The organism is Kitasatospora sp. NPDC004799, assembly GCF_040609095.1.
In the GTDB taxonomy this organism is placed as follows: Bacteria; Actinomycetota; Actinomycetes; order Streptomycetales; family Streptomycetaceae; genus Kitasatospora.
Genome location: NZ_JBEXJK010000016.1, coordinates 1 through 49,000 on the forward strand (window position 1 = coordinate 1; position 49,000 = coordinate 49,000).

The 49,000-nt window shown below is 74.9% G+C and carries 42 protein-coding genes; 21 read left to right on the forward strand and 21 right to left on the reverse strand.

The features are described from left to right. Positions 1-44: 44 nt before the first annotated feature. On the reverse strand, positions 45-491 hold the full coding sequence (locus tag ABZW03_RS03900) for an SPW repeat protein (RefSeq protein WP_355251745.1): 447 nt from the start codon (positions 489-491) through the stop codon (positions 45-47). Between the two features lie 212 nt (positions 492-703). Between ABZW03_RS03900 and ABZW03_RS03905 the strand changes: the two genes are divergently transcribed. Both ABZW03_RS03905 and ABZW03_RS03910 read left to right on the forward strand, forming a co-directional pair. Next, positions 704-1,258 carry a PadR family transcriptional regulator gene (locus tag ABZW03_RS03905; RefSeq protein ID WP_355251748.1) on the forward strand — a complete coding sequence of 185 codons (555 nt, stop codon included), beginning with the start codon at positions 704-706 and terminating at the stop codon, positions 1,256-1,258. 110 nt (positions 1,259-1,368) lie between these two features. After that, entirely contained in the window at positions 1,369-3,084 is a 1,716-nt protein-coding gene (locus ABZW03_RS03910; RefSeq protein ID WP_355251751.1) for an acyl-CoA dehydrogenase family protein, read from the forward strand. A 60-nt stretch (positions 3,085-3,144) separates the two neighbouring features. Here ABZW03_RS03910 and ABZW03_RS03915 read toward each other — a convergent pair whose 3' ends face one another. The 4 genes from ABZW03_RS03915 to ABZW03_RS03930 all read right to left on the reverse strand — a co-directional run bounded on the left by ABZW03_RS03915 (position 3,145) and on the right by ABZW03_RS03930 (position 5,636). Then, complete coding sequence (locus ABZW03_RS03915) at positions 3,145-3,855, reverse strand: response regulator transcription factor (protein WP_355251754.1); 711 nt, start codon at positions 3,853-3,855, stop codon at positions 3,145-3,147. 257 nt (positions 3,856-4,112) lie between these two features. Continuing rightward, positions 4,113-4,778 carry a hypothetical protein gene (locus ABZW03_RS03920; RefSeq protein ID WP_355251757.1) on the reverse strand — a complete coding sequence of 222 codons (666 nt, stop codon included), beginning with the start codon at positions 4,776-4,778 and terminating at the stop codon, positions 4,113-4,115. A 34-nt stretch (positions 4,779-4,812) separates the two neighbouring features. Next, positions 4,813-5,223, reverse strand: coding sequence for a hypothetical protein (locus tag ABZW03_RS03925; RefSeq protein ID WP_355251760.1), 411 nt, complete (start codon positions 5,221-5,223; stop codon positions 4,813-4,815). Then, positions 5,220-5,636 (reverse strand): hypothetical protein, encoded by a 417-nt coding sequence (locus ABZW03_RS03930; RefSeq protein ID WP_355251763.1) that lies wholly within the window; start codon positions 5,634-5,636, stop codon positions 5,220-5,222. The genes ABZW03_RS03925 and ABZW03_RS03930 overlap by 4 nt, the downstream gene beginning before the upstream one ends. A 328-nt stretch (positions 5,637-5,964) precedes the next feature. On the opposite strand from ABZW03_RS03930, the gene ABZW03_RS03935 reads away from it, so the two are divergent. The 5 genes from ABZW03_RS03935 (at position 5,965) to fahA (ending at position 12,228) form a co-directional block, all read left to right on the forward strand. Continuing rightward, positions 5,965-7,326 (forward strand): phosphoribosyltransferase family protein, encoded by a 1,362-nt coding sequence (locus tag ABZW03_RS03935; protein WP_355251766.1) that lies wholly within the window; start codon positions 5,965-5,967, stop codon positions 7,324-7,326. 229 nt (positions 7,327-7,555) lie between these two features. After that, complete coding sequence (gene hppD / locus ABZW03_RS03940; RefSeq protein WP_355251769.1) at positions 7,556-8,770, forward strand: 4-hydroxyphenylpyruvate dioxygenase; 1,215 nt, start codon at positions 7,556-7,558, stop codon at positions 8,768-8,770. A 121-nt stretch (positions 8,771-8,891) separates the two neighbouring features. Further along, complete coding sequence (locus ABZW03_RS03945; RefSeq protein WP_355251772.1) at positions 8,892-10,094, forward strand: cupin domain-containing protein; 1,203 nt, start codon at positions 8,892-8,894, stop codon at positions 10,092-10,094. Further along, entirely contained in the window at positions 10,091-11,011 is a 921-nt protein-coding gene (locus ABZW03_RS03950) for a hypothetical protein (protein ID WP_355251775.1), read from the forward strand. The genes ABZW03_RS03945 and ABZW03_RS03950 overlap by 4 nt, the downstream gene beginning before the upstream one ends. After that, the gene (fahA, locus tag ABZW03_RS03955) at positions 11,008-12,228 is read left to right on the forward strand and encodes a fumarylacetoacetase (RefSeq protein ID WP_355251778.1); all 1,221 of its coding nucleotides are present in this window, start codon (positions 11,008-11,010) and stop codon (positions 12,226-12,228) included. The genes ABZW03_RS03950 and fahA overlap by 4 nt, the downstream gene beginning before the upstream one ends. Before the next feature lie 98 nt (positions 12,229-12,326). On the opposite strand, the gene ABZW03_RS03960 is transcribed toward fahA, so the two are convergent. Continuing rightward, entirely contained in the window at positions 12,327-13,106 is a 780-nt protein-coding gene (locus tag ABZW03_RS03960) for an SDR family oxidoreductase (RefSeq protein WP_355251781.1), read from the reverse strand. A 98-nt stretch (positions 13,107-13,204) separates the two neighbouring features. Here ABZW03_RS03960 and ABZW03_RS03965 point away from each other — a divergent pair, with 98 nt between their 5' ends. From ABZW03_RS03965 to ABZW03_RS03975, 3 genes are all read left to right on the forward strand, one after another. Next, complete coding sequence (locus ABZW03_RS03965) at positions 13,205-13,939, forward strand: TetR/AcrR family transcriptional regulator (RefSeq protein WP_355251784.1); 735 nt, start codon at positions 13,205-13,207, stop codon at positions 13,937-13,939. Between the two features lie 165 nt (positions 13,940-14,104). After that, entirely contained in the window at positions 14,105-15,190 is a 1,086-nt protein-coding gene (locus tag ABZW03_RS03970; RefSeq protein ID WP_355251787.1) for an enoyl-CoA hydratase/isomerase family protein, read from the forward strand. Between the two features lie 127 nt (positions 15,191-15,317). Continuing rightward, positions 15,318-16,103, forward strand: a complete 786-nt coding sequence (locus tag ABZW03_RS03975) for an enoyl-CoA hydratase (protein ID WP_355251790.1) — start codon at positions 15,318-15,320, stop codon at positions 16,101-16,103. A 135-nt stretch (positions 16,104-16,238) separates the two neighbouring features. On the opposite strand, the gene ABZW03_RS03980 is transcribed toward ABZW03_RS03975, so the two are convergent. Next, a complete protein-coding gene (locus ABZW03_RS03980) occupies positions 16,239-18,071 on the reverse strand; it encodes an NAD-binding protein (RefSeq protein ID WP_355251793.1) in 1,833 nt (610 codons plus the stop codon). 254 nt (positions 18,072-18,325) lie between these two features. Between ABZW03_RS03980 and ABZW03_RS03985 the strand changes: the two genes are divergently transcribed. After that, positions 18,326-18,925, forward strand: a complete 600-nt coding sequence (locus ABZW03_RS03985) for a DUF308 domain-containing protein (RefSeq protein ID WP_355251796.1) — start codon at positions 18,326-18,328, stop codon at positions 18,923-18,925. A gap of 102 nt (positions 18,926-19,027) precedes the next feature. Here ABZW03_RS03985 and ABZW03_RS03990 read toward each other — a convergent pair whose 3' ends face one another. From ABZW03_RS03990 to ABZW03_RS04000, 3 genes are read right to left on the reverse strand one after another with little or no spacing between them, the layout of a single operon-like run. Beyond that, positions 19,028-19,663 (reverse strand): DUF6461 domain-containing protein, encoded by a 636-nt coding sequence (locus ABZW03_RS03990; protein WP_355251799.1) that lies wholly within the window; start codon positions 19,661-19,663, stop codon positions 19,028-19,030. A gap of 52 nt (positions 19,664-19,715) precedes the next feature. Beyond that, positions 19,716-21,278, reverse strand: coding sequence for a CoA transferase (locus ABZW03_RS03995; protein ID WP_355251802.1), 1,563 nt, complete (start codon positions 21,276-21,278; stop codon positions 19,716-19,718). 22 nt (positions 21,279-21,300) lie between these two features. Then, the gene (locus ABZW03_RS04000; protein WP_355251805.1) at positions 21,301-21,930 is read right to left on the reverse strand and encodes a LysE family translocator; all 630 of its coding nucleotides are present in this window, start codon (positions 21,928-21,930) and stop codon (positions 21,301-21,303) included. Between the two features lie 288 nt (positions 21,931-22,218). Here ABZW03_RS04000 and ABZW03_RS04005 point away from each other — a divergent pair, with 288 nt between their 5' ends. Both ABZW03_RS04005 and ABZW03_RS04010 read left to right on the forward strand, forming a co-directional pair. Then, entirely contained in the window at positions 22,219-22,677 is a 459-nt protein-coding gene (locus ABZW03_RS04005) for an Lrp/AsnC family transcriptional regulator (RefSeq protein ID WP_355251808.1), read from the forward strand. Between the two features lie 58 nt (positions 22,678-22,735). Then, a complete protein-coding gene (locus ABZW03_RS04010; RefSeq protein WP_355251811.1) occupies positions 22,736-23,440 on the forward strand; it encodes an N-acyl homoserine lactonase family protein in 705 nt (234 codons plus the stop codon). 138 nt (positions 23,441-23,578) lie between these two features. On the opposite strand, the gene ABZW03_RS04015 is transcribed toward ABZW03_RS04010, so the two are convergent. Then, positions 23,579-24,766, reverse strand: a complete 1,188-nt coding sequence (locus ABZW03_RS04015; protein WP_355251860.1) for a cytochrome P450 — start codon at positions 24,764-24,766, stop codon at positions 23,579-23,581. Positions 24,767-25,581: 815 nt separating this feature from the next. Here ABZW03_RS04015 and ABZW03_RS04020 point away from each other — a divergent pair. Continuing rightward, positions 25,582-26,505, forward strand: coding sequence for a hypothetical protein (locus ABZW03_RS04020; RefSeq protein ID WP_355251814.1), 924 nt, complete (start codon positions 25,582-25,584; stop codon positions 26,503-26,505). A 313-nt stretch (positions 26,506-26,818) separates the two neighbouring features. On the opposite strand, the gene ABZW03_RS04025 is transcribed toward ABZW03_RS04020, so the two are convergent. Next, positions 26,819-27,085 carry a zf-HC2 domain-containing protein gene (locus ABZW03_RS04025; protein ID WP_355251817.1) on the reverse strand — a complete coding sequence of 89 codons (267 nt, stop codon included), beginning with the start codon at positions 27,083-27,085 and terminating at the stop codon, positions 26,819-26,821. Positions 27,086-27,140: 55 nt separating this feature from the next. Between ABZW03_RS04025 and ABZW03_RS04030 the strand changes: the two genes are divergently transcribed. The 4 genes from ABZW03_RS04030 to ABZW03_RS04045 all read left to right on the forward strand — a co-directional run bounded on the left by ABZW03_RS04030 (position 27,141) and on the right by ABZW03_RS04045 (position 31,892). Then, positions 27,141-27,704 (forward strand): sigma-70 family RNA polymerase sigma factor, encoded by a 564-nt coding sequence (locus ABZW03_RS04030; protein WP_355251820.1) that lies wholly within the window; start codon positions 27,141-27,143, stop codon positions 27,702-27,704. A 297-nt stretch (positions 27,705-28,001) separates the two neighbouring features. After that, on the forward strand, positions 28,002-29,393 hold the full coding sequence (locus ABZW03_RS04035) for an MFS transporter (protein ID WP_355251823.1): 1,392 nt from the start codon (positions 28,002-28,004) through the stop codon (positions 29,391-29,393). Positions 29,394-29,467: 74 nt separating this feature from the next. Continuing rightward, positions 29,468-30,799, forward strand: coding sequence for a cytochrome P450 (locus ABZW03_RS04040; protein ID WP_355251826.1), 1,332 nt, complete (start codon positions 29,468-29,470; stop codon positions 30,797-30,799). Positions 30,800-30,899: 100 nt separating this feature from the next. Beyond that, positions 30,900-31,892, forward strand: a complete 993-nt coding sequence (locus ABZW03_RS04045) for an isocyanide synthase family protein (RefSeq protein WP_355251829.1) — start codon at positions 30,900-30,902, stop codon at positions 31,890-31,892. A gap of 108 nt (positions 31,893-32,000) precedes the next feature. Here ABZW03_RS04045 and ABZW03_RS04050 read toward each other — a convergent pair whose 3' ends face one another. Genes ABZW03_RS04050 through ABZW03_RS04060 form a run of 3 tightly spaced genes read right to left on the reverse strand, consistent with a single transcriptional unit; the run spans position 32,001 to position 35,005 of the window. Continuing rightward, positions 32,001-32,780: an ABC transporter ATP-binding protein gene (locus ABZW03_RS04050; protein ID WP_355251832.1), complete on the reverse strand. Its 780-nt coding sequence runs from the start codon at positions 32,778-32,780 to the stop codon at positions 32,001-32,003. Then, entirely contained in the window at positions 32,777-33,865 is a 1,089-nt protein-coding gene (locus ABZW03_RS04055) for an iron ABC transporter permease (RefSeq protein ID WP_355251834.1), read from the reverse strand. The genes ABZW03_RS04050 and ABZW03_RS04055 overlap by 4 nt, the downstream gene beginning before the upstream one ends. 3 nt (positions 33,866-33,868) lie before the next feature. Next, a complete protein-coding gene (locus tag ABZW03_RS04060) occupies positions 33,869-35,005 on the reverse strand; it encodes an ABC transporter substrate-binding protein (protein ID WP_355251837.1) in 1,137 nt (378 codons plus the stop codon). A gap of 263 nt (positions 35,006-35,268) precedes the next feature. On the opposite strand from ABZW03_RS04060, the gene ABZW03_RS04065 reads away from it, so the two are divergent. Continuing rightward, complete coding sequence (locus tag ABZW03_RS04065) at positions 35,269-36,090, forward strand: helical backbone metal receptor (RefSeq protein ID WP_355251840.1); 822 nt, start codon at positions 35,269-35,271, stop codon at positions 36,088-36,090. 89 nt (positions 36,091-36,179) lie between these two features. Here the strand turns inward: ABZW03_RS04065 and ABZW03_RS04070 are convergent, their stop codons facing one another. The 3 genes from ABZW03_RS04070 to ABZW03_RS04080 form a co-directional block, all read right to left on the reverse strand. Continuing rightward, positions 36,180-38,552 (reverse strand): hypothetical protein, encoded by a 2,373-nt coding sequence (locus ABZW03_RS04070; RefSeq protein ID WP_355251843.1) that lies wholly within the window; start codon positions 38,550-38,552, stop codon positions 36,180-36,182. A 321-nt stretch (positions 38,553-38,873) separates the two neighbouring features. After that, positions 38,874-40,508, reverse strand: a complete 1,635-nt coding sequence (locus ABZW03_RS04075) for a lipase maturation factor family protein (protein WP_355251863.1) — start codon at positions 40,506-40,508, stop codon at positions 38,874-38,876. Between the two features lie 280 nt (positions 40,509-40,788). Continuing rightward, positions 40,789-41,862 carry a GAF domain-containing protein gene (locus ABZW03_RS04080; RefSeq protein WP_355251846.1) on the reverse strand — a complete coding sequence of 358 codons (1,074 nt, stop codon included), beginning with the start codon at positions 41,860-41,862 and terminating at the stop codon, positions 40,789-40,791. A gap of 419 nt (positions 41,863-42,281) precedes the next feature. Between ABZW03_RS04080 and ABZW03_RS04085 the strand changes: the two genes are divergently transcribed. Both ABZW03_RS04085 and ABZW03_RS04090 read left to right on the forward strand, forming a co-directional pair. Continuing rightward, positions 42,282-43,658: an acyl-CoA dehydrogenase family protein gene (locus ABZW03_RS04085; RefSeq protein ID WP_355251866.1), complete on the forward strand. Its 1,377-nt coding sequence runs from the start codon at positions 42,282-42,284 to the stop codon at positions 43,656-43,658. Positions 43,659-44,058: 400 nt separating this feature from the next. Beyond that, entirely contained in the window at positions 44,059-45,666 is a 1,608-nt protein-coding gene (locus ABZW03_RS04090; RefSeq protein WP_355251849.1) for an ATP-binding protein, read from the forward strand. Between the two features lie 55 nt (positions 45,667-45,721). Here ABZW03_RS04090 and ABZW03_RS04095 read toward each other — a convergent pair whose 3' ends face one another. The 3 genes from ABZW03_RS04095 to ABZW03_RS04105 form a co-directional block, all read right to left on the reverse strand. Next, a complete protein-coding gene (locus ABZW03_RS04095) occupies positions 45,722-46,180 on the reverse strand; it encodes a MarR family transcriptional regulator (protein ID WP_355251852.1) in 459 nt (152 codons plus the stop codon). Between the two features lie 179 nt (positions 46,181-46,359). Further along, complete coding sequence (locus tag ABZW03_RS04100) at positions 46,360-47,574, reverse strand: HEAT repeat domain-containing protein (RefSeq protein ID WP_355251855.1); 1,215 nt, start codon at positions 47,572-47,574, stop codon at positions 46,360-46,362. 52 nt (positions 47,575-47,626) lie between these two features. Beyond that, positions 47,627-49,000 (reverse strand): hypothetical protein (locus ABZW03_RS04105; RefSeq protein ID WP_355251858.1); only part of this gene is annotated, 1,374 nt, incomplete at its 5' end.

Genomic DNA, 49,000 nt, shown 5'->3' on the forward strand with positions numbered 1-49,000 from the left:
GGGCGGTCGCGCCCTCCGCGCCCCGGCACGGGCTGCGGGGAGGATCAGCCCTTGGCGCGGCCGGCCCGGCCGCGCCGCATCGACGCTCCGTTCGACGTCATGGTCGCCATCGAGATCGCCGCGAGGCCGAGCAGGAACATCACGGCGCCCACGATGACGCAGGTCACGATGTTCTTGCCGTGCGCGACGGACCCGGAGACGGCCCACGGGGAGATGATCGTCCAGACACCCAGCGCAGCGGCCGCCCAGGCCCGCGCGTGGGTGCGTTCGTAGGCCGAGCCGTAGCCGGCCATCAGGGCCGTGTAGGCCAGACCCACGATCAGGCAGGTCACGGTCAGGGTGCTGAACGCGGTGAAGCCGACGATCCACGGCGATGCCGCCAGGAAGAGACCGGCCAGGACGGCCAGGGCCTCGACGGCCTGGGCGCGGGGAGTCGAGGTGACCCGCTCGTAGCGTTCGCGCAGTTCGACGATGTCCGGATGGTGCTCCATGCCCGTCGTCGGGATATGGGTTGCCACCGATACCACCTCCTGTGGTCGGAACCGGTAAGGCGCTTGCCCCGTACCCATTCTGGCGCTTATCTAACGTTTTGCACCCGATGGCCAGGAATGGTAGATAACCATCCGATCACGCCGGTGACCTGCGTCTCAACCGTCGGGGGCGCCATTGCCTATGCAACTCGTTGCATAGCAGGATGCGGACCATGGCACTGGAGCACGCGATCCTCGTCTCGCTGCTGGAGCAGCCCGGCTCCGGCTACGAGCTGGCCCGGCGCTTCGACCGCTCGATCGGGCGCTTCTGGACCGCCACCCACCAGCAGATCTACCGGGTGCTGCGGCGGATGGAGGCGGACGGCTGGGTGGCCGCGCAGGAGGTCCCCCAGGACGGGCGACCGGACAAGAAGGTCTACTCGGCGGCCGAGGCCGGACGGGCCGCACTGGCCGCCTGGCTGCGCGAGCCCGTCGAGCCGGAGACCGTCCGGCACGAGCTCGCGGTCAAGATCCGGGCCGCCGCCTTCGACGACCCGGCCGCGCTGGTCTCCGAGGTCGAACGGCACCGCGAGGGCCACGCCGCCCTGCTCGCCCGCTACCTGCACGGCGAGCAGCGGGACTTCCCCGACGCGACCGCGCTCGACGCCCGGCAGCAGCTGCAGCACGTGGTGCTGCGCGGCGGGATCGAGTACGAGCGGATGACCCTCGCCTGGCTCGACGACGTGCTCGCCACCCTGCGCCGACTCGCCGCCAACCGGCCGACCTGACCGGCAGTCCCAGCGGCCGACCCGACCGGCTGCGCCGACCGACCGGCTGACCGACCGGCCCGGCCCGCCGCCCCGCCCTCCTCACACCCTCGACCCCCGGGAGCCCCTCGATGCTCTTCAACCCGCGCAGCTACGACCCCGCACAGTTCGACGAGCCGACCCGCCGACTGCTGCGCGCGACGGTGGACTGGTTCGAGTCCCGCGGCAAGAAGGCGCTGATCGACACCTACATCGACCGCAGCTGGTACGCCGACTTCCTGGACTTCGCCGCGAAGGAGGGCCTGTTCGCGGAGTTCCTGACCCCCGCCTCGGCCGACCCCGAGAAGCGCTGGGACACCGCGCGGATCGCCGAGCTGAACGAGATCCTCGGCTTCTACGGCCTCGGCTACTGGTACACCTGGCAGGTCACCATCCTGGGCCTCGGCCCGGTCTGGCAGAGCGAGAACGAGGCCGTCCGCGCCCGCGCCGCCCGGCTCCTCGCGGAGGGCCACGTGATGGCCTTCGGCCTGTCCGAGCGCACCCACGGCGCCGACATCTACTCCACCGACATGATCCTCACCCCGGACGGCGAGGGCGGCTTCACCGCGACCGGCTCCAAGTACTACATCGGCAACGGCAACGTGGCCGGCCTGGTCTCGGTGTTCGGCCGCCGCTCGGACGTCGAGGGCCCGGAGGGCTACGTCTTCTTCGCCGCCGACAGCCGCCACGACGCGTACCACCTGGTCAAGAACGTGGTGAACGCGCAGATGTACGTCAGCGAGTTCCGCCTGGAGGACTACCCGGTGCGCGCCGAGGACGTGCTGCACACCGGCCAGGCCGCCTTCGACGCGGCGCTCAACACCGTCAACGTCGGCAAGTTCAACCTCTGCACCGCCTCGATCGGCATCTGCGAGCACGCGATGTACGAGGCCGTCACGCACGCCCACAACCGGATGCTGTACGGCAAGCGGGTCACCGACTTCCCGCACGTCAAGCGGGAGTTGACGGACGCCTACGTCCGCCTGGCGGCGATGAAGCTGTTCAGCGCGCGGGCCGTGGACTACTTCCGCACCGCCTCCGCCGAGGACCGCCGCTACCTGCTGTTCAACCCGATGACCAAGATGAAGGTCACCACCGAGGGCGAGAAGGTCATCGACCTGATGTGGGACGTCATCGCAGCCAAGGGCTTCGAGGCGGACACCTACTTCGACAAGGCCGCGAAGGACATCCGCGGCCTGCCGAAGCTGGAGGGCACCGTCCACGTCAACCTGGCGCTGATCCTCAAGTTCATGGGCAACTACCTGTTCGCCCCGGCCGACTACGCTCCGGTGCCGACCCGCCTGGACGCCGCCGACGACGCCTTCCTGTTCCAGCAGGGCCCGGCCCGCGGCCTCGGCGCGATCCGCTTCCACGACTGGCGCACCGCCTACGACCGCCACGCCGGGCTGCCCAACGTCGCCCGCTTCCGCGAACAGGCCGACGGCTTCTGCGCGTTGCTGCTGGAGAACGCGCCGAGCAAGGAGCAGCAGGCGGACCTGGACTTCCTGCTGGAGATCGGCCAGCTGTTCGCGCTGATCGTCTACGGCCAGCTGGTGCTGGAGCAGGCCGAGCTGACCGGCCTGACCGCCTCCGAGCACGGCGGCGACGTGCTGGACCGGATCTTCGACGCGCTGGTCCGGGACTTCTCCGCGCACGCCACCGAGCTGCACGGCAAGGCCTCGGCCACCGAGGAGCAGGCCGCCTGGGCGCTGGCGAACGTGCGCCGCCCGGTCGCCGACCCGGAGCGGGACGCCCGGGTCTGGGCGCAGGTCGAGGCGCTCTCCGGCGCGTACGAGATGCAGCCCTGAGGACGAGAGCCCTGAGGACGAGACCCCGGGGGTGCCGGTCGGCGGGCCGGCACCCCCGGTTCACCTCTCCGGGGTGCCCCGGTCGTCGCCGAGGCCCATGTCGCGGGCCCGGGCGACCGCCTCGGCGCGCGTGGCGACGTGCAGCTTCTCGAAGATGTGGGTGATGTGGTTGCGGACGGTCTTCTCCGCGACCACCAGCTCCCGGGCGATCCGCCGGTTGTCCAGCCCGCGCGCGACCAGGTCCAGCACCTCGGCCTCGCGGGCGGTGAGGTCGGGGAAGAGCTGCCCCGCCTCGCGCATCTTCGCGCCGGCCAGCAGGGCGGTGATCCGACCGGCCACCTCGCCGCCGAACACCGCGCCGCCCGCCGCGACCGTCCGCACCGCGTGCAGCACCTCCTCCCGCCCGGCCCCCTTGACCAGGTAGCCGCGCGCGCCCGCCTGGAGGGCGGCGAGCAGGTTCCCGTTGTCGTCCGACATGGTCAGCATCAGCACCGGCGGCGGCGACTCCTGGGTGGCGAGCTGCCGGACGGCCTCCAGTCCGGAGCCGTCGGGCAGCGAGAGGTCCATGATCACCACGGTCGGGCGGTGCCGGGCGACCGCCTCCGGCACGTCGGCCACCCGCTCGGCCTCGGCGACCACGAGGACGCCCTCGGCGCTCTCCAGCGCCGCCCTGAGGCCCTCCCGGAAGAGCGGGTGGTCGTCGACGATCAGCACACGGACGGGCGTGGCGCCACCCGGGTCTGCGGGCTCCACCGGCTGTTCTTCATCCACCCGGTCGACACTATCAGCGGCGATCGCGTGACTTTCCGTGACGTGCTCGTGGAGTCCTCAGCGTGTCGGGGCCGGACCCTTCCGAGTCGGCCGGAACGGCCGGGCCAGGACGGTCCGGCCGTTCCGGGACGTCGGCGAGACCGGCGCCCCAGGCGCCCGGGACGCCGGGCCGCCGGGACCGGGCCCCACCCGGTCCACCCGGTCCACCCGGCGGTCCGGCGTCCGGCCCGGCCCGTCCGCGAGATGGCGCCGCGCGCTCAGCCCTGCGGTCCGGCCCGCCCCGAGCGCGCGGGCCTGCCGGTCCACTCCGGCCCCAGGACCGCGCCGGGCGCGCCGACGCGGCCCAGCACCGCGGTGACCGGTCCACGCCGGCCGGCCCGGAGGCCGTACCGCTCCCCCGCCCGGACGTAGACCAGATCGCCTGCCAGCAACGGCACTTCGCCGAGTTCGCCGAGGAAGACCGCGGCCCCGGAGAGGAGCACCAGGAAGGCGTCGGCGGCCCGGTCCGCGTACGGGCCGCAGGTGCCGTCCGGGTCCAGCCGCACGGCGCCCACCTCCACCTGCCGCCAGTTCGACCCGGGGGCGGAGTCCGACCGCTGGGCCGGGACGGCGACCCGGCGCGGGGTGGGCCGGACGGTGAGCACGGCGGTCGGCGCGCCACGGACGGCGGAGATCCGGCAGGAGGTGCCGGGCCGGTGGTGCAGCGCCTCGCCCGGGGAGAGGACCCGGCCGGCCGCGAACAGCCGGCCGGAGAGCACCACGGTCACCGACTCGACGGACTCGTAAGGGAGTTGCTCGACCCGGACGCCCGGCGGCAGCGCTTCGACGGTCAGTCCGGCACGGACGCCCGGCCGCTGCTCCGGGTCGATCAGCCGCTGGAACGCGGGCGCGGTGCGCGGGACGGCCGCGGGGACGAGTATCACGAGGGGCTCCTCCGACGAGGACTGGCGGGACCGGTCAGGGCCGGTCCCGACGGGCTGCGCGGCGCCGGGCCAGGGCGGCCCGGGTGCCGGCGCGGTGCCGGGGGACGACGAGGGTCAGGCAGAGCAGTTCCGCGCCGAGCGGTCCGGCTTCGAGGTGCAGGGTGCGGCCGCGGCGGGCCAGCAGCAGGTCGCCTTCGGAGGCCAAGTGGTCCGGCTCGTCCGACAGTTGGCCGACGACGGTGGCGCCGCGCAGCACGTGCAGGACGGTCTCGGTATCGGGCCGGCCCGGGAGGACGTGGTGGGCTCCCGGGCTCAGCCGCAGGTGGTCGAAGGCCTCGCAGGCACTGGCGAGCATCGGGCTCCGGGCGAGGGAGCGGATCCGTACCCGCTCGCCGTTCGGGCCGACGACGACCATGGCCGCGCCGGTGTCGGTGGTGACGATCACCTGGGGTCACCTTCTTCGGGAGGGACTTCGGGAGAGGCTTCGGGAGAGGCTTCGGACGGGTGGGTGGCGATGGCGGGGACGGCGAGCAGGGCGTGGAAGTACTCCAGCCCGGCCGTCCCGGCGGTCAGGACGGTCCGCGAGCCGAGCGGCAGCACGAGCGCGGTGCCCTCGACCAGCGGCAGGCCGGCGTCGGCGCGCTCCGGGTGGTCCGGGTGCACGGCGTCCTCGGGGAGTTCGGCGAGCCCGGAGCCGGCGGTGACGTAGAGCGCGTGCTCGACGCCGTCGGCGGCCACCTCGGTGCTCCGGCCCGGGTCGAGGGTTTGCAGGCCGACGCCGCGCAGCGGTCCGGCGAGCAGGCGGCCGGGGTCGACGGCGCCTCGGCGGCGCAGGTCGGTGATGACGGTGCCCGACATGACGGGCGCTCCTTCCGGTCGCGGGCGGGCTCTGCGGTCCGCCTCTGCGATCCACCGTGCGCCGCCCGTTGTCCCGGCCGCACGGGGGTGTCGTCCCGTCCGGCTCCCGATCCGATCCCGGCCGCGATCCCGGGCGGATCCCGGACCGCTCCCACCCGCGATCCCGGCCCGGCCCGGCCCCGGCCCGCGCCGTCACGCCCGGCCCGGCCCCGGCCTGCGCCCCGACGTGCGCCCCCACCGCACGCGGCCCCGCCCGGCCCGGCCCGGGACCGCCCGGGACCGCCCCGCGCCGACCGGAACGACGTACGGTGGAACCGGAGGCCGTGTCATGCACGTCACCGGAACCCACTTCACCCGCTTCGCCGACCGCACCGAGGCAGGCCGTCGGCTGGCCGCCCGGCTCGGCCACCTGGCCGGCCCCGACACCGTGATCGTGGCGCTGCCGAGGGGCGGCGTGCCGGTGGCCGCCGAGGTCGCCGCGGCGCTCGGCGCCCCGCTGGACATCTGCGTGATCCGCAAGCTCGGCGTTCCCTACCAGCCCGAGCTCGGCATGGGGGCGATCGGCGAGGACGGCATCCGGGTCCTGAACGACCAGGTGATCCGGTTCTCCGCGGTCACCGACGAGCAACTGGCCGAGGTGGAGCGGCTGGAGCGCGCCGAACTGGCGCGCCGGGCCCGCCGCTACCGGGGCGACCGGCCGCCCGCCGACCTGCGCGGACGCACCGTGGTCGTGGTGGACGACGGCATCGCCACCGGGTCCACCGCCCGGGCGGCCTGCCGGATCGTCCGGGCGCGCGGCGCGGCCCGGGTAGTGCTCGCGGTGCCGGTCGCGCCGGTGGACTGGGCCGAGCGCCTGGACGAGGTCGCCGACGAGCTGGTCTGCGTCGACACACCGTCCCCGTTCTACGCGATCGGCGAGTTCTACGCCGACTTCTCGCAGACCGAGGACGAGGAGGTGCTGCGGCTGCTGGCCGAGGCCCGCGGCAACCCGTCCGCGGGCTCGGCCGGGGCCGACCGCGAGCTGCTGCTGCCCGTCGCCGGGGTCCGCCTCGCGGGCCGGCTGACGGTGCCGGCCGGCGCGCGCGGGGTCGTCGTCTTCGCGCACGGCAGCGGCAGCGGCCGGCACAGCCCGCGCAACCGGCACGTCGCCGAGTACCTGAACCGCACCGGGCTGGCCACGCTGCTGTTCGACCTGCTCACCGAGGCCGAGGAGGCCGACCGGCGGAACGTGTTCGACGTGGCGCTGCTGGGCGGGCGGCTGACCGCCGTCGCCCGGCGGCTGGGCGCGGCGGAGGACGGCCCGGACGCCGCCGTGCCCGAGACCCGCGGCCTGCCGCTCGGCCTGTTCGGCGCCAGCACCGGCGCCGCGGCCGCGCTGCACACCGCCGCCGAGCTGGGCCCGGCCGTGCGCGCCGTGGTCTCCCGGGGCGGCCGCCCGGACCTCGCCGCGCCCGACACGCTGGCCCGGGTCCGCGCCCCCACGCTGCTCGTCGTCGGCTCGCTGGACCCCACCGTGCTCGACCTCAACCGGCGGGCCCGGAGCCGGCTGCGCTGCGAGAGCGCGCTGTCGGTGGTGCCGCACGCGAGCCACCTGTTCGAGGAGCCGGGCGCCCTGGACCGGGTCGCCGAGCTGGCCTCGGACTGGTTCCTGCGCCACCTCCCGCGCCCCGCCGGCCCCGGGAGTGCGTGACCGTCCCATTGCGCAGTCTTCGGGCATCACCCCCGGTCGGCAGCGCATTTTGCGCAGCTGACAGCAGGATTTTCTGATCAGCTTGTACACATTGAGCAGTGAAAATCCGACCTGTTGCCCAACGACCCCGACAAGAGCAAGCTCTCCGCAACCACACCGCCCACCCGTTCGGTGCGGTCGCGATCCAGCGGAAGCCTCGACGGCGAGGCCCGAAGTGGAGGAACGAGCGATGACCCCGCAGACCCACGCCCTTGAGCTGACCCCCGAGGAGCGCGAGGCCGGTCTTGACGCCGACCAGCTGCGCCGCCTCGTCGGCCTCGTCGAGCACGACGCGGCCACCGACCCGTTCCCGGTGACCGCCCAGGACGCGGTGGTCTTCGTGGTCGGCAACGCCACCCAGACGGCCCAGTTCTACCAGGTCGTGTTCGGCATGGAGCTGGTCGCCTACTCCGGCCCGGAGACCGGCCGCCGGGACCGCAAGGCGTACGTGCTCCGCTCCGGCTCCTGCCGCTTCGTGATCAAGGGCGGCGTCCAGCCGGACAGCCCGCTGCTGGACCACCACCGCCGCCACGGCGACGGCGTCGTCGACCTCGCCCTGGAGGTCCCGGACGTCGACAAGTGCATCGAGCACGCCCGCGCGTCCGGCGCCACCGTGCTGGAGGAGCCGAACGACGTCTCGGACGAGAACGGCACCGTGCGCCGCGCGGCCATCGCCACCTACGGCGAGACCCGCCACACCCTGATCGACCGCTCCCGCTACCACGGCCCGTACCTGCCGGGCTACGTCGTCGCGGAGAGCAGGGTCACCCACCCGGAGGGCTCGCCCAAGCGCCTCTTCCAGGCCCTCGACCACGCCGTCGGCAACGTCGAGCTGGGCCGGATGGACGAGTGGGTGGCGTTCTACAACCGCGTCATGGGCTTCGTGAACATGGCCGAGTTCGTCGGCGACGACATCGCCACCGAGTACTCCGCGCTGATGTCCAAGGTCGTCGCCAGCGGCAACCACCGGGTGAAGTTCCCGCTCAACGAGCCGGCCGTCGCCAAGAAGAAGTCCCAGATCGACGAGTACCTGGAGTTCTACACCGGCCCCGGCTGCCAGCACATGGCGCTCGCCACCAACGACATCCTCACCACCGTGGACGTGCTGCGGGCGCGCGGCGTGGAGTTCCTCGCCACCCCGGACGCCTACTACGACGACCCGGAGCTGCGCGAGCGGATCGGCAAGGTCCGGGTGCCGATCGAGGAGCTGAAGAAGCGCGGCATCCTGGTCGACCGCGACGAGGACGGCTACCTGCTGCAGATCTTCACCAAGCCGATCGGCGACCGCCCCACCGTCTTCTACGAGTTCATCGAGCGGCACGGTTCGCTCGGCTTCGGCAAGGGCAACTTCAAGGCGCTCTTCGAGTCCATCGAGCGCGAGCAGGACCGACGCGGCAACCTGTGAGCGTCGACGGGCTCTGACGAGGGGCTCCGTCGCGGGCTCCGTCGCGGGGTTCCGACGACGGGATCCGTCGCGGGGTTCCGACGAACGGATCTCTGACGAACGGTCGAGGAGGACCACGGAGATGGCGTACTACCGGCAGCTGGGCAGCATCCCGCCCAAGCGGCACACCCAGCACCGCACTCCCGAAGGCGGGCTGTACTACGAGGAGTTGATGGGTGAGGAGGGGTTCTCCTCGGACTCCTCGCTGCTCTACCACCGGGGCATCCCCTCGGCGGTGGTCAACGCGGTGCCCTGGGAGCTGCCGGACCAGTCCACGGTGCCCAACCACCCGCTCCTCCCCCGTCACCTCAAGCTGCACGAGCTGTTCGCGGACCAGGACTGGAAGTCCGCGGACGTCGTCGGCAGCCGCCGGCTGGTCCTCGGCAACGGCGACGTGCGGATCTCGTACGTCGCCGCCGGGGCCCCGAGCGAGCTCTACCGCAACGGGCTCGGCGACGAGTGCGTGTACGTGGAGTCCGGCTCCGGCACGGTCGAGACGGTGTTCGGCTCGATCGAGGTCGGGCAAGGCGACTACGTGATCATCCCGCGTGCCACCACCCACCGCTGGGTGCCGGCCGGCGACGAGCCGCTGCGCGCGTACTGCATCGAGGCGAACAGCCACATCACCCCGGTGAAGCGCTACCTGTCCAAGTACGGGCAGCTGCTGGAGCACGCGCCGTACTGCGAGCGGGACTTCCGGGGACCGGTCGGCCCGCTGGTCGTCGACGCCCCCGGGGACGTCGACGTGCTGGTCAAGCACCGCGGCCCGAACGGGATCGCGGGCACCCGCTACACCGTGCCGCACCACCCCTTCGACGTGGTCGGCTGGGACGGCTGCCTGTACCCGTACGCCTTCAACATCCGGGACTTCGAGCCGATCACCGGCCGGATCCACCAGCCGCCGCCGGCCCACCAGGTGTTCGAGGGCAACGGCTTCGTGATCTGCAACTTCGTTCCGCGCAAGGTGGACTACCACCCGCTGGCGATCCCGGTGCCGTACTACCACGCCAACGTGGACAGCGACGAGGTCATGTTCTACTGCGGCGGCGACTACGCGGCCCGCAAGGGCTCCGGCATCGGCCAGGGCTCGATCTCGCTGCACCCGGGCGGGCACACCCACGGGCCGCAGCCGGGGGCGTACGAGCGCAGCATCGGCGCGGAGTTCTTCGACGAGCTGGCGGTCATGGTGGACACCTTCCGGCCGCTGGAGCTCGGCGAGGGCGGCCGGGCGAGCGAGGACGCCGGCTACGCCTGGACCTGGGCCGGTCGGGGGCCCGGGCGATGAGCACACTGCCTTCGGAGGGCACCAGCCCCGGCACGGTTCCCGGTGTGATCCCCGAGCTGTTCCGCGAACTGTTCGACGACGCCGCGGTGTTCCCGCCGGGGAACCTGCCGGTGGCCGAGGCGGTGCCCGCGCACCGGGTGCACCGCGCGGCCTGGTACGCCGAGGCGGTCGGCCCCTTCCTCTGCGGGGCGGGCCGGCTGGGCGAGTTGGCCACGGCGGTCGCCGCGGCGCAGGGGCAGGGCGGCACGGCGGCGGCGGGCGACGGGCCGTTCAGAGTCGGGCTGGTGCTGCCGGGGGGCAGCACCGAGCTCGCCCCGGCGCTCGCCGCCGCCGCGCCCTTCGCGCTGGCCGGCGTCGAGCTGGCCACCCGGGACGCCGCCGAGGCGGTGGCCGCGCTGGACCGGCTGCTGCCGCCGGACGTCCCGGCCGCCGTCGAACTGCCGCGCGAACTCCTGCGCGGGGACGACCTGGACGCCGTCCTGGACGTGCTGGTGGACAGCCCGTACCGGGCGAAGTTCCGCACCGGCGGGCTGGTCGCCGAGGCGTTCCCGGACGAGGACGAGCTGGCCGCCTTCCTCACCGGCTGCGCGCGGCGCGGACTGCCGTACAAGTGCACGGCCGGGCTGCACAACGCCGTCCGGCACACCGACCGGGAGACCGGGTTCGAGCACCACGGCTTCCTGAACGTGCTGCTGGCCGCGCAGGAGACCGACCGGGCCGCCGCCGCGGCGGTGCTGGCGGAGCGCGACGGCGCAGTGCTGGCCAAGGCGGTGCGCGCCCTGACGGATCGTCAGGTTACGGTGATCCGCAACTCGTTCACCGCGTTCGGCACCTGCAGCATCGCCGAGCCCCTGGGCGACCTGGCCGCGCTCGGCCTGCTGTCGTCGCCCAGTCCACTGCACCAGGAGGACCGTTGACCACCCCCCGCAGCTGGCTCGCCAGCGCTCAGGACTCGCCGTTCGGCGTGCACAACCTGCCGTACGGCGTCTTCACCGCCGCCGACCGGCCCGGGCGGCGCCGGATCGGTGTGCGCGTCGGGGACTTCGTGCTGGACGCCGGGGCGGCCGCCCGCGCGGCCGGCTCGCCGTCGGCGCTGCTGGACGCGGACTCGCTCAACCCGCTGATGGCGGCGGGGCGTCCGGTCTGGACCCGGGTGCGGGCGGACCTGACCGCCTGGCTCACCGACGAGTCCTTCCGCGAGGCGCTGTCGCCGGCCCTGGTGCCGGCCGACGAGGTGGAGCTGCACCTGCCGTTCGAGGTCGCCGACTACGTCGACTTCTACGCCTCGGAGCACCACGCCACCAACCTGGGCCGGATCTTCCGCCCGGGGTCGGAGCCGCTCACCCCCAACTGGAAGCACCTGCCGATCGGTTACCACGGGCGGGCGGGCACGGTCGTGGTCTCCGGCACGCCGGTGGTGCGGCCGTTCGGGCAGCGCAAGGCGCCCGCCGACGCCGCGCCAACCTTCGGGCCGTCACGCCGGCTGGACATCGAGGCCGAGGTCGGCTTCGTCGTCGGCACGCCGTCGGAGCTGGGCCGACCGGTCGTGCTGGACGACTTCCGCGAGCACGTGTTCGGCGTCTGCCTGCTCAACGACTGGTCGGCGCGCGACATCCAGGCCTGGGAGTACGTGCCGCTCGGCCCGTTCCTCGGCAAGTCCTTCGCCACCTCCGTCTCACCGTGGATCGTCCCGCTGGAGGCCCTGGAGCACGCCCGGGTCACCCCGCCGGAGCGCGACGTCGAGCCGCTGGCGTACCTGGACGACCGGGGCGGCGAGCCGTGGGGCCTGGACCTGGCGATGGAGGTCCGGCTGAACGGGCACCCGGTCTCCCGGCCGCCGTTCGCCACCATGTACTGGACGGCGCAGCAGCAGCTGACCCACATGACCGTCAACGGCGCCTCGCTGCGCACCGGCGACCTGTTCGCCTCGGGGACGGTCAGCGGGCCGGAGCGGGACACCCGGGGTGCGCTGATCGAGCTGACCTGGAACGGCGAGGAGCCGCTGAAGCTCCCGGACGGGACGACCCGGACGTTCCTGGAGGACGGCGACGAGGTGACCATCACGGCCACCGCGCCCGGGCCGGACGGTGCCGTGATCGGGTTCGGCGAGGTCACGGGGCGGGTGCGGGGCTGAGGGCCACCGCCGACGAATGACAGATGACGGATGACGGATAACAGCTGACAGATTTCATCATCTGTCAGCTGTTATCTGTTTGGCGCGCCCGCCCGCCCCTACAGCCCCGCCCCGCCCGTGGCGTCCACGACCCGCCCGGTCACCCAGCGGGCGTCGTCGGAGGCGAGGAAGGCGACGATGTCCGCGATGTCCTCCGGCTGCCCAACCCGGCCGAGCGCGGCGACCGAGGCCGCGTACGCCTCGGCCTCCGCGTTGCCGCGCAGCCAGCCCGCGTTGACGTCGGTGTCCACGATGCCCGGCGCGACCGAGTTCACGGTGATCCCGCGCGGGCCGAGCTGCTTGGCGAGGTTGAGGGTGAAGGTGTCCAGCGCCCCCTTGGTCGCCCCGTAGGCGATGATCTCGGGCATCGCCAGCCGGGCGGCACCGCTGGAGACGTTGACGATCCGGCCACCGTCCCGCAGCCGCTTCAGGCCGTGCTGCACCACGAAGAACGGCGCCCGGACGTTGACCGCGAACACCGCGTCGAAGTCCTCCTCGGTCAGCGACTCGAGGTCGGAACTGCGCCCGATCCCGGCGTTGTTCACGATGATGTCCACCCCGCCGTCCGGGGCGTGCGCCCCGATCCCGGCGTCGAAGGCCGCCCAGAGCGCGGCCGCGTCGCCGTGCCGGCCGAGTTCGGCGTGCAGCGCGAACGCCCGCCCGCCGTCGGCGCGGATGCCGGCCACCACCTCCTCCGCCGCCGCCCCGTCCCGGGCGTAGCCGACGGCGACGGTGGCGCCGTCCCGCCCGAGCCGGCGGGCGATGGCCCGCCCGATCCCCCTGCTGCCGCCCGTGACCAGCGCCACCTTGCCCTGAAGTCCGTACGCGCCCGCGCCCATGGCCGAGCCCCTTCCGTCGCAGCCGAATGATTGTTGAGCGATCGCTCAAGAAAGAAGCTAGCACACACTTCTTGAGTGACTGCTCTAAAATTCGACGCATGAGCGAGGCGAACCCGGCGACAGCGGCACCCCACGACGCGGCACCCGAAGACGCGGCGCGCGCAGGCGCAGCCGCCGAGGCCTCGGCGGCCGACGCCCCCCGCCGCCCCCGGCGCGGCCGCCCGCCGGCCTTCGACCGCGCCGAGGCCCTGGCCGCGGCCACCCGGCTGTTCTGGCAGCTCGGCTACGAGGCCACCTCCGTCACCGACCTCACCGCCGCCATGGGCATCCGCCCCGGCAGCCTGTACGCGGCCTTCGGCGACAAGCGGTCGCTGTTCGAGGAGGTGGTCCGCCAGTACGGCCGCTCCCCCGTCGGCGCGTTCGTGACCGTCGCGCTGGCCGAGGAGCCCACCGCGTACGGCGCCTTCGCCCGCATCCTGCGCGAGGCCGCCGCCGTCTACCCCGACCCGTCCCATCCGGCCGGCTGCCTGGTGATCTCCGCCGCCACCAACGTCACCCCGCAGGACGCCGGCGTCCAGGCGCAGCTGCGCGAGCTGCGCAACGGGAACCTGCGGACCTTCGAGGCCCGGCTGCGCCAGGCCGTGGAGGACGGCGAACTGCCGCCCGGCGCCGACCCGAAGGCGCTGGCCGGGTACTTCGGCACCGTCCTGCAGGGGATGTCCCAGCAGGCCCGGGACGGCGCCCCCGCCGCCGACCTGGCCCGCACCGCCGAACTCGCCCTGCGCGCCTGGCCCTGCGCCCTCGGCCGCACCGCCCCGCCCCCGGCCCGGTGATCACCGCGCCCGGCCGCCCCCGGTACGGTGGACGCCGGGGTTCCGGCGGCAGCCGGCCAGGAGCAGCGGGAAGCGACGGCGACCGGCCGGGACTAGCGGCCGGACGACCGGACGAGGACGACCGGTGGACGACGTCGACATCACCGAGGAACGGGAGCGGGCCCGATGAGCACAGAGGTGGCGGAGGTCCAGGCGTTCCTGGACGGCGGCGTCGGACGGCTCGTGCTGAACCGTCCACGGGCGCTCAACTCGCTGACCCACGGCATGGTCACCGCGCTGCGCACCACCCTGGACGCCTGGGCCGCGGACGACCGGATACGCGCCGTCGTACTGACCGGAGCGGGCGAGCGCGGCCTGTGCGCGGGCGGCGACATCCGCGCGATGCACGACGACGCCAAGGCGGGCGGGGCCGGCACCCGGGCGTTCTTCCGGGACGAGTACCGGCTGAACGCGCTGATCGCCCGCTACCCGAAGCCGTACGTCGCGGTGCTGGACGGCATCACCATGGGCGGCGGGGTCGGCGTGTCCGCCCACGGCTCGGTGCGGATCGTCACCGAGCGCTCCACCGTCGCGATGCCGGAGACCCGGATCGGCATCGCCCCGGACGTCGGCGGCAGCCGGCTGCTCGCCCGCGCCCCGGGCGAGTTGGGCACCCACCTCGGGCTCACCGCGGCCTCGATGGGGCCGGGCGACGCCCTGCTGTGCGGGTTCGCGGACCACTTCGTGCCCTCGTCGCGCATCCCCGGCCTGTTGGAGGCCCTGGGCCGGAGCACCGCCACGGCGACCGGGAGCACCGCCGCCGAGGTCGCCGCCCTCGTCACCGGCCTCGTCGCCGCGCAGGCCGAGCCGGCGCCGCCCGCCGCACTGGCCGACCAGCGCGCCTGGATCGACGCCTGCTACGCGGCCGACACGGTCGAGGAGATCGTCGACCGGCTGCTCGACTCCGGTGTCCCGGCGGCGAAGGAGGCCGCCGAAGCCGTCCTGGCGAACTCCCCCACCGCCGTCAAGACCACCCTGGCCGCGCTGCGCCGCGCCCGTACGCTCCCCTCGCTGGAGGCGGTGCTCGACCAGGAGTACCGGATCTCCTGCGCCGCGCTGGAGAGCCACGACATGGTCGAGGGCATCCGCGCGCAGGTGGTCGACAAGGACCGCACCCCCCGTTGGAAGCCCGGCACGCTCGCCGAGGTGACGGAGGCGGACGTCGCCCGCTTCCTCGCCCCGCGCGCGGGCGACGAGCTGGGCCTCGCCTGACCTCGCCGCGAGCTGGTGACCGGTGTCTCGCATACCAAGACTGGCGCGAGGCGGGGCGTGTCGTGGATCGTTGGGTGGTCAGGGCGCGCCCACGGGCGCCGAGCAGCGGAAATGGGAGTCAACGGCGATGACCGAGACCGAGACCTTCGAGACGATCCTGGTCGAGCGCAAGGGCCGGGTGGGGCTGATCACGCTCAACCGGCCCAAGGCGCTCAACGCGCTGAACACCCAGCTCATGAACGAGGTGGTCGCCGCCGCGACCGCCTTCGACCGCGACCCGGAGATCGGCTGTCTGGTGATCACCGGCTCGGAGAAGGCCTTCGCGGCCGGCGCCGACATCAAGGAGATGCAGGGCAACCGCTTCCCGGACGTCTACCTGGACGACTGGCTGGGCCCGTGGGACCAGCTCGGCGCCCTGCGCAAGCCGGTCGTCGCGGCGGTGGCCGGGTTCGCGCTGGGCGGTGGCTGCGAGCTGGCGATGCTGTGCGACATCCTGCTGGCGGCGGACACCGCGAAGTTCGGGCAGCCGGAGATCAAGCTCGGCGTCATCCCCGGCATCGGCGGCTCGCAGCGGCTGACCCGCGCGGTCGGCAAGGCGAAGGCCATGGAGCTGTGCCTGACCGGCCGGATGATGGGCGCCGAGGAGGCCGAGCGGGCCGGACTGGTCTCCCGGATCGTCCCGGCGGACCAGCTGCTGTCCGAGGCGCTGGCCACCGCCGAGACGGTCGCGGCGATGTCCGCCCCGGCGGCGATCATGATGAAGGAGAGCGTCAACCGCGCCTTCGAGACGACGCTCGCCGAGGGCGTCCGCTTCGAGCGCCGGCTCTTCCACGCGGCCTTCGCCACGGCGGACCAGAAGGAGGGCATGGCGGCCTTCGCCGAGAAGCGCCCGCCGGAGTTCCGGAACCGCTGACGGCGGTGGGCCGACGAATGACAGCTGACAGATTTCAGATGATGAAATCTGTCAGCTGACATCTGTCAGCTGAACAGTGTCGGCTGAACGTTGTCCGCCGAACTCTGTCCGCCGGCCGCGCCCCCGCCGCCGCCCTCAGCCCTCCTCCTTCTCCTCCTCCACCGCCGCCGTGTTCAGCCGGGCGAGCCCGCTGCGGGTGGCGGCGACGACGATCCGGTCCCCCGGGGCGAGCCGTCGGGTGCGGTCCGGGAAGTTCCACTGCAGCTGATCGCCGTGGGCGAGGCGCACCGCGATCACCCGGACCCCGCCCGGGTCCTCGAGGTCGTGCCGGTTCAGCCCGATCAGCCCGCTGCCGTCCTCCACCGTCAGCTCGGCGATCAGCAGCACGTGCCGGAGCACCGACAGCGTCCCGCGCACCTCGCGTCCCATCAGCGCCGCCGCGAAGGCGGGCGCGGCCAGGTAGGACACCGACCGGGAGGCCGCGTTGTCCAGCGTCCGGTAGAAGTGGCCGGCGAAGTCGTCCTCGAACAGCCGCACCACCACCCGGACCTCGGGATTGCCGTGGCGCGCCTCCAGGGCCGCCTCCAGGTTGGTGGCGTCGTCCCCGCTGACCGCGACCAGCGCCCGGCTGTGCTTCAGCCGGGCCCGGCGCAGCTGCTGCTCGAACGGGCCGTCGCCCAGCACCACCGGGATCCCCAGGGCCCGTACGGCGGCGATGCCGCGTGCCTGCGGGTCCCGCTCCATGCAGACCACCGGCACGCCCATGCCGTGCAGTTGGGTCGCGACCCGGGTGCCGACGTTGCCGAGGCCGACGACGATCACGTGGTCCCGGGTGCCCGCCCCGGGGTTGCGCGGCTGCCCGCGCCGCCCGGAGCCCAGCACCTCGACCGCGATGGCGGTGGCGACCGGCGCGAAGGTGATCCCGCAGACGGTGATCACCACCTGGGCGACCCGCTGCCAGAACCCGCCGGTGCCCGTCCCGTCCGCGAGGTCGGAGAGCTGGTCCGGCTGGGCGGCGCCGGCCAGGTCGAGCAGCGTGATGTAGACCGTCCAGCCGAAGTTCCGGTTGAGGTACCAGAGCACCCCGAAGGCCAGCAGCACCGCCGCGAGGGCGCTGAGCAGCACCAGCCGCATCCGGGCGCTGGTGAAGAAGCGCATGGTGTCGAGCAGCCGCCAGCGCACCCGCCGCCGCCAGCCGATCGGCACCCGGGGCTCGATCCGCAGCACCTGGAGCGCCGCCCGGCCGCCCGGGTCCTCCTGCGCGGCCGGGTCGCCCTGCGGCACCGGTTCGCGCCGTACGCCACCGGGCGGGATCGGCTCGTTGCCGCCGAACTTCTGGGCGAACTCGACGAATTCGGCCGAGTCGCCCCGCTGCTCGGGCAGCAGCCGGATCCTGCCGAGGTCCTGCCGGTCGATGTGGTCGGCGACCATGCAGAGCCGGTCGGCGGTGATGTCGTCGTCGTACGCGACGTGCAGGTAACGCCCGTCGATCTCCACCGAGTTGGGCCGCCCGAGCGCCGCGGAGGCGAAGGCCGGGGCGGCGGTGGCGGAGCCGGAGAGCGCGGCGCCGTTCTTGAGCAGCCGTTCGATGTTTTCGCCGAGCCGCTGGTTGAACATCCGGAACACGATGCGGATGTCCGGGTTGTGGTTCTGGGCGCTGAGCGCGGCGTGGATGTTCTCCTGGTCGCTCCCCTCGACCAGGGCGAGACCGCGCGCGGTGCCGACGGACACCGCGCGCAGCGCCTCCTCGGTGACGCTGGCGTACTCCACGACCGCCGCGACGCCGTCGAGTTGCTCGATCTGCGGCGCGTGGTCACGGGTCCGGTCGGCCACCAGGACGACGACCGGCACCCCGTAGTGCTCGACGAGTTCCAGGACCAGTCGGTGCGCCAGCGCGTTGCCCCCGCAGACGATGTAGTGCTGGCTGATCGGCTCGACCGGAGGGGTCCCCCACCCTTCAGAAGTCATACCGACGGACGGTATCGACGGAAGGTGTCCGGGGGATGACGTTCCGGCGACCGCGGCGGATCCCCCGAACGGCCGCATCCGGCGCGCGGTCCCGCGGTGGCGCGGAGAGGCTGGGGTTCGTTCCCTGCCCGCCAGCCGGCCGACCCGACCCTCCCGCGTCGCACGACCAGCACCTCGCACGTCGTACCTCGCACGACCGTCGCACGGCCCGAACGTCGTCCGTCGTCCGGCCCCAGCCCGAGGAGTACGCCACCGTGGTCTCTCCGATCATCACCCCCGACGGGACCCCGGTCCAGGGCCCGCTCGGACTGCTCGCCAAGGCCGCCTGGCAGGTCCTGCTGGCCGCCGGACTCGCCTCGCTCGCCCTCGGGATCGTGGTCTTCGCCTGGCCCCGGGAGACGCTCCTCGTGGTCGGCGTGCTGTTCGGCCTCTACCTGCTGGTGATCGGCATCGTGCAGCTGGTCGCCGCGTTCGGCACCCATTCCACCACCGCGCTGCGGGTGCTGGCCTTCATCAGCGGCGCGATCTGCGTGCTGCTGGGGCTGCTCTGCTTCCGCAGCGCGGTGCAGTCGCTGCTGCTGCTCGCGCTCTGGATCGGGATCGGCTGGCTGTTCCGCGGCATCACCCAGCTGGCCGCCGCGCTCTCCGACCCGATGATGCCCGCCCGCGGCTGGCAGGCCTTCGCGGGCGCGGCCAACACGGTGGCCGGCGTGCTGCTGATGGTGTGGCCGGTCGGGTCGATCACCGCGCTGACCGTCCTGGCCGGGTGCTGGCTGGTCATCCTGGGCCTGGTCGAGATCGTGACGGCGCTCCAGGTCCGGGGCCGGGCCAAGCGGATCCCGTCAGGGGTCTGACCGCACGGGCTGCCACGGGCCGCCACGTCGCGGAGGCCGTCACGTCGCCGAGGCCGTCACCGTCCGCTCGGAGCCACCCGCCTCCGGCCCCTTCCTGATGGATTACGGGCGCGGCGCGTAGCCGATCCGGAAGGTGGCGGCCTCCAGGCGTTCCGGGCCGAGCCGGACGTCCGTCAGGCGCTCGGCGAGCGCGAACGCGGCCTCGCCGCACAGGTCGTGCGTCTCCGTCTCCAGGTCGAAGCCGCAGGCGGTCAGCAGCTCGGGGATGCCGGGCGCCTCGGCGTCCGTACCGTCCCGCTGGTCGGGGAAGAGCGGCTCGAAGTGCAGCCGTCGGACGCCGTGCTCCCACCAGTGGAAGTGGTCCACGGCGTTGACGTTGCGGAAGTGCGAGACCAACCGGGTGCCGTCACCGAGCCTGGGGATCACGGTGTCCAGGGTGCCGAGGTAGCCGTTCGGCTCGATCGCGAGCGCCCAGCCGTCGAGTTCGGTGACCGCGACGATCAGCCGGTCCTCGGCGAGGTCGAACAGCGCCCCCGCCTCCTCGTCCTCCGCGTCCTCGTAGGCGTCCTCTCGGACCATCACCGCGGCCAGGCCGACCGCGTCGCTCCCCGGCAGGGCGTCGAAGCGGCGCAGCAGTTCGTCGGCCGAGAGCCCCTGGACCTGGGTGAGGCAGTAGGCCTGGCCCAGGTCCGGGTAGCGCTCGTCGAACCAGGTGTAGTCGGTGGCGTGTGCGGTCATGCCGGCGATGCTGCCAGACACCTCGGACACCACCCCGTGCTGGGGCCCGTCGTCAGAGCCAGACCGGCTCGTCCGTCCCCCAGCGTCCGGGCGGGCGCGACCAGTCGGCGGGCGCCCCCTCGTACCCGATCGGCGACAGGGCGTGGCGCAGCCGCCCGTACGCGGAGTCGGTCTCGGCCAGCCAGCGGGAGGGCTCGTAGGGGGCGTACGGCTCGGACGGGGCGGCCTGCGGCGCCTCCGGGTCGATGCCGTGCAGCAGCCAGGAGGCCGTGCCGGCGAGGGAGAAGCGCAGGTGACGGCCGCCGGGGCGGCGGGTGCGCTGGTCGGTGAGGGAGCGCAGGACGGCGGCCGCCATGAGGTAGCCGGTGCCGTGGTCGAGGGCCTGGGCGGGCAGCACGCCGGGGCGTCCCTCGGCGGCGGTATCCGGGCCGGTCCTGTCGCCGGACTCGCGGGCGGACTCGTGAGCGGACTCGCGGGCGGTCTCGTGGGCGGTCCCGCGGGCGATCTCGTGCACGGTCTCGTGGGCGGCGATGCCGACGCCCGCCTGGACCAGGCTGTCGAAGCCGCGCCGTCCGGCCCAGGGGCCGGTCCAGCCCCAGGCACAGAGCTGGGCGAGGATCAGGTCCGGGCGGCGGGCGAACAGCGCCTCGGGGCCCAGGCCGTAGGCGTCGAGGGCGCCGGGTCGGTACGCGGTGACGACGACGTCGGCGGTGGCGAGCAGGTCCTCGAAGACGGCGCGGTCGGCCGGCGCGGCCAGGTCGAGCCGGGTGGAGCGCTTGCCGAAACCGGTGTCGGCGTGGGCGTCGTCGGCCTCCGGCAGCCGGGGCGAGTCGACCCGCAGGACGTCGGCGCCGAGCAGGGCGAGGGTGCGGGTGGCGACCGGTCCGGCGATCACCCGGGTGAGGTCGAGGACCCGGACCCCGGCGGCGGGCCGGTCCACCGGCACCGCACCGAGCGGGCGGACCGGCGCGGCCTCGGCGGCGCCGCCGATCTCCCGGTGCTCCACGAGGGGGTGCACGGCCGGGCTCACCGGCGCGACGGCCACCGCGAGCGCTCCCGCCGCGTACGCACGCTCCTGGATCCGCTCGGCCGGCAGCCTGCCGAGCACCTCGGCGAGCTGCTCGGGCCCGGCGTCCGCGGCGAGGCCGAGGGCGGCGAGCAGCCGGGTGCGGTGGTGCGGGTAGTTGGCGTGGGTGCGCACCCAGCCGTCGGCGGTGCGCCAGAAGCCGGAGTGCGGGGCGAAGGTGACGGGCGTGCGGCCGTCGACCGTCAGGTGCCGCTCGCTGACGAAGGCGGTGGCGACCGCACCCTGGTCCACCCGGACGGCGGGGACGGGGGCGCCGGCACGGTGGGCGGCGAGTTCGGCGGCGGCCAGCGAACAGACGGCCACGGTGGCCCGGGCGAGCCGGCGCACCGGGAGACCGGAGGGCAGGACGTCCTCCGGGCCCTGGAAGCCCACCCGCTCCAGCAGCTCGGGCGGCCCGCCGAGGGCCGCCCAGGCGTGGGCGGTCGGGCGGTCGACGCGGCCGGTGGTGCCGGTCGTTCTGGTCTTGTCGGTGCTTCCGGCAGTCCCGGTGGTTCCAGCGGTTCCTTCTGGCAACGGACGATCGGTCATGCCCGGCATTGTGCTCCCGTTTTCAGGCGGTCGCCGTGACGCCCGCCACCAGCATCAGCAGCACCGCCGAGACCACCGTCATCCGGCGGGCCGCCTGCGGGGTGCCGCCGAACCGGCCGCCGAGCCGCCCGCTGGCGTGCGCGACCAGCCCGTACACCACCGCGCAGGCCAGGACGTTGAGCGAGCCGAGCGCCAGCACCTGCCCGCCGACCGGCAGCGCGGCGTCCGGGTCGACGAACTGCGGCACCAGCGAGAGGTAGAGCAGCAGCCCCTTGGGGTTGAGCAGCGCGGTCAGCATGCTCTGGCGCAGCACCGTCGCGGTGGGCTGCGGCTTGGGCGCGGTCAGGGCGGAGGCGCCCCCGCCCTTGCGCAGCGCCAGCAGCATCATCACGGCCAGCACCAGCAGGTACGCGGCGCCGGTGAGGCGCAGCACGGGCAGGGCGGCCGGGACGGCGCGCAGCGCGGCGGCCAGTCCGGCGCTGGAGAGCAGGGTGTGGACGGCGTACCCGGCGCAGACCCCGCCGACCGCGGTCAGCGCGGCACGGCGGCCCTGGCCGAGGCCGCGGGCGGCGATGTAGAGCCAGTCGGGGCCCGGGGTGCAGACCAGCAGCAGGTCGACTCCGAGGAAGAGGAGGAGGGCGTGGGTGTCCATGGGCGTGGGCGTGGCCTGTCGTGCTCGTCGCGGTGTGGGTCCGGCGGTTCGGCCGGGGTGCCCCGGTCGGGTGGCCGGGGGTGTCCGGTGGTCGGCCGGAGGTGTTCCGGTGGTCGGCTGGAGGTGTTCCGGTACGCGGCCGGGGGCGGTCCGGCGGTCGCCGGGGTGCCCCGGCGGCGGGCCGGGATCTCCGGTGGCCGGTACGGTCACTGAAGGTAGCCGGACGGGGCTGGCACGCGATGGCGACTTCGTGCTGGTCGGAGCGGCGTTTTGGCAGAATATTGCGCCATGGACCGAATCGACCGCAGAATCCTCCGCGAGCTCCAGCAGGACGGGCGCCTGACCAACACCGAGCTGGCCGCCCGGGTGGACCTCACCCCCTCCCCCTGCCTGCGCCGGGTGCGCCAGCTGGAGCAGGACGGCGTGATCCGCGGCTACCGGGCGGTGCTGGACGGCGCGGCGGTCGGGCGCGGGTTCCAGCCCTTCGTGACGATCACCATGCGTCACGAGGACCAGGTGACGGTCGCCGAGTTCGAGCGCCGGGTGGCCGAACTGCCGGAGGTGGTGGAGGCGCACCGGCTGTTCGGCGAGCCCGACTACCTGCTGCGGATCGCGGTGGCCGACATCGCCGCGTACGAGCGCTTCATCACCGACGTGCTCTCCGGCCTGCCGGGGATCGCGCAGGTCAACTCGCACCTGACGATGAAGCAGGTGAAGCCCGACCGGGGGCTGCCGGTCGGCGGGTAGGGTGCGAACCGGGGGCCCGCGCGGCCACCCGTACGGGGGCAGAGCGACGCACTGCGACATGGGGGCTGAATTGCGCGTGATCCGCCGTCTCGACCTGGGGTACTTCGTCCGGCCGGCCAGCGAGGTGGGCGGCCCGGAGCCGCGCGTGGAGCCGGTGTTCGGGTACCTGGTCCGGCGTCCGGAGGGGCTGCTGCTGTTCGACACCGGGATCGGCGGCGGCGAGCCGGAGACCGAGGCCCACTACCGCCCGGTCCGCCGGCCGCTGCCGGAGGCGCTCGCCACGGCCGGGGTCGCCGTCGCCGACATCGACCTGGTGGTCAACTGCCACCTGCACTTCGACCACTGCGGCGGCAACCCGCTGTTCGCCGGCACGCCCGTCCTGGTCCAGGCGGAGGAGCTGGCCACCGCCCGGCGCGGCGGGTACACCATCGACGCGCTGGTCGACTTCCCCGGCGCCGAGTACCGCGAGCTCGACGGCGAGGCCGAGGTGTGGCCGGGCGTGCGGGTGCTGCCCACGCCCGGCCACACCGGGGGCCACCAGTCGCTGCTGGTCGACCGCCCGGGCGGGCCAGTCCTGCTGGCCGGGCAGGCGTACGACTTCGCCTCCGAGTACGGGCAGGCGGTGCTCGCCCGGCGGGCGGCGCGCGAGGGCGTGGCCCCGCCGCTGCCCGGGTACCGGCCCTGGCTGGACCGGGTGGCGGAGTACGGCTTGCACCGGGTGCTGTTCGCGCACGACCACGCGGTGTGGGAGTCGGACGACTAGGCGGATCGGTCGGTGGCGGCGGGAGCCCCGGTCACCCTGAGGTGCTGTTCCCGTAGGAGGTCCTTGCCCCCTCAGGAGGTGTCCGGGGTCCTCACGAGCCCTCACGAGCTCTCAGGGGCTTCAGGGGCTTCAGGGGCTTCAGAACGTGAAGCGCAGCGAGCGGACCCGGTGGTCGAAGCTGGACGGGACGAGCTGCGGCTCGCCGACCGACCGCGCCTCGGGCAGTCGGGTGAACAGCTCGCGGAACAGCGCCGTCATCTCCTGCCGGGCCAGGTGCGCGCCGAGGCAGTAGTGCGGACCGCCGCCGCCGAACCCGAGGTGGGCGTTGGGCGTGCGGGTGATGTCGAAGGCGTCCGGGTCGGGGAAGACCTCCTCGTCGCGGTTGGCCGAGCCGTAGAACAGCGCGACCTTCTCCCCCGCGCGCAGCAGCGGGCCGCCGGAGCCGCCCAGCTCGTGGTCGACGGCGAGGGTCCGGTTGAACTGGATGATCGGCGTGGCGTGGCGGATCATCTCGTCCACCGCGCCACCGAGCCGCCCGTCGAGGTCGGCGAGCAGCAGGTCGCGCTGCTCGGGGTGGACGGTCAGCAGGTGCAGGCCGTGGGCCAGCGCGTTGCGGGTGGTCTCGACCCCGGCGACCAGCAGCAGGCTGAAGAAGGCGCCCAGCTCGCGCCCGGTGAGCCGGCGGCCGTCCACGTCCGCGGTGACCAGCGCGGAGATCAGGTCCTCCTCCGGTCGGCGACGGCGCTGGCGGCCGACCCCGGCGACGATGCCCTGCATCCGGGCCAGCGCCCGCAGCCCGCGCCCGGGCGCCCGGAGCCGGCGGCGCAGCGGGCGGGCCACGCCGATGTCCTCGGAGCTGCGGTTGACCAGGTCGAGGATGGTGCGGCGCGGCCGCTCCGGGATGCCCATCATGGTGCAGATCACCTGGAACGGGAGCTCGGCGGCGACCGCGGTCACGAAGTCCTCCGGCCGCTCCCGCTCGATCCGGTCGACCAGCTCCGCGCTGATCCGGCGGACGTCCTCCTCGACCCGGTCGAGCAGCCGCGGGGTGAAGGCCCGCGAGACGATCCGGCGCAGCTGGGCGTGGCGGGGGTCGTCCAGGTTGACCATCGAGTCGCCGAACAGCACCCGGACCCAGCGGGCCGGGGCGGGGGTGGTCACGCCCGGGCCGCTCAGGAAGACGGCGGGGTTGCGGCTGGCCTCGACCACGTCGGCGTGGCGGACCAGGGCGTGGAAGCCGCGACCGGTGGCGCGGTCGCCGAAGTACACCGGGCCGGGGCGGCTGCGCAGCTCGGCGAAGGCGGCGGCACGGGCGGGGGCGGGCAGCTGCCAGAAGCGGGGGTCGGCGAGGTCGGCGGCCTCGGGCCCGGCGGACGGCTCGGCGGACCGCTCGGCGGACGGCTCAGCGGACGGCTCGGCCGGGCCTGCGGACTCGGGCGCGGCGGAGGCGTCGGATCCGGGTTCAGGCTCGGATTCGGCCTCGGCCTCGGGCTCGGATTCGGCCTCGGGCTTGACGGAGGACTCGGCCGGGTCGGCCGACTTGGCGGCGTCGACGGGGTCCGTGGGCTCGGTGGGCTCGGGCGAGTCGGCCCGGTCGGCGGCTTCGGCCGGTTCCGGGGCGTCGGCAGGCTCAGTTGTTCCGTCCTGCTCGGCGGGTTCGGCCGACTCGGCGGCCTCGGCCTGCTCGGCGGTCTCGGCCGCTTCGGGCTGCGCTGCGGCGCCCTCGGCGTCGTCCTTCTCGGCCGTGATCGCGACCTTGGCCTTGGCCTTGGTCTCGGCCTTGGCCACCGCCCGTTTCGGGGCCGTGGCCTGCTGCGGGACGGTCGGCTCCGTGGGGGCAGCGGACTCGGCACTGTCGGCAATGGGCGCCGAGGTATCCGTCGGGGTCTCCAAGACCGGACCTCCCTGCTTCTGAACAGCATCGTCCCGATACGCACCGTACGGGGTGGTGCACATTAAGTGACCAGCGGATGCGCGCTGTCAAACCGCCCCGATGGTCGTACCAGCGGTTGTTCGGTTCGACATGCCGGGTCGGGAGGCCCTCGGGCGGACGGTCGGGCGGGCGGCCGGGCATGGTCTCACGGCACAGAACCGGCCATGACCGGAGGGTGCGGTACGGGCCGGGCCGGGCGGGTGCGACGATGAGTGCCATCGTGATGACCGACCGGATCCGCCTGCTGCGCGCCGTGGTCTTCGCCGCGCTGTGCGTGGCGACGGCCGCCACCGCGCACGTCGCCATGGCCGGGTCCGGGGTCTCGCCGACGGTGCTGGCCTGCGGGTTCGGGGCCGTCCTCGGACTGACCTGGCTGCTCGCCGGGAAGCGGCGCGGGCTCGGGGTGATCAGCCTCTGGATGGTCGTGGCGCAGATCGCGCTGCACCGGCTGTTCGAACAGGCCGGGGCACTCTCCCGAGGGGGCGGCGGCCTCGGCCGGCTCGCCACCACGGACTGGGCCGCCCTGCTGCTCTGCAACCCCGACCGGGCGCCCGGCGGGCTCTCCCCGGTCGAACTGGCGCGGATGGCGGGCATCGACCCGGACGTCCCGCCGGCCGGCGGCAGCCTGCGGCCGGCGGCGGGCACGCACCACGGGACCTCGGGCGCGACGGCCGCGGACGCCGGCCTGTCCGGGACGACGGGGACGACAGGGATGACGGGGATGCCCGCCGGGCCGCACCTGATGCCCGACGGGACGTTCCACGGCGACGGGCCGTACCGCACGGCGCAGGACCTGGTGAGCGCACCGGCGCACGACATGGCGCACGGGATGTCCCACGGCATGTCGCCCGGGATGACCGCCGCCCACGTGCTCGCCGCGCTGGCGTGCGCGCTCCTGCTCTGGCGCGGTGACGCGGCGCTCGTCCGGCTCTTCGAGCTGCTCGGCGCGCTCGGCTCGGTGGTGGCGGGGGCGCTGCTGCTCCCACTGCTGGCGCTGTTCGCGCGCCCCTTCGGCCATCGGGCGCCGGCGCCGCCCCGCCCGGCCGACGACCGGGCCCGGCCGCCGCGGTCGGTGCTGCTGACGCATGCCGTGGTCCGGCGCGGGCCGCCGGCGTTCGCCCTCGCCTGCTGACGCGCCCGCCGCACCCACCTCCTCACCCCGGCCGCCTCCGGCCGCCGGAAGGCTCGCGACGGGCAGGTCGCCCTGCCGTACGGCCGCGCCCCGCGCCGTCGTGCCGCCAGGGCCCGGGCCCGCGTCCGCCGCCGCTCCTTCCAGGGATCCGGTACGCCGCGCGGCTGCCCCATGACGCCGACGGCTCCGCACTGCGCGGTGCCGCGCCCCGCCTTCCCCTCGGGACCTTCCCATGCCTGACTTCGACGGCGCACCGGCTCCGGCCGGCGCCCCCGTCCCGCCGCACCCGCTCCTCCGTGCGCCCCGGCCGTGCCTATCGTTCGACGGCCTGCGGGCCGTCCGGTGCACGGTCTCCCGGCCCGTCCTGGCCCAGCCCGGCGAGCAGCCGGGCCGTCCACTCCGGCGCGGGCCCCTCGGCGGCGCCCGCCCGTACCCGGCCGCGCAGCCGCTCGGCCCGGGCCAGCCACTCCCGGCAGCCCGCGCAGCGCGCGAGGTGCTTGTCCAGCCGGAGCTCCGGCAGGCCGCTCGGTTCGCCGTCGAGCCGGGCGGACAGAGCGATATGGAACTGCGCGCATCTCATATGCCTATCGTCGCGCACGGTCGCGCCACCGGGACCGGCCGGGCGGGAGGCCGCCGTGGATGACGAACAGCTCACCGCGCTGGCGCTGACCGCCCGCGCCGGACGGGCGGCGGACGTCGAGGCCTTCGTCCGGGCGACCCAGCGGGACGTCTGGCGCTTCGTCGCCCACCTGACCGACGTGCAGTCCGCCGACGACCTCGCCCAGGAGACCTTCCTGCGCGCCCTGCGGGGGCTGCCCGCGTTCGCCGGGCGCTCCTCGGCCCGGACCTGGCTGCTGTCGATCGCCCGGCGCACGGTGATCGACCGCTACCGGATGGCCGCCGCCCGGCCGCGCTGCGCGGCGTTGCCGGACTGGCAGGAGGCGGCGGAGCGGCAGAGCGGAGCACCGACGGCCGGGTTCGAGGACGGCGTCGCGCTCGGCGACCTGCTCGACCGGGTGCCCGCCCAGCGGCGGGAGGCCTTCGTGCTGACGCAGGTGGTCGGCCTGAGCTACGCCGAGGCGGCCGAGGTCGCCGGCTGCCCGGTCGGGACCGTCCGCTCCCGGGTCGCCCGGGCCCGGGAGGAGCTGGTGGCGCGTCTGCGCGCCGCCGAGGCCGAACAGCTCGCGACGGCCTGCTGAGGAGCGGGCGGGGGTGCGGGGCTGACCGCCGACGGCTGACGGCTGACGGCGAACAACCGACAGCGAACAGATGACAGATTTCGAAATCTGTCATCTGTTCGCTGAAAGTCGTCGGCTGTCAGCTGTTCGCTGTTCGCCGCCGACGGCCCAGCGCCACCGCGCCCAGCTCCGCGCTCCCGCCCCGGGAAGAAATCCCCCAGGTGTTCGGAACCGGAGCCCTCGCCCGCCCGACTGCTGTACCGGACCCCGCCGCCGAGGCGGTGTCCGGTCCGGCAGCACGGGAGACGGAGGGACTTCATGACAGCGCAACCGGCCCGAACCTCCCCATATCTGACGGTCCATCAGTCACAACCACCGGCCGACCGCTGGAGCCTGGTCATAGCCGCCGGCCTGCTGTCGTTCGTCGCGATGCTCGACATGAACGTGGTCAACCTCGCGCTCACCGACATCGCGGCCGGCCTGAACGTCTCCCCCGGGGTCGCCCAGTGGGCCGCCCTCGGCTACCAACTCCCGCTCGTCGCCCTGCTGTTGCCCGCCGGGCGTTGGCTGGACCAGGTCGGCACCCGCGCGGCCCTGCTGTTCGCGGTCGGCTGCTTCGCCCTGTGCAGCGCGCTGGCCGCCTGCGCCCCCTGGGCCGCTTGGCTGATCGCGGCCCGGCTGCTCCAGGGCGCCTTCGGAGCCGTGCTCTTCGTCCTGATGCCGGTGCTGGCCGCGACCTCCGTCCGGCCCGAACTGCGCGGCCGGGCGATGAGCGTGCCCGCGACGCTCGGCCCGCTCGGCGCCGTCACCGGGCCGGTGGTCGGCGGTCTGCTGCTGGACCACCTGGGCTGGCGGGCGGTCTTCCTCGTCAAGCTGCCGATCTGCCTGGCCGCCGTCCTGATCGTGCGGCGCCACGCCCCGCGCCGCGGCGGGCTGCGGCCGCCCGACCGGTCCTCGCTCGGCGACGCCACCCTGATCGGCGCCGCCGTGGCCGCCACGCTGCTCGGGCTCACCCTGGCCCCGAAGGCTCCGCTGTGGCTGCTGCTCGCCCTGCCCGCCGTGCCGCTGGTGCTGCTCTGGCTGCGCCGCCCGGGCGGCCGGCCGGTGGCCGAGGTGCTGCGGGCCGCCGGGACGGCCGGGGCCAACGCCTCGGTGCTGGCGCTCGCCGCCGGCTTCGCGGCCTGCCACTACCTGCTCGCCCAGCACCTGCGCGGCCCCGGGGGCCGGAGCGCCACCGCGACCGCGCTCACCATGCTGGCGTTCCCGCTCGGCATGGTGCTGGCCGGCCGGGTCGGCGGCCGACTGGCCGACCGCTGGGGCGCCCGGCCGACCGCGCTCACCGGCGCCGCCGTCACCACCCTGGGCCTGGCCCTGCTCGTCCCGCTGGACACCGGCTGGTCACCCCTCGACATCGCCGCCCGACTCGCTCTCGCCGGCGCCGGGATGGGCCTCAACGGCGGCCCCACCCAGGCCCTGGTGATGTCCGCCGCCCCGCCCGGGAAGCTCGCCACCGCCGGCTCCGCCGTCCAGCTCGCCCGCAGTCTCGGCTTCGCACTCGGGCCGGCCCTCGCCACCGCCGTCTCCCTCGTCGGGACCCGCGACGCCGGCGGCACCCGTGCCGGGATCGCCCTGGGCGCTCTGGTCGCGGCCACCGCCGTCGCCCTGCTCGCCCTGCACCGCCCCCGGGCGTCCCGACCGACCGGGCCCTGACCGCCCGGAGTCCCCTCGACCGAGTCGTCCCGACCACCCCGCACCACCCCCACCGCACCGAAGGACCTCCTCAGATGACCGAAACGATCCCCGGCCCGGCCGCCGCCGACGACACCCCGCGCTGCCCGTACGGGTACGACCGATTGCCCTCCCCCGTCCCGCTGTACGGCCCGGCCTACAAGAGCGATCCGTACCCGCTGTACCGGCGGATGCGCGAGGCCGGGCCGGTGCACCGGGTGGAGTTCCCGAGCGGCATCCACGCCTGGCTGGTCACCGGCTACCGGGCCGCCCACGCCGCGCTCAACGACCCCCGCCTCGGCAAGAACCACGCACTGGGCAACGACAATTGGCGCAAGCTCGCGTCGATCATGCCCGAGCCGCAGCACTCGCAGCTCCAGGTCCACCTGCTCCACCAGGACCCGCCCAAGCACACCTCGATGCGCAGACTCGTGCTGGACGCGTTCGCCCCGCGCCGGGTGGAGTCGCTGCGCCCCCGGTTCCAGGAGCTGGCCGACGCACTGGTGGACGAGCTGCCGGAGTCCGGCGGCGCGGACCTGGTGGCCGGCTTCGCGGCCCACTACCCCTTCCGGGTGCTCGCCGAAGTCATCGGCCTGCCGCCCGAGTTGGCGGAGCGCTTCGACCGGGACTGGGGGAAGGTCGTCCAGCCGGTCGGCCCGCAGGACCCCGGGCGTCCGGCGTACGAGGCGCGGCTGCGCGGCCTCCAGACGTACATCGCCGCTGTGGTGGACCGCAAGCGCGCCGACTGCCGGGAACCCGGCTGGACGGCCGAGGAGGACCTGCTGGGCCGGCTCGTCGCGGCCCATGACGCGGGCGAACTGAGCCGCGCGGAGCTCGACTCGATGGTGTTCCAGCTGCTGGTCGCCGGGCAGGATCCGGTCACCAACCAGATCACCACCATGCTGGTCACCCTGCTGCGCCACCCCGAGCAGCTCGCCCGGCTGCGCGAGGGCGTCGACGAGCCCGGCCGGCTCGCCCGGGCGGTGGAGGAACTGCTGCGCCACGACGCCACGTTCGAGCTCACCACCTGGCGGTTCCTCGCCGAGGACGGCGAGTTGTTCGGCACCGCCGTCCCGGCCGGCGACTCGGTGATCGTCTCGCTCTGCGCCGCCAACCGCGACGACGCGCAGTTCCCCGATCCCGACCGCCTCGACCTCGACCGCACCCCCAACGCCCACCTGGCCTTCGGCCACGGCATCCACTACTGCCCCGGCGCCGCGCTGGCCCGGGCCGAGCTCCAGACCGCCCTCGCCACCCTGCTCGGCCGGCTGACCGGACTGCGCCCGGCCGAGACGCCCGGCGACGGACTGGCGGACCTGGCCTGGATCCCCGCCGTCCTGGCGCGCGGGGTGAACCGGCTGCCGGTCGCCTACGACCGCCACCGCTGACCCCGGGGCCGGGCGGAACCGCCCGCCCGAGGCCCGACTACCGCAGCCCGCAGCCCGCATCCCACAGCCGTACCGCACCACCTTTCGTGGAGGACCCACCATGCCGCCCGTCGGCACCGCCCCTGCCGTCATCGCCCCCGTCACCACCACCGCCGTCGACGACGCCGCCGCCGAGGACCGCCCCTCGGCCGAGCGGCTCGCCGCCCGTGTCCTGGGGCTGCTGCTGCCCCACCGCCGCGCCGCGGACCCGGACTTCGACGCCCGCCCGGAGCACTTCCCGCTCCAGCTGGCCCAGTTGGCGGACTTCATCGCCGCCGGCGAGCCGATCGTCCTGACCCTGCCCGGCTTCCCCTGCAAGTCGCCGAACCCGGCGAAGGTGCTCGGCCACCTGCCGGACGAGGGCGAACGGCTGTCGCTGACCTTCCTCGACGGGCTCTGCGCCGAGATCGGCCGGCTGCACGCACCCGGCGCCCGCATCCTGATCTGCTCGGACGGACACATCTTCGGCGACCTGATCGACGTCCCGGACGACCACATAGACGCCTACTCGGACGCCCTGACCGCCATGATCGCCCGTGAGGGCCTGACCCGTCTCGACACCTTCGACCTGCGGGCCGTCCTCGGCGACCTCCCGTACGACGAGAAACGCGCCCGGGTGCACGCCCGGTACGCGCCGAGCGTCGAGGAGTTGCGCGAACAGGTGCTGACCGAGGAGGAGACCCTGCGGCTCTACCGGGGCATCACCCGCTTCCTCACCGAGGATGCCGTCGGCTTCACCGGCACCCGCTCCGCCCTCCAGCGGGAGTGCCGCCGCCGCGCCTACGGTGTCATCCAACGCAGCCGCGCCTGGGGCGAGTTGATCGCCGAGCACCATCCGCGAGCCGTCCGCCTCTCCATCCACCCGCAGCCGGCCGGGGCGTCCAAGTTCGGCATCCGGCTGCTGGCGGCGGCCGACGCCTGGACCACGCCCTGGCATTCGGCGGTGCTCCAGCGCGCCGACGGCGAACGCGAGTTGCTGCGCAACGAGGAGGCCGCCCGGTGCGGCCGACTGGTCCTGCGGGACGGCCGGCCGAGCCACTACGAGAGCCACTGAGGCCCGACGACCCGCCGCTGCCTCGGCCCGGCGGGTGGGGCCCGGGCGAGATGGGTGCGGGGGGCACCCCCGCACCCACCCGTAGCACGCCGCGCCCGGGGCGGTGGTCTACGGCGCCGCCGGGGCGCGGTGGTCGAAGGCGATCAGCGGGTCGCCGGTGAGGGGGTGTTCGACCACGGCCGCCCGTACGCCGAAGACCTCGGCCAGCAGGTCGGCGGTCAGCACCTCGCGCGGCGCCCCGGAGGCCACCAGGGCGCCGCGGTGCAGGACGTGCAGCCGGTCGCAGACCGAGGCGGCGGCGTTGAGGTCGTGCAGCGCCACCAGGGTGGTGCGGCGCTGCTCGCGGAGCAGGGCGAGCAGTTCCACCTGGTGCCGGACGTCCAGGTGGTTGGTCGGCTCGTCCAGCACCAGGACGTCCGGCTGCTGGGCGAGCGCGCGGGCCAGCAGCACGCGTTGCCGTTCGCCGCCGGACAGTTGGGCGAACCGGCGGTGGGCGGCCGCGGCCATGCCGACCCGGTCCAGCGCCTCGGCGGTGATCCGGTGGTCCTCGGCGTCGTCGGCCGCGAAGGCCCGCTTGTAGGGCGTGCGGCCCATCGCGACCACCTCGCGGACGCTCAACTCGAAGTCCCCGCCGCGCTCCTGGGGCAGCGCCCCGATGTGCCGGGCGGACTGCGCGGGCCGCAGCTCCGCGAGGTCCCGCCCGGCCAGCAGCACCCGGCCGGCGCTCGGCCGCAGGTGCCGGTAGACGGTGCGCAGCAGGCTGGACTTGCCGCTGCCGTTGGGCCCGACCAGCCCGGCGATCTCCCCCTCCTCGGCGATCAGGTTGGCCCCGGCCAGCACCGTCCGGCCGGCCAGGGCGACACTCAGGTCCTCGACGGCGATCCTCAACTGCGCTCCAGTCGTCGGTCCAGCAGGTAGAGCAGGGTGGGGGCGCCGAGGACGGCGGTGACCACGCCGATCGGCAGTTCCTGGCCGTCCAGGGCGGTACGGGCCACGGTGTCGACGACGACCAGCAGCAGCGCCCCGGTGAGCGCGGACAGCGGCAGCAGCCGCCGGTGGTCGCCGCCGACCAGCAGCCGGCACACGTGCGGCACCATCAGCCCGACGAAGCCGATCGCCCCGGAGACGGCCACCAGCACCCCGGTCAGCACGCTGGTGACGACGAAGACCTCGCGCCGCAACCGGGCCACGTCCACACCGAGCCCGGCGGCCGTCTCGTCGCCCATCAGCATCGCGTTGAGCCCCCGGGCGCGGGACTGGAGCAGGGCCAGTCCGAGCGCCACGGCGACGGCGGGGACGGCGAGTTGGGCCCAGACGGCGCCGCCGAGGCTGCCCATCAGCCAGAACAGCACGCCCCTGGTCTGCTGCTCGTCGCGGGTCTGCAGGACCAGGTAGCTGGTGATGCCGCCGAGGAACTGGGCGATGCCGATGCCCGCGAGGACCAGGCGCAGCGGGGAGAAGCCGCCGCCGCGCCGGGCCATCAGCCAGACCAGCGAGAACGCGGCGAGCGCGCCGGCGAACGCCGCCAGGGAGACGGTGAGGCCGAGCGCGCTGCCGAAGGAGAGCTCGAGTCCGAGCGTGGTGCCGAGGACGATGGTGGCGACCGCGCCGAGCGAGGCGCCGGAGGAGATGCCGAGCAGGTACGGGTCGGCGAGCGGGTTGCGGACCAGGGCCTGCACGGCGGTGCCGACCAGCCCGAGCCCGGCCCCGACCACGGCCGCCAACAGGGCGCGCGGGACGCGCTGTTGCCAGACGATGAGGTCGCGGGTGCCGGGTTCGGGGGCCCGCCCGGTGAGCCGGCGGGCGACCACCGACCAGACCTCGCCGGGCGGGACGTCCACCGAGCCGAGCGAGACGGCGGCGGTCAGCGCGAGCACCAGGGCGGCGACGAGGACGGCGGCCAGCGGCCCGGCCCGCAGGGTGCGGGCCGGGCGGGCGTCGCCGCGCTCCTTCCGAGCGATGGCCGAAGTCACCGGCTACCGCCCGTTCTCGGCGGCGTCGGGGCTCTTGGCGGCATCGGGGCTCTTGGCGGCGTCCGGGCTCTTGACCAGGTCCGGGTGGACGGTGGCGGCGATCCGCCGGACGGCGTCGGCGTTGCGCACCCCCGCGATGGTGGTCACCTCGGAGCCGAGCCGGACGAAGCGCCCCTCCTGGACGGCCTTCAGGCCCTGGGTCGCGGGGAAGCCCTTCAGGAAGGCCTCGGCCTCGTCGTAGGCCTTGCGGGTGGCCTCCTCGCTGCCCCGATTGCGGACGGCCAGCTGGATCCAGTCCGGGTTCCTGGCGACCACGTCCTCCCAGGAGCCCGGCTTGAAGTCGGCGTCGCAGTCGGCGAACACGTTGCGCGCCCCGGCCTGGGTGATCACCGCGTTGGCGACCTGCCGTCCGCAGACCGCCACCGGCTGCTTGGTCCCGGCGTCGAAGTCGAAGACGAAGTAGCTCGGCCGCCGCTCCTCCGGCACCGCGGCGAGCGCGGTGCGGACCTCGCCGAGCTGCTTCTCCATCCCGACGACCAGTTCCTCCGCCCGCGCGGCGGTGCCGGTGACGGTGCCGAGCCGGCGGACGTCCTCCTCGATCCCGGCGAGGTCGGTGCGCGGCGCCTTGGCGGCCTTCGGCGTCCCGGCGCAGGCGGTGGAGAGCAGGTACACGTGCTGGATGCCGGCCGCCGCGAACTCCTCCTCGCTCGGGCCGGTGGCGCCGCCGCCCATCATCGGCATCGCGCCGAAGGTGTCCACGTAGAGGTCGGCGCCGGAGCCGAGCAGCTTCTCCTTGGGTATGCCCTTGTCCCCGAGCGCCGGCACCTTGGCGCCCCGCTCGGCGAGGGCGGCGGGCAGAGTGCCCTTGCCGGGCGGGAAGCCGGTGCCGATCACCCGGTCCCCCGCGCCGAGTTGGAGCAGCAGCTCCAGGCTCGCGGCGTTGCTGGTGACGATCCTGGCGGGCGCCTTGGCGATGGTGGTCTCCTTGCCCGCGCAGTCGGCGACGTTGACGGGGAACCCGCCGCCCTGGCCGGCCTGGACGGTGACGGGGGCGCTCGGTCCGCCCCCGGTCCCGCTTCCGCAGGCCGTGGCGAACAGGGCGACGGCGGCCGCGATTCCGCAGACGACGCGAGGGCGCATGACAACTCTCTCCTGGTCGGTGGTGGTGGCCCGGTGGCGGTGCTGGGCCACCGGGCCGAGGGCCCGTGCTGCGGACCCGGACCAGGTAGTCGGACGGGCCGGGCGACGGGTTCCCCGGGATTCGCGACCGGTCCGCCGCCGGTGCACCCGGCTCCCCGTCCGTGCACCCGGCTCCCCGTCGGCCCACCCGGTTCGCCGTCGGCCCACCCGGTGCCCTGTCGGACACCACCCGCCCGCCGAGACCCGGGACGTAGGCTGACCGGATGGCCGACCCCACCGCCCCGCGCGACGACCTCTACCTCCCCGTCCGGCTCGGGCCGCGCCCGCCCCGCCGGGTGGTCTCGCTGGTGCCCTCGCTGACCGAGGCGGTCGCCGCCACCGCGCCCGGGCTGCTGGTCGGCGCCACCGACTGGTGCAGCCACCCCGCCGACCTGTCCGTCACCCGGATCGGCGGCACCAAGAACCCGGACGTCCCGCGCATCCTCGCGCTCGCGCCGGACCTCGTCCTCGCCAACGACGAGGAGAACCGGCGCCCCGACCTGGACGCGCTGCGGGCGGCCGGCGTCCCGGTCTGGGTCACCGACATCCGCACCCTGGACGACGCCTTCCGCTCCCTGGACCGGTTGCTGACCACCGCCTGCGGGCTGCCCCGGCCGGGCTGGCTGGACGAGGCGGAGGCGGCCTGGGGCGCCGCCGGGAGCGGCGGGACCCCGCCGGAGCCGGACGGCCCGCGGACCGTCGTGCCGATCTGGCGCCGCCCGTGGATGGTGCTCGGCCGCGACACCTTCGCCGGGGACCTGCTGCGCCGCCTGGGCCTGCGGCTCGTCCACGCCGACCACCCCGAGCGCTACCCGGCCCTCCCGCTGCCCGAACTGCTCGCCTGCCGACCGGAGTTGGTGGTGCTGCCGGACGAGCCGTACCGCTTCACCGCCGAGGACGGCCCGGAGGCGTTCCCGGGCACCCCGGCGGCGCTGGTCAGCGGGCGGCACCTGACCTGGTACGGGCCGTCGCTGGTGACCGCCCCCGCCGTACTGCGGCGGGCCCTCGACCACCCGCTCGGTGCGGGCGGAGCGGGTACGTCGTAGGGCCCGCCGGCGGAGGACGCTCCCCGCACACGACAGGGCCCGGGACGGGTGCTCGCGTCCCGGGCCCTCGGCTCAACGGCCGTACGTCGTCAGCCGCGCGCGGCGGCCACGGCGGCGCCCAGCGCCTCCTTGATCCGGGGGCCGAGGCGGGCGAAGCCCAGCTCCTTCATGGCCGCCCGCAGCAGCTCCTCGTCGGATCGCTCGACATCGTCGCCGTCCACCCACCGCACGACGGCGAGCAGCTCGTCGGCGGAGTAGGCGGTCACCGGGCGGCCGGGCGTGAAGTCCGGCTTCGCGGGACGGGCGTCGGCCTCCGGCTCGGCGGCGGGAGCCTCGGCGGCGACGGGCTCGGCGGCGACGGGCTCGGCGGTCTGCTCGGGCTCCTCGGCGACGGCCTCGGCCACGGCCACGGGCTCGGCCTCCTCGGCGGCAGCAGCCTCGGGCTCGGCGGCGGGCTCCTCGACGACGGTCTCGGGCTCGGTCTCTGCAACCGCCTCGGCCTCGACCTCGACGGCCTCCACGGCGACCTCGGCCTCAGCCGCCTCAGCGACGGGCTCCGCCACAGCTGCCTCAGGCTCGGCCTCGACCACCGGCTCGACCTCAGCGGCAACCTCGGCAGGAGCGCCCTCGGGCTCGGCAACCTCGGCAGCGGTCGCCTCGGCCTCAGCGGCCGGCTCCTCGGCGGCGGGCTCCGCGTCGACCACCGGCTCCGCCACCTCGGCGGCATCAGCCTCGGGCTCGGCGACGGGCTCCCCGACGACGGTCTCGGGCTCGGTCTCCGCAACCGCCTCGACCTCGGCAGCCTCCATGGCGACCTCGGCCTCGACCGTCTCCGTCGCCGCCTCAACCGCAGGCTCCTCGACCTCAGCGGCCGACTCCTCCATGGCGGGCTCCGCCACGACATCCTCAGGCTCGGCCTCGACCACCGGCTCGACCTCAGCCGCAACCTCGGCAGGAGCCTCCTCGAGCTCGGCAACCTCAACGGCCTCGGTCTCGGCCAGGGCGGCCGTCGCGACGGCCACCAGGTCGTCGGCCGCCGGGGAGGGCGCCGGGAGGGAGACCACAGCGGCCGGGGTCCCCTCCTCGGCCTCCGCCGTCACCGGCGCGTCGTCCGTGGCATCCGCCGCGTCCGACAGCGTCGCGGCCTCGACCGCCGCCTCGGTCTCGGCGTCAGCCTCGGTCTCGGCCTCCGCCTCGACGTCCGCAGCCTCCTCGACAGCCACCGGAACCGTCACCGGCGCCGGGACCTCCTCCACGAGCCCGTCCCGCTGCCCGGCGGCCAGCGCCTGCAGGGCAGCCGCCTCGGCGTCGGCCCGGTCGGCCGACTCCTCGGTCCCGGCCTCGTCGGTCCCGGTCTCCTCGGTCCCGGTCTCCTCGGCCGCAGCCTCCTCGACAACCGCCGCGGCACCGGCGTCGGCCTCAGCGGCGACCTCGACCGCGGAGTCGGCCTCGACGGCGACCTCGGCACCCGGCTCCTCGACCGCCGCCTCCTCGACGGCAGCGGCCCCCGCCGCCAGCCCGTCCCGCTGCCCGGCGGCCAGCGCCTGGCGGGCCGCGTACGCGGCCTCGGCGGCGCGGCGGTCGGCCTTGGAAGCGGCGAGTTCGGCGAGCAGGTCGGCGAGGCCGGCCTCCTCCAGCCCGGCGCGCAGGCCGCGGATGGTGGGCAGGCGGTAGAGGGTGCCCTCGTCGGCGGCGAGCCGCTCGACCAGGTCGACCAGCTCGGCGAAGGACAGCCCGTCCAGGTCGTGGTCGGGCAGCAGGCGGGCGAGGCCGCGCAGCCCGGTGTTGATCGTCTCGAAGGCCTGGGCGGTGCGGTCGACCAGCGCGCCGTCGGTGGGCACCCGCGGGAGGGTGCCGGCCGGGGCGAGCGCGGCCCAGGCCCGGCGCTCGATCTCGGCGGAGGCGAGGGCCTCGTGCAGGTCCTCACGGCGGACGCGGCGGTCGGTGGCCAGCGCGACGGCCTGCTTGCGCAGCGAGCGGCCGCGCAGCCAGGAGAGCTTGACGCCGTTCTCGCGGCGCCAGGCGCTGCCGGCGGTGGCGGCGGCGAGGGCGCCGAGGTCGGCGTCGTACGCGGCGGGGAAGAGGGTCGCGGACGTGCGGTGCACCCGCTGGAGCATCTCGACCAGCAGCGCGGTCTTGGCGACGGTGTCCGGCTCGTCCAGCTTGGCGTCGGCGGCGAGCGCGGTGACGGCCTCCCAGGTCTGCTGGAGGTCGCTGCCGCGCAGTTCGGCGAGGGCCGTGGAGGCGGCGCGGGCGTCCTCGGGGGTGGCGACGGTGTCGACGGCCGCGTACCAGGCGTGGGTCTCGGCGGTGAGCGTGAAGGCCCCGAGCTCGGCGTAGCGGCCGAGGTCCTCGCGGAGGTCGGGCTCCGCTGCGGCGTCCTGGGGGTCCTTGACGTCTGCGGCGTCGGCGACGTCCGCCGGGTCGGCTGCGTCGGCGTTGCGCGAGTGAAGCACTGTCATGTGAGGTCCGGTTCTGGGCGACGACGGCGGGGCTGGCGGCGAGGGGGCGGCGGACCGGTCGCGCGGGGCCGCCCCTGGGCGGGGCGAGGGGGCGCGCGGTCGGGCTGCCGGTTGTGGAGGCCCAGAATACGGGTGCCCGTTCGAGCCTTGCACGCACCCACCGCCCCGACGGGCGGGTGTCGTATGCCATACCGCCCGCCTGGCCGCCAGTCGGGCGGTCCGCCCGGGTGGTCCGACGTCGGTCCGGCTTCGGCCCGGCGCTGGTCCGGACGGGTGTCCTCACTGCTCACGGCTGCCCGTCGCGGCGCCTGACGCGACGGCTCACCGCGGCCCCTCGGACCGCCCTCCGCCGGACGGCCCGCGACGGCGCCCGGGCCGGTCACCAGGCCGGTCGTCGGCCCGGTCACCAGGCCGGTCACCAGTCCTGTCACCGGGCCGGCCGCCTCGTCGGCGGAACCGTTCCAGCGGCACCTTGCGGACGCCGCGCCGCCGCGCCGGGCCCCGCCCGCCGAGCGGCGGCCGGTACCCGGCCCGACCGAGGGTGCGCAGATCGACCGGCGCGAGGTACTCGCTGAGCGCGGTGCGGTGCCACCATGCGCCGGTCTCCCGCAGTTCGCGCCAATCGGTGAACCGGTAGAGGTAGAGGGTCGCCCGGACGTGGGTCGGCGGGGCGTCCGGGAACGGGTTGTGGCGCAGCAGGCGCAGGGTGGCCCGGTCGCCGGACAGCAGGCGGGCGACGAAGGGCAGGAACCAGGGGCGGGCGTAGGCGGGCGAGATGCCGGCGAACCACATCAGCCAGTCGAGCCGCAGGTGGTAGGGCGCGTACTGGCGCGGGAGCCGGCGCACGTCGCCGGGCTTGCCCTTGAAGCCGTACTCGCGCCAGACGGTGTGCGGGGTGACCGCCGCCTCGTCGGTGCCCTCGACCACCACCTCCTGGCGGAGCCGGTTGACGCTGCCGAAGGCGCCGTAGGTGTTGACGAGGTGCAGCCGGTTGAAGGAACGGTTCATGGCCTGGCCGCGGGAGACCATGTTGCGCACCGGCCAGTAGCTGAGCACCACGACGACGGCGGTCAGCGCGATGACCAGCGCCTCGTACCAGACCGGGGCGCCGGGGTACGCGCGGGCGTGGACGGGCAGGCCGAGGCGGGCCGGCTGCACGGCGGCGAGGGCGAGGACGATGGTCAGCCAGTTGAGCCAGGCGAAGTTGCCGGAGGCGACCAGCCAGAGCTGGGTGGCGAGGACGGCGCAGGCCGCGTAGGTCGCGACCGGCTGCGGCAGCAGCAGGCCCACCGGTACGACGAGTTGGACGACATGATTGGCGGCGGCCTCCACCCGGTGCAGCGGAGCGGGCAGGTGGTGGAAGAACCAGCTGAGCGGTCCGGGCATCGGCTGGGTCTCGTGGTGGTACTGGAGGCAGGTCAGGTCGCGCCAGCAGCTGTCGCCGCGCAGCTTGATCAGCCCGGCGCCGAACTCGACCCGGAAGACCAGCCAGCGCATCAGCCACAGCACCAGGGTGGGCGGGGCGGTGTCGGCGTTGCCCAGGAACGCGGCGAGGAAGCCGGCTTCGAGCAGCAGCGACTCCCAGCCGAAGGAGTACCAGGTCTGCCCGACGTTGACGATGGAGAGGTAGAGGCCCCAGAGCACCGCCCACAGCAGGACCGACGCCCAGAGCGGGACGGCGTCGCCGAGCCCGGCGGCGACGGCGGCGGCGAGGGCGGCGCCGCTCCAGGCGGCGGCGGCGAAGAACCGGTCGCTGTAGTGGAGGTGGAACAGGCCGGGCGACCGGCGGAACGGGACCCGGGCGGTGAACCGGGGCACCGGCAGCATGCCGTCGGTGCCGATCAGCGCGCGGAACTGCGCGGCGGCGGCCAGGAATCCGATCAGGAAGAGCGCGGCGAGCAGGCGTTGGACGAGCAGCCGGCTCAGCCAGTAGTCGGGGGCGGCGAACCAGTCCATGCGGCCCATGCCTACCATCCGGCACCCCGGGCGCGGGCCCGGTCGGGGCGGCGGCGGGCGGACGGTTCACCCGCTCGGCCCGGGCGGCGGGCCGCCGACGGACGGCGGACGGCGGACGGGGGGCGGCGGACGGCGGACGGCGGACGGCAGCGAGCAAGCGGGACGGCGGGGGGCTCCCGGGGCGAACTCCCGGCCCCGGACGGCACCGTGGCGGAGTCCTCTCCACGGGGGTGAGAGGCGCCCCGCCACGGTGGTGGACGGTTCCGCACCGGCCGGGGGTTCAGCCGGGCAGCCCGGGGCCGGCCGCGCCGGGGAGGGCCGAGCGGCCGGGCACCGAGGCGCCGCTCTGCTGGAGCCGGTCGACGAGCAGGGCGGCCAGCGTGCCGAGCTCCTCCTCGGTGCGGGACTGGGCGGTGATGTCCATCCCGACGGTGAGCACGCCGTTGACCTTGCCGGTGAGCGCGGCCCGCAGCGGGGTGCAGGTGAAGCTGAAGACCTGCCGGCCGCGCTGGGCGTCCGGGCGGGCGGACTGGATCCGGACGTCGTCGAGGACGGCGGCCCGACCGGTGTGGTACGCCTCCACGACGGCCTGTTCGAGGCCCGCCGCGCCGAGCTGCGGGTACGCGGCGCCGATCGTCCCGTACGCCGTCGGGGCGCCGAAGGTGTCGGCGTGCCGGGCGTTGGCGTACCGGATCTCCTGCCCGGGGCCCTCGGTGAGCATGATGGGGTACGGCGAGCCGTCGAAGGCGGCGAACATCTCCTGGCGCTGGGCCAGCAGGCTGTCGCGCAGCCGGATCTCGGAGAGCAGCGCCTCGGCGAGGTGCTGGATGTCGCGCAGCCGTTCGCGCCCCCACTGCCGGGGTTCCCGGTCGAGGACGCAGACGGTGCCGATGACGGTGTTGGTGTCGTCGACGAGCGGGGCGCCGAGGTAGGCGCGGACGCCGAGTTCGTCCACCACCGGGTTCCCGGCGAACCGGGGGTAGGCGAGGATGTCGTCGAGGGCGAGCGGGGAGCGCTGGGCGACGACGTGCGGGCAGAAGCCGTGACTCAGCGGCATCTCGCGGGCGGGGAGGTCGAAGGCGATGCCGCGGTCCGCCCAGGACGATCCCTCCTCGGCCGCGGTGTCGGCCGAACTTGGCGGAATGTAGAGCCCCCGGAACATCTGGCGCTCGTCGTTGATGAAGTTGACCATCGCGATGGGGGCGCGCGTGATACTGGCTGCCAGGTGGGCGAAGCGGTCGAAGGCCTCGTCCGCGGACGGGTCGTTGAGGCCAAGGCCGCGCAGCCTGCGGGTTCGCGCGGACTCCCCGGAGGCACCCGGGAACTGGCCTTGAGTGCTCATCACATCAGTCATGGCGCACATGTAACCAGACATCAGAACGGCCGGGCGGCTCCGATCGACCGTTCCTCAGTCTTGCCGATGGCCAGTCAAAACCGCATGTGAACGACCTGTCGACGGACCGTCACAGGGCGGTGATCAATTCCCGTCCGAGGCAGGGGCGAAACCCCTCGCGACGGGGACGGGCCGAATCGCGCCAATCCAAGATCGACTCTGGGATGCCCCGGCACCCCATACAACAATGAGCCCTGCCGAAGACACGGACGGTGCCCGTCGCCGGGACGCCGCCCGGTGACGCGCGCGCCGATCGCACCGGGGCGACCGGCCGGCACTCCCCCGCACACCCCACCGCCCCCCGTGGGGTCGCCGGAGCGGCATCGACGGCACGGACGGAGGCACGGCACCACCCGCATCGAGAGGACCGGAGCATGGCGATGGACTACTTCACCGACGACCGTCACGAGGACCTCCGCGCCGAGGTCCGTGACTTCGCGGAGAAGGAGGTGCGTCCGCGGGTGGCCAGGATGGAGGCCGAACGGAAGATCGAGTTCGAGCTGGCCCGGGAGATCGCCCGCCAGGGCTGGATCGGTGTGACGATCCCGCGGGAGTTCGGCGGCCTCGGCCTGGGGCACGTCGCCAAGACGGTGATCATCGAGGAGCTGGCCCGGGTCAGCGGCGCCGCGGGCTCGATCGCGCAGGCCTCGCAGCTGGGCGTGGCCAAGGTCCTCCACTACGGCTCCCCGGCCCAACGCCGCACGTGGCTGCCGAGGTTCGCCTCCGGGGAGTGCCTGCCGACCATCGCCGTCACCGAGCCGGAGTCCGGCGGGCACGTGCTCGGGATGACCGGCACCGCGGTGCGCGACGGCGACGAGTACGTGCTCAACGGCCGCAAGTGGTTCGTCGGCAACTCGCACATCGGGGACGTGCACGGCGTGGTCCTGCGCACCGGCCGGGGCAGCCGGGGCCTGTCCGCCTTCCTGGTCGAGAGCGATCGCCCCGGGTTCCGCACCGGCTCCCCCGGGTCGCAGAGCGGACTGCACGGCTTCAGCTTCGGCGAGATCCTCCTGGAGGACTGCCGCGTCCCGGTCGGCAACCGGCTCGGCCGGGAGGGGCAGGGGCTGGACGTCGCCTACTCCTCCTCCACCCTCTACGGCCGGATCAACCTCGCCGCCGTCGCGCTCGGCATCCACACCGCGATCGTCGAGGACACCGTCCGGTTCGCCGAGGGGCGCGTCCTGTACGGCCGACCGGTCAACCGACTTCCCAACATCATGCTGAAGTTGGGTGAGATGCAGTCGCGGCTGATGACCGCCCGGCTGGCCGCCTACCACGCCTCCCACCTGCTGGACCACGGCCGCGCCTGCGACGCCGAGCTGATGAACGCCAAGCTCATCAACACCGAGTACGCGCTGGACTCCGCCCGCAACGCCATGGAGATCCACGCCGCCCGCGGCCTCCAGCCCGAGTTCGGCATCGAGCGCTACCTGCGGGACGCCACCCACGTCTACCCGCCGGCCGGCACCTCGGACGTCCAGCGGCTGCGGCTCGGGCAGGTCGCCTCGGGCACGTACGGCAAGCAGTGGTCGGCGGAGCTGTCCGAGCTGACCAGCTGGGCCTGGGGCGAACTCACCGCCCAAGGGGAGGCCGCCCAGCGGGAGACCGTGCAGCGGGAGACCGTGCAACGGGAGGTGGTCCAACGGGAGGCCACCGGGCGGGAGACGGTCCCACGGGAGGGCGCCCAGTGGGAGGCCTCGACGGAGAAGCCGCCGGGGCGGGGCGGACGGGTGCTGCCGATGCCGCTGGCGGGCTGAGGGCCGTCCTCCGCGGCACCGTACGTGACCTGTTCCTGACGGCTCCGCCCGGGGCCGGCCGTCGCCTCCGGGAACCGCCGGTCCGATCGTGCTGACGGCCCGCGAGCTGCGGCGTTGCGTCGGCGAACCGTCCGGCGCGGGCTCCGCTCCGAGGCCATCGGCCGTACGTCCCCGGCCAGTTGAGGGAGCGACGCCGCCACCACGGGCTGATAGCGTTCCGGGACGTCGGCGGCCGTGCCGCAACCCCGCCGGGCCGGTGGCAGCACGTCACCGGGTCCGGCAGTGCCGGCCCCGACTCCCTGAAGCCCGGCCGCGCCGTACGGGATCGGCCCGCCGCTCGGACCCACCGGTCCGGACCGGCGTCCCGGTCCCGCGGCTCGGCCCTGCAGCAAGGAATCAGATGCCAGGCATATCGGCCCGCCGTACGGGCCACCGCGCCGACCGGTCCGGCTCGCTCCGCAGCCCGCTCCTCGCCCTCGTCCTGGTCCCCAGCCTGGGCCTCGCCGCGGCCTGGGGCTACGCCGTCTACCTGCTGCGCGACTCCGGGCAGCGCACCGCGCTGCTGGCGGGCAGCGCGGCCGTCGCCCTGGTGCTGCTGTTCAGTCTGGTCCGCGGCCTGCGGACCGCCTGGGCGCTGTCCGCGCGACTGTCCGACCTGCGGGCCGGCACCTTCGCGCTCGCCCAGCAGGAGATCCCCGACGTGGTCGGGCGGCTGCGCGCCGGGGAGCCGGTGCCGGCCCCGCCCTCCTGGGCGCCGCCCCGGCGCACCGGCGACGACGTCCAGCAGGCCTCGGAGGGCCTGGCCGCCGTCCGCCAGGCCGCGGTCGCCGCCATCATCCACCAGGCCCAGGGCCGCGAGGGGACGAAGAAGGTCTTCCTCAACATCGCCCGGCGCACCCAGATCCTGATCCACCGGCAGATCAGCATGCTGGACGCGCTGGAGCGGGAGCACGAGGACCCGGAGCTGCTGCGCGAACTGTTCGCGGTCGACCACCTGGCCACCCGGATGCGGCGCAACGCCGAGAACCTGGTCATCCTCGGCGGCGCGCTGCCCGCCCGGCGCTGGCGCACCGCCGTGCCCGTGGTCAACGTGCTGCGCAGCGCGGTCTCGGAGACCGAGAGCTACTCCCGGGTCGTGGTCCGGGGCGTGCCGCGCGTCTCGCTGGACGGGCAGGCCGTCGCCGACGTCATCCACCTGGTCGCCGAGCTGATCGAGAACGGCACCACCTTCTCGCCGCCGTACGCCCAGGTGCAGGTCTCCGCGCAGGAGGTCCCCGAGGGCCTGTCGGTGGAGGTCGAGGACCGCGGCCTCGGCATGACCGAGGAGGAGTACCAGCGGCTCAACGCGTACCTGGCCGACCCGCCCGAGCTGGACGTCTCCGCGCTCGGCGACGACCTGCGGCTCGGCCTGTTCGTCGTCGCGCGCCTGGCGGCCCGGCACGAGGTCCGGGTCTCCCTGCGGCCGTCCCCGTACGGGGGCACCCGGGCCGTGGTACTGGTGCCCTCGGCGCTGCTGGAGCGGGCGGGGCGGGCGGCCGCGGTGCCCGGGCTGCCGTCTGGGGCCCGGATCACCCGGACGCCGGGGGCGGGGGGCGGGGTTGGGGCCGGGTCCGGGGCCGTTGACGGCGTTGACGGCGTCGGGCAGGAGCCTTCGGGCACGACGGCCGGGGGCCAGGGCGGCCCGTCCCCCTTCGGCGCCCCGGGGGCTCCGGCCGTGCCCTACGGCGAGGCCGGTGCCGGGGCGGCCGGTGCCGGGGCTGCCGTCCGCGCCGAGCGCGTGGACGCCCCCGTCAACGGCGGCCTCGCGGTGGGCGCCGAGATCCCCGGACTGCCCGGCGCCGTGGTCGTACCCCGGCCGGTGCTGCCGCGGATGTACGACCTGTCGGGCAGCCCCGCGGGGGACGGTCCCCCGGTGGGAGCGCCCGGCACCGGGTCGGCCGAGCCTTCCGGCCCGGAGCACGCCCTGGCCGAGGCCCCCGGGGTCCAGGAGACCGGGGAGCAGCGATGACGGCGCGGCCCACCGGGCGAGGCACCGGCGCGGGGCTCAGGTGGCGCCGCGGGTCTCAGGCCTTGGCGTGGACCGGGTGGAGCTCGGCGAGCGACTCGACCAGCGGGGCCAGCTCGGGGACCTCGGTCGCCTCGGCGAGCGTCGTCTCCAGGGCGGCGTCGTGCACCGGGCGGGCGGCCGTCAGCAGGTCGCGGCCCTCGGGCGTCAACTCGGTGTAGATGCCGCGCCGGTCGTCCACGCAGAGGAAGCGGCTGAGCAGGCCCCGGTCCTCCAGCCGGCTCACCAGGCGGGTGGTGGCGCTGCTGCTCAGCGCCGCCGCGCGGGCCAACTGCTGCATCCGCATGTGCCAGCCGTCCTGGCGGGACAGCGCCTCCAGCACCGTGTACTCGACCACCGAGAGCTTGAACTCGGCCTGGAGCGCCTTCTCCAGCGCGGTGTCGATCATTCCGTGCAGCGCGGCGAGCGTCCGCCAGCCGCGGGCCCGGACCTCGGCCGCATCGTCGTGGATTCCCATGGCTCCGCCCACCCTTCCCTCGCGCTGCTCGTGCCGTGCGCCGGACGAGGTCGCGTGCGACGTCCCGGCCGGTGTCCACCTACGGCAAGTATGCCAGTCGGCGCGGAATACCGGTCTGTGCAAATAGTTCGACTCATACCGCGCTGTGCTTCCTCCCGGCGGCCGTCGCTCCTGGCGTGTCAGCGACGGTGCCACGACACCTCGTAGAGCAGCCAGTGGTACGGCGACTCCTCGTCGGCGGGGTCGAGGCCGGCCAGGACGTCGTCACCCCTCGGGTCGTCCCGCAGCGCGAGCCGGGCGGCCGCCTCCACGCGCACGTCCTCGTCCGGGTCGGCGAGCCGGGCGGCGAGCACGTCCGCGGCGCCGCGGTCGTGGACGGGGGCGGCGGCGAGGGCCCGGCAGGCCTGCACGCGCACCACCGCCTCCTCGTCCTCGGTGCGTTCCACGGCGGCGGAGCGCGCCGCGTGGTCACCCCGTTCGATCACATGGTGCAGGCCCGCGAGCGCCGTCCGCCGGACTTCGCCGTCAGGGTGGCGGGTGAGCGCGACGAGCGGCTCCTCGCGGCGAGGGTCCTGGGCATCGGCCAGGGCGGCGGCGAGCGCCCGGGCCACGCGCGGGTCCGGCTCGCTCGCCACCCAGGGCAGGAACAGCTCGACGAGAGGTCCGTCGACCAGCTCGTCCTCGCTCTCGTCGAAGAGGTGCATCAGGCGCAGGACCTCCGCGCCGAAGTAGCGCTCCAAGGGGTCGGCCCGCTTGCGCAGGGCGGCCGCCGTGTCCCGGACGGCGGGGGCGGTTCGCATCGCGAGCGTGGCGGTGGCCTCGTACCAGACGTCGTGGTCGGTGTCGGGCTCGGCCAGCGCGCGGGCGAGCAGCTCGTCGAAGGGCGTCGCGATGCCGTACGACTTCTCCAGCCGGGTGAGGATCGCCGCGTGCCCGGTCCGGACGGTCAGGCCGCCCAGTGACAGTTGCTCGCACCCGCCTCCGGACTCGGACTCGACGGCCCGGCGCTCGACCGGCCCCGGAAGGCCGCTCCTGCGGCACAGCTCGGCCACGACGTCCGTCCCGTGCCAGTGGCGGGCCAGGGCGAGCGCGTCGCGCCCGTCCACGTCCTTGATCCACAGGTGGGCACCGCTGCCGATGAGGCGGTCCGTGAGGTCGTAGGCACCCAGCTCGATCGCGCGGAGCAGCGGGGTACGGCCTTCGGCGTCGACCCCGTCCGGCCGCGCCGAGTGCTGGAGGAGGGTCTCCGTCATCGGCAGGTCGAAGCCCTCCACGGCCAGGACCAGGGCCGGGGTGCCGTGCTCGTCGACGGTGTCGGGGTCGGCGCCCGCCTCCAGCAGGGCCTCCACCGCGCTCGTGTCCGCGCTCCGCACCGCCGCTATCAGTGGTTCCATCGTCGCTCCGCTCCCTCCGCCCCCGGCACGTCACTCCCGTCCGACGGCTCGCTCACCCCTCCCCGGACCAGGCCGCCGCGCACAGCGCCGTGGCCAGCTCCTCGGTGTAGGAGGCCGCGGCCAACCAGGCGGTGGCGAAGGCCTCGTGGTCGTCCGTGACGACCCGGCCGAAGACGTCGCGCTGCCGGTCGGCCGCGCCGGCCCGCAGGCCGTCGAGGAGCTCGGCGGCGGTGGCCAGCCCGGCGGCGCGCAGCAGGGCGCGGTCGGCCGCCGCCGAGGCCTCACCCGGGGCGAGGGCGTGCCGACCGGTGGTGACCGTCTGCTCGATCCGGCGGCCGAGCACATGGACGGGCGGGCCGTACGGCGCCGGGGCCGCCGGGCCCTCCGCCGGTTCGACCACCGGGCCGGGCGCGGCGGCGGAGGCGGTCGCGGGCGCCGCGAGGTCGGCGGTCTGGAGGCGTTCGAGGCCGAGGTTGACCCGGCCCGCCCGGTCCGCGGGCAGGGTGAGCGGGTCAGGGGCGTCCGGGGGCGTGCCGATCGCGAGCAGGTGCAGCTCCGGGCGGTCCGCGCGCACCAGGCGGCCGATCACCCGCAACCGCAGGCCGGGCGCGGTGGCGAGCAGGGCGAGGTTCGCCCGGAACGGCAGGCCGGGGTGCTCGTGCGCCGGGCGCAGGACGATCACCGGACCGCCCTCCGCCGGACCCTCCGCCGATCCGCCCGCCGTGCAGCGCGCCAGCAGCTGCGGCGTCCCGCCCGGGCCGGTGGGGGCGGTGCCCAGCAGGGTGACGTCCAGGAACAGCAGGTCGCTCCCGGCCGGGCGGCTCTCGTACGGCAGGTCCTGCGCCGCGAGCGCCCGCGCCACCTGGGCGGCTGCCGGTTCGGACCAGAGCCGGGCGGCCGGCTCCGCCGTCCACGCCGTGCCCGCCGCGCGGACCGCCCGCACCGAGGCGCCGGCGCCCAGCCGACCGCCGGTGGACCTGGTCGCGCCCTGGACAGCCAGCCCGGCACGGCTGAACTCCCGGTGGCTGAGCGCGGCGTCGCCCAGCCGGACCGTCCGGTTGCCCGCCCCGACCGCCTGCGGGGCGGCGGCCGCCGCGTCGTCGTGCGGCATCACCTCGGCGATCGTGCTCAGGCGCCCGGTGGCGTCCACCGCCCAGCTGACCGCGCCCGCGTGGGTGGCCGTCAGCACCGGCTCGGCGAACAGGCCGTAGAGCCGCAGACCGCCCTCCTCCCGGTAGGCCTGGCGCGCGGTGCCGCGCAGCTCGGCGGCCGGGGCTTCGCCGGTGGCCAGGGCGGTGGTGAGGCCGAGCAGTTCGCGCAGGCCGGCCACCAGGTCCACCAGGCGGTGGTCGGGCGCGCCGGAACGCGCCGCCCGGATCCGGGTCGCCACGGTGACGGCCGCCGCGGCCGGGCGGTACAGGCCCGC

Excerpts from the sequence above, each read along its gene's own strand:
- ABZW03_RS04095 (WP_355251852.1), bottom strand. The coding sequence starts at position 46,180 with ATGGGAATCCACGACGATGCGGCCGAGGTCCGGGCCCGCGGCTGGCGG.
- ABZW03_RS03900 (WP_355251745.1), bottom strand. The coding sequence starts at position 491 with ATGGAGCACCATCCGGACATCGTCGAACTGCGCGAACGCTACGAGCGG.
- ABZW03_RS03910 (WP_355251751.1), top strand. The coding sequence starts at position 1,369 with ATGCTCTTCAACCCGCGCAGCTACGACCCCGCACAGTTCGACGAGCCG.
- ABZW03_RS04070 (WP_355251843.1), bottom strand. The coding sequence starts at position 38,552 with ATGACAGTGCTTCACTCGCGCAACGCCGACGCAGCCGACCCGGCGGAC.
- ABZW03_RS03905 (WP_355251748.1), top strand. The coding sequence starts at position 704 with ATGGCACTGGAGCACGCGATCCTCGTCTCGCTGCTGGAGCAGCCCGGC.
- ABZW03_RS03995 (WP_355251802.1), bottom strand. The coding sequence starts at position 21,278 with ATGACCGATCGTCCGTTGCCAGAAGGAACCGCTGGAACCACCGGGACT.
- ABZW03_RS03945 (WP_355251772.1), top strand. The coding sequence starts at position 8,892 with ATGGCGTACTACCGGCAGCTGGGCAGCATCCCGCCCAAGCGGCACACC.
- hppD (WP_355251769.1), top strand. The coding sequence starts at position 7,556 with ATGACCCCGCAGACCCACGCCCTTGAGCTGACCCCCGAGGAGCGCGAG.
- ABZW03_RS04025 (WP_355251817.1), bottom strand. The coding sequence starts at position 27,085 with ATGAGATGCGCGCAGTTCCATATCGCTCTGTCCGCCCGGCTCGACGGC.
- ABZW03_RS04035 (WP_355251823.1), top strand. The coding sequence starts at position 28,002 with ATGACAGCGCAACCGGCCCGAACCTCCCCATATCTGACGGTCCATCAG.
- ABZW03_RS04080 (WP_355251846.1), bottom strand. The coding sequence starts at position 41,862 with ATGACTGATGTGATGAGCACTCAAGGCCAGTTCCCGGGTGCCTCCGGG.
- ABZW03_RS03960 (WP_355251781.1), bottom strand. The coding sequence starts at position 13,106 with ATGGGCGCGGGCGCGTACGGACTTCAGGGCAAGGTGGCGCTGGTCACG.
- ABZW03_RS03950 (WP_355251775.1), top strand. The coding sequence starts at position 10,091 with ATGAGCACACTGCCTTCGGAGGGCACCAGCCCCGGCACGGTTCCCGGT.
- ABZW03_RS04010 (WP_355251811.1), top strand. The coding sequence starts at position 22,736 with ATGGGGGCTGAATTGCGCGTGATCCGCCGTCTCGACCTGGGGTACTTC.
- ABZW03_RS04090 (WP_355251849.1), top strand. The coding sequence starts at position 44,059 with ATGCCAGGCATATCGGCCCGCCGTACGGGCCACCGCGCCGACCGGTCC.
- ABZW03_RS03975 (WP_355251790.1), top strand. The coding sequence starts at position 15,318 with ATGACCGAGACCGAGACCTTCGAGACGATCCTGGTCGAGCGCAAGGGC.
- ABZW03_RS04040 (WP_355251826.1), top strand. The coding sequence starts at position 29,468 with ATGACCGAAACGATCCCCGGCCCGGCCGCCGCCGACGACACCCCGCGC.
- ABZW03_RS03930 (WP_355251763.1), bottom strand. The coding sequence starts at position 5,636 with ATGTCGGGCACCGTCATCACCGACCTGCGCCGCCGAGGCGCCGTCGAC.
- ABZW03_RS03935 (WP_355251766.1), top strand. The coding sequence starts at position 5,965 with ATGCACGTCACCGGAACCCACTTCACCCGCTTCGCCGACCGCACCGAG.
- ABZW03_RS04020 (WP_355251814.1), top strand. The coding sequence starts at position 25,582 with ATGAGTGCCATCGTGATGACCGACCGGATCCGCCTGCTGCGCGCCGTG.
- ABZW03_RS04045 (WP_355251829.1), top strand. The coding sequence starts at position 30,900 with ATGCCGCCCGTCGGCACCGCCCCTGCCGTCATCGCCCCCGTCACCACC.
- ABZW03_RS04000 (WP_355251805.1), bottom strand. The coding sequence starts at position 21,930 with ATGGACACCCACGCCCTCCTCCTCTTCCTCGGAGTCGACCTGCTGCTG.
- ABZW03_RS04085 (WP_355251866.1), top strand. The coding sequence starts at position 42,282 with ATGGACTACTTCACCGACGACCGTCACGAGGACCTCCGCGCCGAGGTC.
- ABZW03_RS03970 (WP_355251787.1), top strand. The coding sequence starts at position 14,105 with ATGAGCACAGAGGTGGCGGAGGTCCAGGCGTTCCTGGACGGCGGCGTC.
- ABZW03_RS04005 (WP_355251808.1), top strand. The coding sequence starts at position 22,219 with ATGGACCGAATCGACCGCAGAATCCTCCGCGAGCTCCAGCAGGACGGG.
- ABZW03_RS04075 (WP_355251863.1), bottom strand. The coding sequence starts at position 40,508 with ATGGACTGGTTCGCCGCCCCCGACTACTGGCTGAGCCGGCTGCTCGTC.
- ABZW03_RS03965 (WP_355251784.1), top strand. The coding sequence starts at position 13,205 with ATGAGCGAGGCGAACCCGGCGACAGCGGCACCCCACGACGCGGCACCC.
- ABZW03_RS04060 (WP_355251837.1), bottom strand. The coding sequence starts at position 35,005 with ATGCGCCCTCGCGTCGTCTGCGGAATCGCGGCCGCCGTCGCCCTGTTC.
- ABZW03_RS04065 (WP_355251840.1), top strand. The coding sequence starts at position 35,269 with ATGGCCGACCCCACCGCCCCGCGCGACGACCTCTACCTCCCCGTCCGG.
- ABZW03_RS03980 (WP_355251793.1), bottom strand. The coding sequence starts at position 18,071 with ATGACTTCTGAAGGGTGGGGGACCCCTCCGGTCGAGCCGATCAGCCAG.
- ABZW03_RS04100 (WP_355251855.1), bottom strand. The coding sequence starts at position 47,574 with ATGGAACCACTGATAGCGGCGGTGCGGAGCGCGGACACGAGCGCGGTG.
- ABZW03_RS03990 (WP_355251799.1), bottom strand. The coding sequence starts at position 19,663 with ATGACCGCACACGCCACCGACTACACCTGGTTCGACGAGCGCTACCCG.